The following is a 47,722-nucleotide window of genomic DNA, read 5'->3' on the forward strand; positions in this document are numbered from 1 at the left end:
CTCCTGCACTCGGAGCTTTGAGCGATAAATATGGCCGTCGTCCATTACTTTTAATATGCCTTTTCGGTTCTGCAATCGGGTACTTAGTTTTTGGTATAGGAGGGGCTTTATGGGTACTATTTGCTGGACGTATAGTAGAAGGAATAACAGGCGGGAGCATCAGTACAATTTTTGCATATTTTGCAGATATCATTCCCTCAGAACAGAGAACGAAGTATTTTGGGTGGGTGAGTGCAGTGGTAGGTGCAGGAACCATTATCGGACCAACTCTTGGGGGATTACTTGCAAAGTTTGGTCATTCTGTACCTTTATATTTCGGAGCACTTATAACTTTATTAAATGTTTTATATGGGATGAAATATATGCCTGAGAGTCTTGACAAAAATAATAGGCTAAAAGAAATTACTTTTGTAAGGTTAAATCCTTTTGCACAGATGGCAAACATACTTTCCATGAAAAACTTAAAATGGTTACTTGTCTCAGCGTTTTTGCTTTGGATACCTAACGGATCTTTACAAGCAATTTTTACACAATTTACGATGGATACTTTTAGCTGGAAACCTGCACTAATCGGACTTATGTTTTCAATTATGGGCTTTCAAGATATCATTTCACAAGCTTTTATAATGCCAAAGCTTTTGATCAAGCTTAGTGATAAACAAATAGCAATACTTGGGATGGTTTCGGAGATTATTGGTTATAGTTTTATTGCAGCATCTGCTTTGTTTTCACTGTATCCACTACTTATCGTTGGAATGTTAATGTTTGGTTTTGGGGATTCAATTTTCGGGCCTTCATTCAATGGGATGCTCTCAAAGTCTGTCGATTCTAGTGAACAAGGAAGGATCCAAGGCGGTAGCCAATCTATTCAAGCTTTGGCAAGAATGATTGGTCCAATTATTGGAGGACAAATTTATGTATCGCTTGGTCATGCTGCACCTGCTTTTATGGGGATGATGCTTATAGTAGTGGCAATAGCAGTTTTGTATAGGGGGACGCATGTAACTGTATAAACTATCTGCACTAATATGGTCTTTCTTTATATAAGGATGTCTCTGCGGGAATCTTTCCTGAATGAATTGAATAACAGATAAATATAAGAACAAATAATAGGGAGTCAGAACTTAGGAACAAGTGCTGGCCCCTATTTGTTTACGGCTTGAGAGCTAAGAGAAATTAAGAAAGTATTCTGTAATGATCTCATGGTGAAGGTTAAATAGAACTATCAATAATTAAAGTTAGCTTTTTTGAAAGTAAAAAGCTAGGTAAATGACTAGACAGTATCATTATACTTGTACTGAAGTAAATAATGACTCCATTTTTACTTTGCTCTTTTCTCGAATTTCAGCGTCCGCATGGCGCATTACAAATTTATGCGCTATAGCAATTGCTAAAACATCATCTAATAAGCCAATCCCAATAATAGCAGCTATATCTGGAATGAAGTCGATTGTTAATACGTAATAGGATAAAGCGGCTAAAATTATAAATTTCGCTTTAGTAGGTAACCCTTTTTTTCTCATTGTGTAGTATAAAATAATACTTTCATATACGCTAGATTTCCCGAGGCTTGCTGAGCTTTGTTTGAATTTTTTCCAAAGTGTCTGTTTCTCCATATAAACACTCCTTTTACAAAAACATAGATTTTTTAAAAGGATAGACAAAAAAGTGAAGGAATAATCAATTTTATTATTTATCTTATTGTATATTTCCATAAAAATAAGGAATTACCTGTTCAAAATAATAGAATGTTTGTTATGTAACGACTCACATTGTTTCGTTACATAAGTATGTACAGTAAAATGTATGTGGATGATTTATTTATTATTAAACATTTAATAAGCGGTATGGGGGAAGAAAAATGAAGATAATAGAACTACCAATTGAATTCGAATTTAACGGTGCAAAACAATGTATTTATCCGAGCTTACTTATATTAAACAAGGAATTAACTTTAGTGGATACGGGTTATATCAATTTTTTACCTTTAATTGAAGTCGCAATTGTAAAACATGGGTATGAGATGAAAAACTTAAAAAATATAATTATTACTCATTATGATGACGATCATATAGGATCTTTATATGATTTCAAAGTGAAATATCCTCACGTTAATATTATTGCTAGTGAAATTGAATCCAACTACATTAATGGTGAAATAAAATCGGAGAGACTAGTCCAAGCTGAAGAAATGTTACAACGTATGCCAATTGAAGAAAAAGAATTTGGTAAGTGGTTTATACAACAATTAAAAAATATAAGACATATTTCCGTCGATGAAAAAGTATATGATGGTCAAATGATTTTGAATGATGAATGTCAAATAGTAGCGACCCCTGGACATACTTCGGGGCATATTTCATTATATTTTCCAAATTTAAATTGTGTAATTACAGGGGATGCGGCCGTTCAAAATAATTGTGAATTAGAAATAGCTAATCCGGATTTTTGCTTAGATATAGAAAAAGCGGAAGAATCTTTAAAGAGAATTAAAAACCTTAAAGCAGCAAGGTATTATTGCTATCATGGAGGAAAACTCACTGTATGAATTAAAAAACCGATCTTTCCTATATCGAAAAGATCGGTTTTTTAATTCATAGATTTTGCAAGTCTAATCAAATCATTAACACTGTATTTTCTTTTTATGTATAGTTTGTTACCAATGGCGATTTTATATTGAAAACCGTCCTTCTGAAAGATAAGTTCATATGCTAAATCAAAATGAGGATTATATACTGCCTTTATATTATGTTTTAAAATGTAAAATTTAGTTCCCTTATGTACATATTGATCTAATTTATGTTGAACTGGTGAAACAGTGATTTTAAAAATCCTATTACTATCTTTATTGTAGTATCGTAGTTCTAAGTAATCGTTATAGATGTACCCTTGAAATTCGTGAATTTCGAACGGGAATTTTGTAGGTGTTAGTATATGACGCTTAATCTTCAATTCATATTCTTTTACAATAGTAGCTTCTTTCATAAGAGGGTTAGTTCCATCATAAATTTGATTAATTCGAGATATTTTATTATTCTTTGTTACTATTTCTAAAATGCAACCGATAGTAAATCCATCATCAGTGTCTTTGGAATAAGAAATAAGGACTGTGGTATCTTCTTTTGGAGATGGTACTATTTTAATTTCATGAATAGGTTTTTCCTTTTGGAAAGTAGGTAGTTCAATCCCTTCTGTTACATATGACTGCATTAATTTTTTATCATTTTTGAATAAAGCATGTTTAAATTCACTTATCACATTTGTTTGAGATTTTGCCATAATAATTGAGGTCGATTGAAAATATAGTAAGAAAAATATGCAAAATATCTTTATGAATGTAGTGGTCAATTTCATCACCCTTTAACTATGTTTCCGTAAATTTGAAATATATATGTATAGGAGGGGAGAAGATGAGTTTATTGCTTGATGTAATAATGGCTATAATTACATTTTACCCTCGAAATGACATGAAATTAAAACATCATATTGCCAACTTAAGTGAATTTGAGTGGTTTCGAAGGCTACACGAAGATACAAAGTATACAAGATTAATTTGGAGTAATAGAAAAATTAAGAAGTATATTTTGAATTCGGCAAATATGGAAGCATTAATAAATTTCGAGAAAAAACAAAAACAATTTGTCCAACTAGTACTCGATGAATATAAAAAAAGAAGATAAGAATTTTTTTATTTTTCATATTTGGCGAAACAAATGGTACAATGAAAGCTAATGTGAAAAATAAGGAAAAGAAGTGGTCTATTTGAAAAACTTTTTAGAATTAGGAATTAGTGAAACTTTTAATCATACATTACGTGAAAATGGAATTACAGAAGCAACACCAATTCAAGAGCAGGCAATTCCTGTTATTATGTCAGGTAAAGATATTATTGGGCAGGCGAAAACAGGAACGGGTAAAACGTTAGCATTCGTGTTACCGATTTTAGAAAAAATCAATCCAGAGTCTAGTGATGTTCAGGCTTTAATCGTTGCACCAACAAGGGAACTAGCACTGCAAATTACAACTGAAATTAAAAAAATGCTTGTTCAAAGAGAAGATATTAATGTACTAGCGATTTATGGCGGGCAAGATGTAGCACAACAATTGAGAAAATTAAAAGGCAATACACATATTGTTGTTGCGACACCAGGACGATTATTAGATCATATACGTCGTGAAACAATTGATTTAAGTAATCTTTCAACAATTGTACTAGATGAAGCGGATCAAATGCTTTATTTCGGTTTCTTATATGATATTGAAGATATTTTAGATGAGACACCTGATAGTAAACAAACGATGTTATTCTCAGCAACGATGCCAAAAGATATTAAAAAATTGGCGAAACGTTATATGGATGAGCCGCAAATGATTCAAGTACAAAGTGAAGAAGTAACGGTAAATACAATTGAGCAGCGTGTCATTGAGACGACAGATCGTGCAAAGCCAGATGCACTTCGTTTTGTTATGGATCGTGATCAGCCATTTTTAGCAGTTATTTTCTGTCGTACAAAGGTTAGAGCAAGTAAGCTTTATGATAATTTAAAAGGACTAGGTTATAATTGTGCTGAACTTCATGGTGATATACCTCAAACGAAACGTGAAAGAGTTATGAAGAGTTTCCGTGAAGCTAAAATTCAGTACTTAATCGCAACCGATGTAGCAGCTCGTGGACTTGATGTAGATGGTGTAACGCACGTATTTAACTTTGATATCCCTGAAGATGTAGAAAGTTATATTCACCGCATTGGCCGAACAGGACGTGCAGGTGGATCAGGTCTTGCAATTACATTCGTTGCAGCGAAAGATGAAAAACATTTAGAAGAAATTGAAAAAACGCTTGGTGCACCATTGCAAAGAGAAATAATCGAACAACCGAAGATAAAACGTGTAGATGAAAATGGAAAACCGGTACCAAAGCCGGCTCCAAAGAAATCAGATCAATATCGTCAAAGAGATAGCCACGAAGGTTCAAGAAGTGGTTCAAGAGGTGGCCCAAGAAACGATTCAAGAAATAGTTCGAGAAATGATAACAATCGATCATTTAATAAGCCAAGTAATAAGAAAAGTAGTGCAAAACAAGGTCAGCAAAGACGTGGCCGTTAAATAGTTATAATTTTAAAAGAGTCGCAAAATATTGCGGCTTTTTTTGCTTGTATACAACAAGGGTGATACCGAGAAAAAACGGAAATTTCATTCACCGTATTTAAAATGAATTTTAAAACTTATAAAGGGAATTTTATAGTCCAAAACCAGTAGAGCAAGGGTATTACTACCATGTCGCAATTCAAGAACAAGTGCAACTTATGTACGAACAATATTTAATCGAAAAAAAAATCGAGAGAAAACAATTCGTACTAGCGCCCTGATGATGATACGGGTTATGAAAAAATCAATTGGTATAACGATAAGAAAACATTTTTTGCTAACAAAGAATTGGACGATTTGGTGAAAGAAATTCGTAACACATTCAAACGGTACGGGAATGTTATGCTGCAGCAAAAAGAGAACGGAACTTATTATGTCTACTATTTCGGCAGAATACTTTGGTTGAAAGAAAAGGTAATGTAGCGAGCGAGTATTTTCATTACACATTCCGCAATTATCGAAATGGAACAAGAGAAGTTTATGAAGGATTTAACTCGTATTGGGATACGATCGTTGGAAACTGGAAAACTAATTTGTTCGTTTTGCTCGATGGGGAACTTGAGAAGCACAACTGCCATCCTTATTGGGAAATTGCTTACTACGACGATGAAGGTAATGTAGTACGAAGTTACCTGAAGGGATAGTATGCGATATAAGAAAAAAGGACTAGCAGTCGTACCTGCCGTCCTTTAATAGGAGAAAAAGTATTCTTGTTTAGAACTACGCATAAACAGAAAATCTGCTTGTAATTAGCTTTACCTTAAATGTACGTGTCTATACAAAAAGGGATAAGTAAAAAATACTTATCCCCAGGAAGGGAAATCCCAAGCACCAAAATGGTTCGTATTGGTCTGCAGGTTCAAAAGTAGTATATGTAAAACGAAAAATCTCATACAAAAAGCAGACAACGATTTTGGTTGTCTGCCAGTGAGTTCAATGAGTTAGCTAATTGTAATAAATTGCATCCCCATTACGAGAAGAGTGAAGCTGCTAGTTCAAACAGCTTGTTGGTATTATTTTCGATTTCTTAAAAAATATACAGAGAAAGCAGATAAGTGAAGAACCTACCTGCTTCTGCTGTAACAAAAGAAAGAAGTATTAGCCGTGGACACGGCGGCTTGAAAATAGTATGTATTTTTATTTGAAAAATATTCAAGGGGTGAAGAAACATGGAACGTTTGATAAATGATGTCTGTGAAATTAATCAGCTAATTAATAAAACAAAAGAGAAAAACAAAGAGCAAATATAACAATAAAAAGGTTGAGCTAGATGGTTGTATCTTTAATTCAGAAGCCGCGTCTAAATATTATGAGCTGTTAAAAGAAAAGCAAGGTGCAGGTGAAATACAGGCAATCGAATTGCAACCATCGTTTGTTCTACAACCTGGTTATAAAAAGAATGGCAAACGGTTTGATGCAATTACATATAAAGCAGAATTCATGATCTATTTGCCAAACGGTGATGTAAAAGGTGTAGTAACTGACATCTTTAGTATTAAAAAGAAAATGTTCGAATATTATTTCCCACATTTGTCGCTTGTTGCATCTTGATTATATAACGTTATCAGAACAAATAGTGCGAATGACAGCAATCTTAACAAGTGTTTTACGTTGGATTTATATATTTTAATTTTTTTATAAATGTCTGAATTAATGTATAGGAGGAGTTACGTTATGTTCTGCTTAGAAATCATTATAGGATCCGTATTAGGTTCGTTTGCTACTTGTGGCTTACTCTATTTTGGTTTTAGAGCAGAGGAAAATAAAATAGCGGTTATGCAAAAAATAATGATGGAAATAAAGTTTAATACAATTTGTTTATGATGTATATTAATTTTCAGATATCGGATTTGCTTAGTAACAAAAAAGTCTCTCCAATCAGATTTGAAGAGACTTTTCTTTCACATATCATAGCAATTTAGCTCGTGTTAAATTAGGATTTAAGTTCATTCTAAGATGTTTATGGCGTACCGATAGTTACTGCCAGCAATGCAGCAATTCCATCTAAAGCTTCCTGTACTGTAGTAGGAGGAAGAGGAGCCTAGTTTGCTGGATTATTAGGTGTATAAGCTAAATCGAAAGCATCATCAACTCTAATTAAAGATGTATTTGTTCCTATAAGATTTATTCGGGAACGAATAGGTAATGAATCAACTGTCGCTCTGACTCTTGTAATATCGTTATTAGCGCCGTTGACAAATGAATTTCCAGAATTAGGGCTGGGATTGAAGATGTTTTCTGTAATAGCAAAGCTGGTTAAATTTAAGGGGGCAATTGGAATATGACCAGGTAGCACATTAATAATGACATTACCATTTATTCCTCCACCAACTAAGTTGACTTGGGTATCTGTGGTTGCTTGCGAATTAATAGTAATATTGCCACTAGAAACGAACGAAGCAAACATTTCCATGTTAATTCCATTTTGAGTATAACCAGCGGATAACATTGAATTACGGATATTCACTTGATTCACAGAAGTCGATAAAGTTGTGAATATAGGAGTAGGGGTTATATTAACGCTAACAAAGAATAATTTACCTGAAACACTTTGTGCCGTTTGAAAGTTAAAATCAAGAGGCGAACTTAGTAATGTCAGATTAACAAACCCAGATCTAGGATCCTGGGAAAAGTTTAAATCAAACCAAGACGGATCATTTATATCGAAAGGAATTTGTAATCTAGTAAATAAAGTACTAGTTTCTACTAATTGAACGTTAGCTTTTAAATGAATTAATGGTTCGATATAGTTGCCAGGTCCAATAGAGATAGCATAACGTTTAGTTATATTTAAGGGATCCGGAAATGGTGCTATAGCATCTGTTATTGATGCCATTACTGCAGTCACTGTTAAAAATGGTGCGTATTCAGAATCATCACCAGCTTTGTTTAAATAGACGATTTGAGTGAAAGTTGGTAGGGGTTCTATACATCCTGGTCCGGTAGGCAGAGTGAATGGTGGAATAGCTGGTAAAGTAGGTCCGAGTAAATCAGGCTTTTATTAAAGCGGAAGATAATAACTCGTCCATAATAATTTCACCTCTAAAAAATTAGTATTTCTAATAATAAATGCGAAAATAGAGCAAAGTGAAATGGATAAGTGAAAAATTAGACAACAAAATTTTCGCAAAAGTATTATTTAACTGAAAAGAGCACCAACAGAGAGTGTGGTGCTCTTGGACCAAGGACTATATTTTGTATTTTTTAAAGTTCATATAAGTGTATGAATTTTTAGGATAAACAGTAAATTTATTTTCACTAAAATTCTTATTTAAATAAAGAATCCCTAGGATTAGGGGTTCAAACCTTGGTATATTTCACACGACATTAAAAAAAGAAAAGAACCCTCTATATAAAGAGTTATTCAAGTGATTTAATCTATTAATTGCACTCATGGTAACATTCATCACATGAGTCGTTATTATCGTTACAGCAGATACAAAATGTTTTTTGAACAAATAAACTAACTGCACTAGTAGGACCTTCCTGCTTTGTAAGAGTAAGACTTTGAAAATCTTCAACTTGAAATATTTTTGTTTGAACGGGTTGTAATGTAGTAGTAATTGGTATGCTAGATCTTCTTGTTAGAATAGTTACTTGAACGGGTGCACTCATACCAACAACAAATAACTGGATTAATGTTTTATTGTGATTGTTTGTAAAATCCTCAAATACAGTTTGTGGAGTGGTAGTTTCAAGGAAAACAGATACAGGTATATTTCCATTTGCATTTTCTTCAGAACCTGCAATTGTATGCGTATCAATAAAACAGTTGTTTTTTTGATTGCCCGAATGTGACTGTTTTTTATAATACTTTTTACCATCTTTATAAAAGTAATCAGCCATATGAATATAAATCTACCTTCATTTAGATGTCTATATAGTTTATTTAAAAAGGCGAAGTAGTGCTTGTACAACATAATAAAATCCGCTCTCGTAATTACTTAAAAATGTTATTTGAAAATTAAAGAGCGCCATCCAAGGTACTCTCAGCTAAACACTGATATTGAAAAAGAATACAACATAATATCGTATGTATGCTTCTGAGGGATGTGCGGATTTAATATAAAATAGTTATTGGAATGAAATGAAGAGTAACCAATGGTTTATTAATGAATATATAGTGAGTGGAGTCATGGTTGAGGGGCCAGATTATGATGATTCCTAATATAAAAAGAGAGCTAGAAGGCCCTCTTTAATAGTTGTTGTATTCGCCAGAAAAAAGGAAATTTTCAAGCGTATTAATGTGTTAAAAATTTTGTGAACATGAAGTGCAAGGTCCACCAGTAGGTTGAAATACAACATTGTCAACAAAGGCTGTTGCGCCTTCACCACCTGTAGCAGTATTTTGGAAAGAAATACAAGCTATAGTCACAGTAGCAGGTATACACACAACAAGAACATAATGTTGGAAAAGAGATTGTGGTTGATTCATAACTGGTACAATATGTGGAATGTTTGATGGACCAAGAGTTGCAGGGGATGGGGGACATGCTTGCCCAAGTTCTGGAAAAGATACAGAAGCTATAAGAAATGCACCATCCCTTACATCTGCAGCAAATGAAAATGTAAAACAACAACCTTCGTCAACATCAACTGTTTGATTAATACTTCCACCTGGACCAATTGATGCAGCTAAGAGACTAAATGACCCATCTGGCAGAAAACGACCACTATGAACGTTTGGAAAACCTACTTCTGAAACAGAACCTACTTGATTCCAACCTGGAACTGGATCTACTCCTACAGGTGGTATGTCAAATCCAGGGTTGTTAAGAACATTATTACATGGACAACATCCTACAGCAGTTGGTCCAGTCGCTCCGGTCGGCCCAGTTGGCCCAGTTGGTCCAGTTGGTCCAGTCGCTCCGGTCGGCCCAGTCGGTCCAACTTGAGGTGGGGGTACAGGGGGGAGAAAACAATCACATGGAATATGAAATTTCTTTTTAAATTCACTCATTTTTACACCATCCTTATCATTCATTCACCCACTTACACACTACAACTTATGAATTGGTTAACACACAAGTATAAGAAAAAGGCCCTTGAAAATTAAAATAAATAAAAAAATAAGCCCTTATGTCACAAATATAAACCCATTCCATAATATATAAGGAACATGGGTTCACTCCAAAAAGCTTTTAATATATATAAGGGAGTCCGCTTCCTAAATCAATACCGTTGAACCTGTTGCTTCTGTCGGTAAAGTGAATGACGAAAAATAGATAGGAGTGTTGAATCGATTAAACTTGATTTAACCGCAGTTCCATGTAAAACAATATTTTCTTCATTCATACCTTCATCTCCTATGATTGCTCGTCATAGGAGGTGAAGGTAGCAAAAAGCAAATCATGAAGTTGGAAAGCAATTATATAAAAGGGCAAGGATTGTTAAGGGGAATTAAAGAATGTATCGTAGTGAATGGAAAATACAAGAAGAATTATACGATTATAATGGTTGGATAATATACGATTATAATGGTTGGATAATATACGATGGTGAATGGGGTGAAGTGGACAAGCGTTTTTATTTTATAAATTAAACAAAAATTTCATTTAATAAGTATTCAAAAATCAAAAAAGAGCACTCAATAAAGTGCTCTCGTGACGAGATTCATTTTGTAATGACTATTTCAAATTATAAAGAAAGGAACACAGAATATTATATGTGCGTGTAGTCAATTGAGTTCGTTTTTTACAAACAAAGAGCAGCTAGAAAAAGCTAACTGCTCAATACTAGGAGATACAGAGAAGACTACTTTAAATGAATCTTGGCATATAGCCTAAATACAGTATTGACCGAATATTTATTTTAAATCCAATTTATTTAAAGTAAACATCCCAATAGATATAATGACTGCGCCTGCTGCAGAACCTAGCAAGTCTCTCCAGCCTAATGTATTTAGAGGTGTATCTGTTAAATCCATAATTAAGAAGAGAGCAAACATTAATACACCAAATGCTAAGCATCCCCAAAATGTTTGCAAATATTTAATCATCTTCTTTCGGAACTTGCTCATATACATCACCCTTGTTAACGCTTTATATTCTTATAAATAAATTGCGGAAATTTATGATTATTACCTTTATGCTCAATGCACAGAAGCTGATTGAGAGTGGCGATAAAAACCCAGCAGAAGCGTTAAAAGAAACATTGAATCCACGGAATGAAGAAGCTGTTAAAATGGTTAGCTGTACTTGGATTTTAAAGACAAAAACTCCTATTGAATATAGGAGTTTTTTCTTTGTTTGAAAGTTCAAAAAGATATATAATAATTTTCTGACTATTAAATTTGGAGGGGTATAAATGAAAAATGAAACGTTGCATACTCAAGAAGATATTAATAAAATGCTCGATTCGTTATTAAGACCGGCAGAACCATTTTGGAATGAATTTTATGAGAATAGAGAAAAAGATGTTCCGTTTTTTGAAAATGTTCCAGATGAGAATCTAGTTTCGTATATCCAAAAAAAGCGGGTTTCAAAAGGAAAAGTACTAGAACTTGGATGTGGTCCGGGTAGAAACGCAATTTATCTAGCAAATAAAGGATTTGAAGTAACAGCAGTGGATTTATCTATAGAGGGCATTAATTGGGCGAAAGAGAGGGCGTTAGCAAAAGGAATAGAAATCGATTTTATTTGTGATTCGATTTTTAATTTAGAGTGTCAAAATGATTTTGATTTTGTGTACGATTCGGGCTGTTTACATCATATTCCACCGCATAGAAGAATAAATTATGTGAATTTAATTAAAAACTCCTTGAAATCGGGTGGTTATTTTGGATTAACATGTTTTTCGGCAGGTGATTTAGATGAGCGAAATGGATCAGAAATAACAGATTGGGATGTATATAGAGGATGGAGTCTACAAGGTGGCCTTGCATATTCAGAAGAAAAATTAAGAGATATATTTGACGAGTTTGAAGTGATCGAAATTAGAAAGATGAAGCAAATTGACCAACCAAATACTATGTTTGGAGAATCATTTCTTTGGACAGCATTATTTAAGAAGAAATAAGAAAGTAGATAATTGACAAACTCATCGTTTTTATAGACAATATATTTATAAGAATATACGTTCGGTTTTTGCTTGCCGGTGTATGTTTTGCATAAATACATAACAAGGGGTTGTCTCTATATGAGTAACACAAATCAAAAAATTACTACGTTTTTAATGTTTGAAGGTAAAGCTGAGGAGGCGATGAATTTTTACACGTCGCTATTCGATCAATCAGAAATTGTAAATATCTCTCGCTACGATGAAAATGGACCTGGTAAAGAGGGAACTGTAATTCATGCAACTTTTACGCTAAATGGACAAGAGTTCATGTGTATTGATAGTTATGTAAAGCATGGTTTTACATTTACACCATCTATGTCTCTTTATGTAACTTGTGAGACGGAAGAAGAAATTGAAACGGTCTTTCATAAACTAGCACAGGATGGATCTGTACTAATGCCTTTAGGTTCTTATCCATTTAGCAAAAAGTTTGGCTGGTTAAATGATAAATATGGTGTGTCTTGGCAGTTAACGCTTGCGGAATAAAAATTTAAAAAGAAAAAGCGTAGCCTATTTATAGTTACGCTTTTTCTTTTTAAGAATTTTGCTTGCCGAATCTTTCACCGAGTTTAGCTAACAATTCAGGCTGATCCTCTTGGCTCATTACAACTTCAACAAAGATAAGTCGATTCATATTAAAATTTATTTTAGTTAAGACTTCTGCTAACTCTATTTCATTTTTCACTTTAAATGTTTGGCATTTTTCTTCTGATCCGAATACGTTTGCTAGTTTCGTGTAATCCCATATTTGTATGTCATTATACGGTTGATTTTGGCCGTGAATTGCACGTTCAACAGTATATCCATTGTTATTGATTAAAAATATAATCGGTTTTAAATTTTGCCGAAGTATAGTCGATAACTCTTGAACAGTTAATTGGAAAGAACCATCACCAATAATTAAAATGTTACGCCGTGATAAATCAGCGAGCTGTGTACCGAGTAGAGCAGGTAATGTATAACCAATTGATCCCCATAATGGTTGTGCTACATATGTAGTGCTATTTGGTAAAGGGATAGCGGCACTACCGAAGAAAGGCGTTCCTTGCTCTGCAATTAAAACATCGTTTTCTTGTAAGAAATGGTATATTTGTTGCCAAAAACGTTTTTGTGTAACCATTTGTGCTTTTGGATTGAACTCTTCTGTCATAGATAGTGATTCTGAAATAAAGGGCTTCATTTCAAGTGTTTCCTCAATACGATGTTTGATTAAATCACTTAATTGTTCTAAAACATCTTTCATTACAACTGGTCCGTATTTTTTATCAATAATTTTCACAGTATAGGGATGGATTTCTATAACTTGCTCTTTCGTAAAACCTTGTGTAAAGCCGCCAGTAATAGTATCAGTTAATTTCACACCAATACTAATAATACAGTCAGATTCATCAATTCTTTTTCGTATGTATGGAGAACTAACATCCCCAGTATAAATTCCTATAAATTGAAGGTGTTTTTCAGGGAATATTCCTTTTCCCATACTTAACGTTGCGATAGGAAACCCAGTTTTTTCTACGAATTGATGCAAATATTCTTCCGCATGAAAACGAGCCACTTCAAAATCAGCTAAAATAACAGGTTTTTTGGCACTGTTTATTTTTGAAGTCGCATGTAGAAGCATTTTATCCAGCGCATCTTTATTACTTAAAACTGGTTTATGTAAAATTGGTTCCGTAGGTTTATTAATTGGCTTATTATATACATCAATCGGTAATTGAATATGAACAGGGCGTTTCTCACTCCAACATGCACGTAACACACGGTCAATTTCCTCAGCGGCATGCTCAGGTGTTAATTTTGATTGTGCTACCGTGATTTCTCTATACATATTGGAGAAATGATCGAACTTTCCATCACCTAACGTATGATGAACGAGTGCTCCATTTTCCATTACTGTTGTTGGTGGTGTCCCTGTGATTTTTATAATAGGTACGTTCTCTGCGTATGAGCCAGCAACGCCGTTAATGGCGCTTAACTCTCCAACACCGAAAGTGGTAATAAGAGCCGCGATTCCTTTTATACGAGCATATCCATCAGCAGCATATGCTGCATTTAGTTCATTACAATTGCCAACCCACTCTAACTTTTCATGTGCTACTACGTCATCTAAAAAAGCCAAATTATAGTCACCAGGGACACCAAAAATATGCTCGATTCCTAATTCGCTTAGTCGGTCTAGTAAATATGTACTTACTGTATATTGCGTTTTCAATTGAATCATCTCCTAATTGTGCAGTGAATATTTCAATAGACTAAAGAAGTTCCAATGCGTTCATTAAAATATTGATTACTGGATTGTGGTATAATTTACATACAGGGGGAAAGTAGATGACACAACATAAAGAAGAACAGATGAATGAAGCATTAGCATTATTTTACTTTGCATATAAAACATTTACTGAAAAGCCAGATGAAATTATAAAAGAGTATGGCATACAACGAGTACATCACCGAATTTTATTTTTTATCGCACGCTTTCCAGGTATAAGCGTAAATGAGTTATTATCACTGTTAGAAATTAGTAAACAAGCTCTTCACGGACCACTACGACAACTTGTGGAAAAGGGCTTAATTGAGAGTAATGAAGCTACACATGATCGCCGTGTGAAACAGTTATCTTTAACAGAAATAGGTGTAGATTTAGAGAAAAAATTGAGCGATGTTCAAAGACAACAAATGGGTGCTATTTTTTCAAAATTTGGTGAATCGTGTGAAGAAAATTGGCATCAAGTTATGAATGAAATGGCAAATAGCCGATCAGGTTTTGATGCTTGGATGTCGAAGCGAGAAGTTGTAATCGATCAAACATAATAAGAAATATATCTGTTTTATAGTTTGAAAAAGAACAAATTTTATCCATACATTTGGCAACTATGGATTGGTCATAGAGTGAATGGATAAAAAGATACATTACTAGATACTTTATACGTGTACGCAATGGAACAATACAATTCACATTTCCGAGAGGGGAATTATTATGATAAAACTTGTACTTATTCGTCACGGACAAAGTTTATGGAATCTTGAAAATCGCTTTACAGGATGGACAGATGTAGATTTATCAGAGAATGGATTAAGTGAAGCGAGAGAAGCAGGAGCAATATTAAAGAAAAACGGATATACTTTTGATGTAGCTTATACATCTGTATTAAAACGAGCAATCCGGACGTTATGGATTGTACTTCATGAGATGGATCTTGCTTGGGTGCCAGTACATAAATGTTGGAAGCTAAATGAAAGACATTACGGTGCATTGCAAGGGTTGAATAAAGATGAAACCGCGAAAAAATATGGTGAGGAGCAAGTTCATATTTGGAGAAGAAGTATTGATGTAAGACCACCTGCTCTTACTGAGGATGATCCTAGATATGAAATGAATGATCCAAAATATAAAGCACTTAAAAAAGGTGAGTTTCCATTGACTGAATGTTTAGTGGATACGGAGAAAAGAGTACTTGATTATTGGCATTCAGAAATTGCGCCATCATTAAAAAGTGGTGAAAAGGTAATTATTTCATCACACGGTAATACGATTCGTTCGCTAGTGAAACACTTAGATAACCTTTCAAGCGATGGTGTTGTTTCATTAAATATTCCAACGAGCATTCCACTCGTGTATGAATTAGACGATGATTTACGTCCGATTCGCCATTATTACTTAAGTATGGACGGAGAAGTACCAGAAGGGGAAATTCCGAAACATATTTCTTTTTAACATGAAAATTTGAAACGCATGCTTGTCTACATATACAATGTAGATTCATGATAAAGTGAAACTTTAATCAGTGGGGGGTTCATCCCCATTGATTATTAGTTGAACCAATCGGGCTTTTAAGGGCAGTTGATCCCCTACCTAACTTCTATGCTTTCGCTAAATTTTCAGGTGGAGGTCTTACTGCCCGTTAATGCGTGGTAAAAGACGTGGCACCTTCTAATGTATATGCGATATTGCTAAATTTAGAAGCTTGTCCACGTCTTTTGTCATAAAGAGAGCTACTTGTGCATGTAATGATATCGTGAGTAGTTTTTGAATGGAGGGTGATGTCATTGGTGATCTCTAACATTCGAATCGGCTTATTTATTTTAGCAATCGTTTTTCTAGTTCTTGTTTTCTTTTACTGGAGAAATGAAGAGCTCTACGAGGAGAAGAAGCAACGAATTAGAAAGACTTGGTATGGGTTGTTTATAATATTAGTCACCGTGTATTTCATGATAAAAGGAATTGATTTAACCCTCTGGAAAAATCTTTTAATGTTCACTGCAATGGTTATTTTCGTTGATATCGCATTTATTTTAACACCAAATATTTCAGAAATATGGGGAGCGAAATTTAGCGATATCGGTAAGACTGTTCAATCGATAAAACGGTCATTAATTGCTTCTAAAGCAAGAGGAGAAATATACACAACAATTATTCAAAATGTTAATCCAGCAGTATTCGGTACAATGGAATGGCATACGGAAGAGGAATATACAAAGAGCTTAAACGCATTTTTAGATTCGTATGGAGAAAAGATTGGTGCGAAAATTGTTGTATTTGAAGCGGCAAAAGAATTAAATACAAACTTTCGTGGTATCCGTTCTCAATTTAGTATTATCATTCCGTTAGAACACATTGAGCAATTGAATGAACAGAAAGCGGTGCAAGTAGAAAATGTCGGAATAATACCAGCAAAAATGGTGAGTGATGTTTTCATTGTTATTGATGGGAAGAAAAATAACCTGCAAGATCGAGATTTTGAAAATGTATATAATTTAACAATACATCATAGTTATTTTAGTAAATAAGGACAGGATTTTCTTCTGTCCTTTTCACTTATACATAAAGGGAAAGCAAATTTAGACAAACTTGTATAAAATCGGACAATCATTCCTACACTAGCACGTAGAGGTGATTGTAGTGATAAAAGATTATGACAATGATTTTTTTAAAGAAGAAAATGAAGATACAACTGATTTCTCGTTAATAAAAGGAGATACTTTGCAGCAAGTAGAAGAGTTAGAAGAAGAATTAAAAAGAAAATGATACGTGTACACGCTGTCTACATTTGCGATATAATATAAATAGAAGATTGTATCTTTTTGAAGAGGGGGAGAAGAGATGGCTGAAGTAAACGTACAAAAATCTTCATTTTTTAAAGAAAAAAAAGAAGAACCAAATACAGATTTCTCTCTTGTGAAAGGTGCATTGACTCAAAATATAGATCGATTAGAAAAATTTGTAGAGGCAATTCCATATAAGTATATAAAAAAGGGTAATTTAAAAGAGAATGCGTAAAAACATTCTCTTTTAAATTATCTCTTTATGATTTGTTTATGCGTTATTTCTTTTTTTGTTTAAAAATGATTTTATACATAAAATACCCAAGGGCTGCAAAAATGAATCCAATAGCAGCACCAACTATTTGTTTCATAAACAATAAGTATAACGAAGCAATAATTAGGGTAAATAAGATTAAAATTAATACATACTTTGAAATAAATTCTAACCCTTTGTACACTAGTAGAATGACACCTGAAAGAACAGTGATGATAGGTAATATCCTATTTTCGAAAAAGCCTTCCTTTTTTTTGCTAGAATGCTGTTGTTTATTCAATATAAATATACTCCCGTCTTAAAGGATTAATCTTTTATTAGTTTTGTTATTTCATTTACGAAAAGATTTTTGGTTAAATAGGTTATATCAAAGGAATCATTTATTATATTTCGAGTTAATAGCCATTGGGTGTTGGGTGATTCAATAACAAAGAATCCATTGTCAGAAATAACCTCATTCTTTTCGGTTGTATCTAGACGCATAATAGTGTAAATAGACTGTGTTGTTTTTAAATCTATTATCAAATTTTCAGCATATAAGGAATTAAATCCATTCTCTATTAACATTGTTTTCCCTTCTTGAATAGACAAAGGGAAAAACTTTTCAATATTTTGTACGATATGGTTTGGAAGAGTTCCTACAATGTCACTGCCTTTTTCTTCTTGCTGAAATACTAGCTGTAATAAATTTTTAGATTCTAAAAATAATCTATCGTCTGAAATTTCTTCGATTTTATGTGCAATACCATCTAAACTCTGATATGTAACGTTTGAAGTGTTATCAATATAAATGTTAGCAGTAATCGTTGTTTCGTTTATAAAATCGATTTTTTGAAGTAATAATGAAAGTTGCGGGTTACACATAGTGTTGAATAATTTCTCTATACTCGGTTGTAATTGCATTTCTTTAGTTTGTTGATTAAAGTTTAACAATCCTCTAGCATAAAGGGAATGCGCTGCAGTCAATAATATTTTTTCGACATCTGCTTTCTCTAGTTCATCATAAATAAGACTTAGTAATTCTTTTGCATAAGTTTGATTTTCTTTGGAATTCATTAGAAATGCTAATTCTTCTATAGAAACAATTTGTTTTTTATTCATAGCTCTGAAAAAGTCTAATTAGAGACTTTTTTTACCTCATTTCTTCAATTGATTTTTAATTTATTTTAAAAAATTAGTGAAGCTATCTGTAAAACTTGAAATACTCTCTTTAAACTTTTGACGAGGTACAAATTTATCTGCTAATTCATTGAATGCGGTTCCACCTACAGTAGAACCAATAATGCCACCTGCAATTGCACCAACAGCTGTACCAACTGGAGGGAAAATTAATGAGCCAGCTAATGCACCCGCTTCAGCACCCGCTACTCCACCTGCATAAGTTGAAGCTAAATTTCCAACTACCTTTCCTGTAGAATAAACTGTATCCATAGCAATATTAACACCAGCTTGAGAGCCATCATATTTTTTAAAATCACCTTGTATGGCGGATGTTAATGAACTTACTTCTCCTAATGCAGTAAGGGAAATGGAAGCTATACCAAAGGGTTTCATATTTTTTATAATATGCTTAGAAATATTAGATTCTTTAATACTATTTTTAGGAAGAGATTTATCTAATTTCCCTAATGATGCAGCGGTTTTTTCTAATGTTGAAAAGTCTTTTAAGGGAATTAATTTATTCCATATTTCTCCTGCCTTACCATTAACCCATTTACGAGTGACGATATCTACTAAATCATTTCTTTTTTTGTTAGGAATAACATTTAATACACCTGCCATTATACCTAATTTAACGGTGGGAGATAAGGAGGTCATCAATCCCTTTTTGAGAGATTCAAGCAAACTTCCCTCATTTGTAGATAACTCAGCTCCTGTTTCACTATCTACTTTTCTGAATTTTTCGGCCGATCTTTTTAGTTGAATTTCAATCTGTTGAAGGCAATGAATATATTTATTCATTACTTGGCTAGATTGTTGAAAATCATAATAAAACTTTTCTTTGGTAGAACCATACCAAATTGATTCAAGATATGAGATATCTTGTCGAAGGTTAGTGAATTGTACTTGTGCTTGCTCTTGAGCACTTTTAAACTTGTTAGCAGAAGCTTCTAATAATTCTGGAGTCACGATAATATTCAATATGGTTAACCTCCTTGTGTGAAAAATTATTTTAACCAAAAATATATTAGATTATAATTCCATTAAAATCTACTTTTTTATAATATCAAATATTATTATTAAATAGTAGATTAATATTGGTAATTTTATGATAATTAACAAAAATAAAAAAGAGAGAATGCCGGGTAGGAGTTAAAGATACAACTGATTTCTCGTTAATAAAAGGAGATACTTTGCAGCAAGTAGAAGAGTTAGAAGAAGAATTAAAAAGAAAATGATACGTGTACACGCTGTCTACATTTGCGATATAATATAAATAGAAGATTGTATCTTTTTGAAGAGGGGGGAAGAGATGGCTGAAGTAAACGTACAAAAGTCTTCATTTTTTAAAGAAAAAAAAGAAGAACCAAATACAGATTTCTCTCTTGTGAAAGGTGCATTAACGGAAAATATAAATCGTTTAGAGAAATTAATGAATAATGGTACTTCAAAATATATGAGAGCAAAAAAAACGAAAGAAAATGCATAGTGCATTTTCTTTCGTTTTTTTATACGATTAAATATTTAAAGGGTGGATTTTAAAGGATGAAATAGAAAGGGAAAGTAACGAATCATGGTATAATGATAGCAGACTTACATATTATTTTGTCATTTTGAGAGGAGCTTAAAAATGTATTCTACTTTAGAACAATTAACAAAGCACCCTGTATTTTATCATTTTGCAGAAATTTCAAAGATTCCTAGAGGATCTGGTAATGAAAAGGAAATTAGTGATTATTTAGTTGGTTTTGCAAAAGAGCGTAACTTAGAAGTGATTCAAGATGAAGAAATGAATGTCATTATTAAAAAAGACGCAACTACTGGCTATGAAAATGTACCAGCTATTATCATTCAAGGCCATATGGATATGGTATGTGAAAAAAATCAAGCAACCGTACATGATTTTGAAAAAGATCCAATTGAATTACGAATCATTGGGGACATGTTATATGCAAATCAAACGACTTTAGGTGCTGATAATGGTATTGCAGTTGCGTATGCAATGGCTTTATTAGATGCATCAGACATTTCGCATCCAGCACTTGAAGTAGTTATTACTACTGAAGAAGAAACAACAATGGGCGGGGCTTTCGCTGTTGATGCAAATCACTTTGAAGGAAAGATTTTTATAAATATTGATTCTGAAGAAGATCATAAATTACTTGTAAGTAGCGCAGGTGGTGCGAAAGCTGTAGAAACAATTCCAGTAATATGGGATGAAGTGCCAGCGAATACGGATGCATACCGTCTATATGTTGGTGGTTTAAAAGGCGGACATTCTGGTATGGAAATTGATAAACAACGCGGTAATGCGAACAAAGTATTAGGACGAGTATTACGAGATTTATCAGCAAATATCCAATTTGATATAAATGAAGTTCACGGCGGATTAAAAACAAATGCAATTCCGCGTGAAAGTGTAGCTACAATTGTATTAGCTACAGAAGATGTAGAGAAAGTAGAAGAAAAACTAGAATCATGGACAAGAGTATTACAAGAAGAAATGCGTGCTGTTGATCCAGATGTTCATGTAACTCTTACAAAATTGGATGAGAAAGTAGAAAAAGTATTTGCTAAAGAGACGCAAAAGCAACTTATTTCATCATTATTCTTAATTCCAAATGGCATTCAAAGTATGAGCATGGATATTAAAGGCCTAGTAGAAAGTTCAACAAATTTAGGCGTTATTGAAACGTTGCAAGATGAAATTAAATTACGTAACGAAGTGAGAAGTTCTGTCAGTAGTTTAAAACAACATGTTGCAAATGAAATTAAATGTATTGCCGAATTAGTTGGTGCAACATTTGAAATAGAGTCGGAGTATCCAGAATGGCCATACAATCCGAATTCGCAAATTCGTAATTTGTTTGAAAAAGTGCATCAAGAAAAATACAACAAAGATGCTGAAATCTTCGCTGTACATGCGGGTATTGAATGTAGTGCATTCGTTCAAAAGATGCCTGACTTAGATGCAATTTCATTCGGTCCAGATATATTCAATGTTCACACTCCAGATGAACATATTAGTATTTCTTCTGTTGTGAATAACTGGGGCTTCTTCGTTGATGTAATGAAGGGTACGAAAGAATTAGCTAAATAATATGAATGAAATGAAAAGTAGCCTATAAAACTTTATAGGCTACTTTTTTGTATATAGTTTTATTAGAAATTCATTTTTACGATATCATTTAATTTTTGCTTTTATTTCTAGGGGAGATTATACCAAAGACTGCTCCGGATATTGCACCGATTAAAGTCATAAAAATTGTACTCCATGCTGCAAATGACATTATTACACCTCCACATAATAAATTATTGTTTCTTAGCCTTTTGAATAGAAATGATAATTGCAACAACTATTAAGAAAATAAGAGGAGACCAAGAATAGAAAGACATGTAACATTCTCCTTTCAATACTATTTTTATACCTTTATATAAATGAATTATCGCATGTTTTAAAATTGAACATATAGAATATGCAATATTGCATATCGAATTGTAGGACATAAAGAAGTAAAAATGGTTCGTGAATAAAAATGCTAATTGATAAAGAAGGTAAGGATTTCTTCTAGCCTTAAAAAGGGGAAACGATCAAAAAAGCTCCCTATATATAAGGAGAGCTTTTAAAATGATTTTTGTCTAATAAAAATGTATCCAATATTTTTTTACTGATGAGATAAATGTAAATTATTTTGAGATTTTAAAGCTGCCCCCATAATAATAATTTTCTCCAAGTTTCATAACAGCTACATATGTTCCTGGATTATAAACATTAGTAATAGGTGTAACAAATCTACCATAATTATGTTTTAGACCTGAGTCATAAATGGTTTTATATCTATGCAAGTTTATTTCATCATTTTCATTTCCACCCAATTGATATATTTTTACAATACCAGTATCTTTACCACCAGTATATAGAGTAACATCAAATGTATCTCCATGTTTTAAGTCACCAACTGCTAACTCTTCTAAAAAATCTGCATTATGATGTAATAAAAAATAGCTTTGCCACCGCCAATTATCTGTAAATCGCGATTCTTTTTGTATAAGTTGCGATTCAGCAGACACAGGTGGGAGTGTACCAATTGTATTCGAAAATAAAAATCCTCCAACAGTCAATGCGCCAATAATTGTTGATTGCCTTAATAGTTTCATGTTCTAAACCTCCTATTTACTTAAGGATTCAGAAATCGTTTTTGTGAAAAACTAGCTGTGAAATCTAATGGATGATAATATCTTCTATAATCATATTAACATTTATTGATTTATCAGACAAATGAATAAATAATAAAACTATATCGAGGGAGTTAAGGCTAATATAAGAAAGAGGTTAGATGTATAGCTAAAAAATCTTTATTATATGTAATTGGGATTTGTTATTTGAAAACTCGATTGTTTTAATGCTGAAATTTCAATTCATACTTCAAGTTTCAGTACATAATTTTACAATTTGACTTATATAATTTATCACGATATGATTCCTTTATAATAAAAGAAAGGCTTGAAGACAATGATTCGTCGTTTGAGAAAGCTAAAAAATGTAGCAGTCGTAGTAAGCTTCTAAGTAAATAGCAAAATATATAATACTTAGAAGCGAGGAATAAAGTTATGAAGCATCCATTATTTAATCATTGGTCAGAAACAAAGTATTTAAAAGATATAGTAACAAATTCACTCATTGAGGTAGGAGAGTACTCCTATTATTCAGGTTATTATGGTCATCAAAATTTTGAAGATGGCTGTGTAAGGTATTTGTGGGGGGATGCTAAGTCCCGAGCGCTGTTCAATCCAATTGAACAGATGGGATGGCATCTTGATAAACTCATTATTGGGAACTATGTTTGTATTGCGAGTGGAGTAGTCATTTTAATGGGTGGTAATCATAATCATCACTCAGAATGGATTACAGTATATCCATTCGCTGAGCAAATTGAACATTCATATGAACCGAAGGGCGATACAGTCATTAAAAGTGATGCTTGGATTGGAATGAATGCTATTATTATGCCTGGCGTTATAATCGGTGAAGGTGCAATCGTTGCAGCTGGATCTGTCGTAAGTAAAGATGTTCCGCCGTATACAATAGTTGGTGGAAATCCTGCTAAGGAAATAAAGAAACGATTCACTGATACAGAAATGAAAATGCTAATGGAAATGCGTTGGTTTGATTGGGATAGAGAATTAGTTGAGAAGGCAATGCCGCTTTTATCTAGTTCATCTATTGAATTATTATATGATTTTTATAACAAGGAAGTAAAAAATAGATAGATCTGTGAGGGAAACTACATTCTATATAGGATGTAGTTTTTTTATTATAAAAAATTAATAATATAGACTAAGGAAAATTCATCTCTGGTATGAGTATAGTAAATAGCTGAATTAAATAATTAAAATCCTTGATAGCTAATAAAACCAGTGTGTCTCGATATTTAATCGGGATACACTGGTTTTATTTTTTGTAAATATGGAACAAACGTATTATTTAGATTGTCTATTCATTGTAATCCTAAAAAATATATTGGAGGTAACAGAAGTGAAAGGTATGTTTTGCAAGAGATTTATTGCAATAGTAACAGTGCTTACACTATTTTGTAGCATAATTGTTACATCTGGAAGAGCAACAGCGGAAACAGTCCCTGTTTTAGATGTAGAAGCAGGATCAGCAATTTTAGTAGAAGCGAATTCCGGAAAAATTTTATATGAAAAAAATGCGGATGAATCACTAGCAATTGCTAGTATGACAAAAATGATGAGTGAATATTTAGTTCATGAAGCGGTGGATAAAGGAAAACTTAAATGGGATCAAAAAGTTAAAATCTCTGAATATGCACATAAGATTTCACAAGATCGCTCATTATCAAACGTTCCATTAGAAAATGGTGGCTCTTATACAGTAAAAGAGTTATATGAGGCAATGGCAATTTACTCTGCAAATGGTGCAACAATTGCTTTAGTTGAAGAAATTGCTGGAAAAGAAGCCGATTTCGTGAAAATGATGAATGATAAGTCAAAAGAGTTTGGAATGAAAAATTATAAATTTGTAAATTCTACAGGCTTAACAAACTATGATTTAAAAGGATATCACCCAGAAGGGACAACTCCAGACGAGAAAAATAAAATGTCCGCAAGAGATTGTGCGATTTTAGCACAACGTCTTATTCAAGATTTTCCGAAAATGTTAGATACTGCAAAAATCCCTAAAAAAACATTCCAACAGGGTGGTAAGTATCCAATTGATATGACGAACTTTAACTGGATGTTAAAAGGTTTAATTAAGCAATACGAAGGTGTAGATGGGTTAAAAACAGGAACTACCCCAGAAGCTGGTGATTGTTTCACTGGTACAGTAGAAAGAAACGGTATGCGTCTAATATCTGTAGTGATAAAAGCAAACTCTCATGCAGCACGTTTTGATGAAACGAAGAAATTATATGATTACGGATTTGCAAATTTCGAAGTGAAGAAGGCCTATGGAAAAGACTCAGTAGCAAAAGGGCATGAAACAGTGCGAGTAGCAAATGCGAAAGACAAAGATGTTGTTGTTCAAACGAAGCAAGCTGTTTCACTTCCGATACCAAAGAACAACAAAGACGTATATAAAAAAGAATTTAAAGTATTGAATGAAGAACAAGAAGCACCTATTAAAAAAGGTGTAACAATAAGTAAAATGATTATCTCGCCTAAAGATAGTACAGATCCAGGGTTCTTATTAGGTAAATCATTACAAGTAGACCTTGTAACAAAATCTGATATAGAACAAGCAAATTGGTTTACACGTTTTATGCGTAACATCGGATCTTTTTTTAGCGGTATGTGGGATAGTGCGGTTGATATAGTAAAAAGCTAAATTTATAGGATAAAACTAAATATTAATCTGAAAAAAGAGTTTCGAAGTTTTATAAATTCTTATGTAGATAGTTTGGAATGGAAGATGGTATTAATTTTCAAATTGGATTCTTCGGAACTTTTCTTATTGTAATCAAGCTAAGCTAAATTTGTATCTATAAAAACAAAAAACGCTATTCTTTTTGTAGAAATATACAGAAAGGATGGCGTTTATTATGTATTTTTTGATTCAATGCATTCTAGTACAAAGTTAGTTTAATAAAGTTACATGAAGAAAAAACATCCATTTTTGCATCAAATGACAATAAAAAATGAATATCCGTTACTTATTTCTGTAAATAGATTTTATAAAAATTTAATAAAATCTTTTCTTTGTATTAAATATTTTGTTTTAAATTATTTATATAAGGAAACGGAGACCAGAAAACAGATGCATAGATTGACTTTGAACTGCTTATATCTGGGATCTAGATAGACATTATGTACAATTCTCCCACTACACTAGTATAGTGGCCTTTATGAACAGCAAAATCTACAATTTACAAGGAGAACATTTTATGAGTAAGAGAATAAAAGAATTAGATTCTATACGAGGGTTAGCGGCACTTACTGTGGTATTTGGACATTTTTGTTTAATGCTACCATCGTTGCCTAATTCTATTAAATTTTCCCCGCTTAGGTTTTTATGGGCGGGTGGGGAAGCTGTTATCGTTTTTTATGTACTAAGTGGTTTTGTGTTATCTATGGCACTTTATCATTCAAAAACAAATTATTGGGGATATTTAATTAAGAGATTTGTAAGAATCTATATTCCTTATTATTTTTGGATAATCATTACCTTTGTTTTATTTATTTTATTTTCGTCGTATGAAGTGGTAGGACTACGGGATTGGTTCTATGATAGGTGGCAAGGGTCTATAACAAAATTAGATATTCTAAACCACTTTGTGCTTCTTAATAACTTTTTTACGGAAAATTATAATCCAGTTATTTGGTCATTGGCTCAAGAAATGCGTATATCTATTGTGTTTCCTTTATTATTCCTTCTTTTTTATAAACTGAATTGGAAGAAAACGATACTATTTGCTTTGAGCTTTTCTTTCATTAGTGTTTTTCTTAATATGTTGCATATTGGGAAAGCTGAAGGATTTTATAATGGTTATGCTGATACACTGCATTTTACATCTATGTTTATGGTTGGAATGTTACTTTTTAAGTATAAGGAAAAACTTATTTACTCATATAGGAATATGAAAAAATTTAAAAAAGGATTTCTTATTGCATTAGGGATTATTTTATATTTATATTCCATTTTAATTTATGGTTTTTCCCGTAATGATACTACTTTCTTATTAAAAGATTGGGGTGTCGTAATGGGGGTTAGTATATTTATTATAATGGCTATGAGTAACCTAAAAGTAAAAGCATTTTTAAATAAGAATGTATTTGTATATTTAGGAGAAATTTCATACAGTATCTATTTGTGTCATTTTCCAATCATGATGGTACTATTTAAACTTTTGTATACAAAGATACCTATCTTTTTCCTTCTTACTTTGTGCATTGCAATGACACTACTTTTTTCTATAATTTCGTATCATTTAATCGAAAAGAAATGTATCAACTGGGCAAAACAAAGAACAACCAATTTTTTGAAAAAAGTATAATTCCTAGAGAGATTTTATTTCTTTAGTAAATATACGAATATGACCGATTCCTAAGTATACTTAGGAATCGGTCAATTTTGGATTCTAAATGTAAATATAATTGAAATCGAAAACTACTTAGAAATAACAATTACGGTGTGAGCTATTGTATAGTATAGATATGGTTAATAATAAAGGGGGACTACATATGTGGAAGCGATTTGTATCGATTGGTGATAGTTTTACAGAGGGCATAGGGGATGAAGTTGAGGGAATAGCATTAAAAAGCTGGGTAGATCATTTTGTTCAACTTTGTGTAAACGATATAGAATATGCTAATTTTGCAAAGCGTGGGTTAGTAACTAAAGAAATACGCTCACAGCAATTGGAAAAGGCATTAACGTTTAATCCAGATTTGGTTAGTCTAATTGCAGGTGCAAACGATGTTTTAAAAGGACGTTGGGATCATCAAGCATATAAGAACGATATGGAATTTATGATAGATACATTAAGTAAAACAGATGCTGATATTATTATAGCAAACCTTCCAGATTTTACAGTTCGGCTACCTATTTCTTCTGAAAAAAAACAAGTGTTAAAAGAACAATTATTAGAGGCAAATGAAATTATACTTTCACTGAGTAGAGAGTACAAGCTTCATCATGTTGACTTTTGGAATCATCATTTAGTTAATGATAATACGCTTTGGTCTACGGATTTGATTCATCCAAACTCAAAAGGATATGTAAAAGTTGCTGAATTGATTTTTAGTAGTTTGCCTGTACATGACTCTTCTAAATAAGCTTTAGAATGAACGCATCGAATCCCCTGTCGTATACAGCGCAGGGGTTTTGATGCGAAATAGAAGGATATAAAGCGCCTATAAATTATACTTTCAGTAATTCTTTTTATTGTTTATACTTAGTTATTTTCTATTGTAGGACCCTTAGTATAAGGGGTCTTTTTTGTTTCAAATATTTACAAAAAAGATAAGAGCGGAGAACTCAAACTAAAAGGTATTTTAAATAAAATTGTTAAAACAGCACTAATAATGACACCGATTGCTAAATAGATTCGCTTTTTTATTTGTAAGAATTTTAAAATCTTCCCCTTCGAATGCATCTGAACCATAAATTAATTTCTTTTGTAAATATGGAACAATCTCATTACTTACACTGTCTATTAAGCGTTACAACATTTTTTATTTAATATATCAAGAAAGGAATAAATATTTTTAACTAAGGGAGAAGATTGAATTGAAAAAATTATGGATGTTGGTTTTCTTTTGTTTTGCAGTTATGTTGGTAGGATGTAATAAAAACGAACCGCCAAAACAAGCATTTGAAGAATATATAAATTTATGGAATGATAAAAAATTCGCAAATATGTATGATCATTTATCAGAACATGCCCAAAAAACGATTTCTAAAAAGGAATTCACCGAGAAATATCAAAAAATCTATGAGGGTATTGGAGTTAAGGATTTAAAAATTAAAACGAAAGGAGAGAATGCTAAAGATAAAGAACTTTTTCTTTTTGAAGTTAATATGGATACGGATGGAGGAACAGCTTCATTTATCCATGAAGCAAAACTTGTAAAAGAAAAAGAATCTTGGAAAATAGATTGGACACCAGATTTCATTTTTCCAGGTATGAAAAAAGATTACAAAGTACGTATGCAAATAGAACAAGGAAAACGTGGAGAAATATATGATCGAAATGGGAAAGGTCTTGCAACGAATGGTAAAGCGACTGAGGTTGGAATTATTCCAGAGAAAATAGGAGAAATGGCGGCTCAAACAAAAGAAATAGTAGCACAATTACTTGATATGTCTATAGAAGAGGTCAATCAGAAGCTTACAGCGAAATGGATAAAACCAGACTCCTTTGTACCAATTGGTATTTTAAAAGAGGGAACTAGACAGAATGATTATATTGAATTAGAAGGAGTTTCATCTCGCCCAGTAAATATTCGGACGTATTCATTAGGAGAAGCGGCGGCACACTTAACTGGTTATATAGGAAAGGTGAATGCAGAGGAGTTAAAATCGCTTCAAAAAAAAGGTTATCAAGCTGATGATTTAATAGGTAAGACAGGTTTAGAGAAAGTATTAGAGAATAAATTGCGTGGCGAAAAAGGTGGACGCGTATTTATAGAAGATGAGAGTGGGAAAGAGATTAAAAACGTAGCAAAAAAAGAAGCGAAAGCAGGGGAAAATGTTACGTTAACAATTGATGCTGCAATTCAAGAAAAAATCTTTAATGAGATGAAAAATGAAGCAGGATCTAGTGCAGCGGTCAATCCTAAAACGGGTGAAACTATTGCACTTGTAAGTAGCCCTGCTTATAATCCAAATACAATAGTTAGAGGAGCATCAAAAGCCCAACGAGAAGCATGGAATAACGACTCGAAACTACCAATGATGAATCGTTTCACACAAGCATTTGTACCAGGTTCCGTATTTAAAACGATTACTGGTGCAATTGGTTTGGAAACAAACACTATAAACCCTAAGGAAGAATTTAAAATTCAAGGATTAAAGTGGACAAAAGATTCATCTTGGGGAAATTATTATGTAACACGTGTGAAGGAAGCTAGTCCAATTGATTTTGATAAGGCAATGAAATACTCTGATAATATTTATTTTGCTCAACAAGCTTTGAAAATGGGAAAAGATCAGTATGTAAATGAATTTAAGAAATACGGATTTCATGAAAAATTACCAATCGAATACGAATTTCCTATTTCAATCATTGCAAGAGATGGGATAAAAAATGAGATTCAACTAGCAGACACGGGATATGGACAAGGACAAGTATTAATGACACCACTTCATTTAGCATTAACATATGCACCGATTGTGAATGAAGGGAATATTCCGTCGCCTCATCTTTTAAAAGAAGCAAAAGTAGCGGGGAATTGGAAAGAAAATGTGGTTTCTAAAAAGAATCAAGAGATATTAAAGAGCGCATTAATAAAAGTCATTAATGACCCTGATGGCGCGGGGAGAATTGCTAAGGTCGATGGTATAACTCTTGCTGGTAAAACCGGTACAGCAGAACTGAAGGAGTCGAAAGAAGCAGACGGAAAAGAACTTGGATGGTTTGCAGCTTTTGATGCAAATGCGCCCGACATGATTGTTACCATAATGATCGAAGATGTAAAAGGAAGAGGGGGGAGTAACGTTCCAGGCGAAAAAGTAAAACATGTTTTTCAGAAAAAATAAGTAACTATAAGGTGAAATCTTTTACTACATTCATTGTTTGCTTAACACGAAGGTATAAATTGAGCAATACAAAGAACAATTAAGTTTCGAAAAAGCATTCTCCTTAATTGAGAATGCTTTTTTGTTGTGGCTGAATAAAGATGATAACACATCTTTGTTTTCATTTTTGAAAGGTTGGTATTGCTAATAGTAAATAGAAGAGTAAAACAAATTGAAAGGGACAAGTGAGGGGGAATTATAAATGTTAACAAAACAGTTATTTAGTAAAACATAAATAGAGCACACAAATAAGTATGCTCTAAGAAAAAAGGTGATACAAGTGGAGTGTTGCGTGAAATGTAAAAATAATAATCAGATTTTTTTTGAGTGTATTTTTAACATTGTATGCTTTACTTGTTTTTAAGAGCTTGTCATGTCAAAGAATGTATAGATGATTATTTTATGAAAGTAATTGCACACCTTTACATTTTTAGGAGGATTTTTTTATCAAAAAAAGATAAAGAACGGAACAAATGAAACTTGTATCTTGTCTATATATTGAAACCATAATAAAAGTGAGGGCAGTTTTATCTTTATTCAAATAAGTTCGAGGTGTGGAAATGGAAGAGACGTTTATTGAAAAGTGTATTCATGATGAGCTTGACTATGTTATAAAAGACTATTGGCAAGATGTATGGAATTATTCATTTATTATTACGAAAGATCCACACTTATCAGATGATATCACGCAAGATGTGTTTATAAAGGTATTTAAAAATTGGAATTCATTTCGAAAGGAGTCATCTATTAAAACGTGGATATTAAAAATTACAAGAAATACAGCAATAAACTATTTGAAATCCTCCTATTTTAAAAGGATATCATTAGTAGGTTTTTTTAGTGATGATAAGCAATCTCCATCGGCAGAACGAGAGTTTTTTAAGCAAGAGGAAATGAATGAAGTGTGGGATGTTGTTTTAAAGCTACCTAAAAAACACCGTGAAATAATTATTTTAGATGCAAAATATGAATTATCTTATGAAGAAATGGCCGAAACATTAGGTGTATCCATTGGAACTGTTAAATCTAGATTAAGCCGAGCGAGAAGTAAGGTTTCAAAACTAATAGGGGAGGGTAGTAGTGATGAACAATAAAAAAAATCCTAACTGGTATAGTAAATTGAAAAAAGGCCCAATGGAGCATCGGAAAGATGAAGAAGAATTTATTTATAAAATAAAGCAATCGGTATATCAAAATAGTGAAGTAGATTCTGCAACATATAAGAGACCATTTCGTAAAAAAGCATTGCCTGTTGTAGTTGTTTTGGTTTGTACAATGTTATTTTTTATTGTTCAACAACCTTGGCTTGATGATAATAAATCACCGGTACAAAGTAGCACTCAAATTAAGCCTAAAACAAAAGATGAATCTGCTCAAGATCCATCATTAAAACAATTTATGTATGATTTATATCAAAGCACAAATTCAAAAAATGAAAATGATTTGTATAGAGCATTAAATGATGAAGTTCTATTTAAAGGGAAGAGTTATAAGAAGGATGAATTGAAGTTTGATGAAGATATTTTTCATGAGTTGCAAGTCGCTCTTACAATGGGGGGAGAATTTGCAAATGATACAAAAAAAGTATACAAAGTACCAAGTGGATTGACAGAAAGTAACGAACCAAAGCAAGCGCATTTTATATATGCAACGGTTACTGGAAATAAAACAAAAATTTTAGCTGAACCAAAACGAGAATCACAAGTTTTATATGAAGTATCTAATGAAATGGTAAAAGCTTGGATTCCAGAAAAAGTGCAAAATGATGAATATATAAAAATATCGACAATTAACGGTAATACTGGATATGTACAAAAAGAGTATGTTTTAACTGATATTAAGTATTCATTTATGTTCGAAAAGAATGATAATGGTGATTGGAAAATAATAAATATAGATTCTATATGGTAAAAGAGGAAGGTTCACTTTAATGAACCTTCCTCTTTGCTATTATCTTTTTTTTGAAGTGTATGCCAAGACTCTAAAATTTCCGATGTAACGAGAGCAGCGATGTTTTTTTCTGAATTACTACCAGGAATAACGACAGAAATGGCGATTTGTGGATCTTCGGTAGGAGCATATGCAATGAAAAGAGAATGATTTATCATTTTTGCTTGCTCATTCGGAAAACCTGTAATACCCGTTTTACCTGCGACATGAAAGGGTAAGTTTTTAATCTCCTCTATATTTTGACTCATTCCGCCTTGCACGACACTCCAAAATTTCACCGGATAACGATTAGAACTTTCTAAAATTGGTTTAAACTTTTTTGTTTCCTTACCATTTTGATCAATAATAGCACTTACGATTTGAGGTTTATATTTATCACCTTTACTTGCTAAAGTTGCTGCATATTGAGCGAGTTGAAGAGGAGTGTGTACTTCATTTCCTCCCCAAGAGGCATTTAATAAAGCGGAGATACCATTTTCAAACTTGTTTGTTGGATGAAATTCATATTGTCCGTCTTCTTCAAAAGGTAAATCAACCCCGGTTTTAGAACGAAGGCCAAATTGCTTTAAATACTCTGTCCATATATGTGCAACTTTTTCTATATTCCCATTATTTTGGTTGAATAAGGGTAGAGCTACTTTTGCTGTCATAAATGTGTTAGATGAATTAATGATAGCCTGCCTCGGTGTAATCTCACCTGTTGGCGTTCCAGGTGCATTCGTAATGTTATTTTGATTATCATATTGAAAAGTACCTTTATCTAAATAAGTATCTTCAGGTTGAAAAAGCTTTTCGTTTAATCCAATTAAAATAGTAAGTGGCTTTATAGTTGAGGCCATATTTACATAAGATTCACCATACTTTAATTTTTGAATTGCTTTATTTTGCGAAAGTGATTTAATGTTTTCATTTTTAGATGATACATGTGTATTTAATGTATTTGGATCAAACACTGCCGAGTTGGCCATAGTTAAAATTGCGCCAGTTTTTACATCGGTTACTACAACATAACCAGCTTTAGCATCACGTATTTTCTTAATTTGAGATCTTAATGCTTCCTCTGTTTTTTGTTGCAATTTAGAGTCTAAAGCTAGCTGGACATCTTTTCCTTTTTGAACTTTTTGAATGTTCCATAAGGATTTTTTATTATTCATTTTAAAAATCAGTGTTTTTCCGGGTTTTCCTTTTAAATCATTTTCATATTGAAGCTCAATCCCACTTTTTCCAACAGGTCCATACTTAGAATTAAGGTCATTTTCTACATACCCAATTAGCTGTGAACCAACTTCGTGTTTAGGATAATATCGAATCCATTCATCTTTAATTATTACATTATTGGGTTTGTTCTTGTTTATGAATGTAAGTTCACTCTCATTTATGTCAGAGTATAACGGTAAATCATTCATAGTCTGCTTTTTACAAGATTGTTGTAATTGAGATTTTATGTCCACTGTAGAAATGTCATGTTGAAACTCGCTTGAAAATTGATTGAAAAAAGCCAATGTGTTTGCTGCATCTTGTTTCGATAGCTTCTCATCATTAAAAGTGCAATATAGAGACTTAACTTTCTTATTTGTAGCTAGTATTACACCATTTCGATCGGAAATTTTTCCTCTTTCAGCTGAAGAAGTTGCGATAGTAATTGAGATGAAGTTGATTTTTAATAAAATTAGTAAAATCAAACCTACAATAGAAAGAACCGCAAAAAATCTCCATCTTTTTATATGTAACATATAACCCTCCCTTATGTAGCCTATTTCATCTTATAGTTAATTATTTTTTTTGTAAATGTGGAACAATTTTATTATTTAGGTTGTCTATTAAGTATAACAGCATGAAGAAAGGAATAATTAGTATGAAAAGTTACTAGCAAGTCTATGTGTAAGCTTAATATGAGTCATTATACAGTTTAGCATTTCTAATGCAAGCAATAAAAAAATAGAGAGAAAAACAGGAAAGGGGATTTATCAATTACGCGGCTAAACGAAGAAGGCTTGATGCTTACAAGGATGTAGAAAAAAAGATAAGACACTATTTATAACTGAATGGTGATTTCTAATATATAGGGAACGTATTTATTTACTAAGTATTAGTGAGGAGTTCCGGAAGAATTATATGGAGGATTTATGAAAAAACAAAAAGAAAAAAAGCAACAGACATATATATCTATTCGATTAAATATAATGTTCCTTTGCATATTTCTACTATTCTCAGCCATTATTATGCAGCTAGGAAAAGTACAAATCGTTGAGGGAGAGGCTTATAAGAACCAAGTGGAGAGCAGTCAAAATGAAACAACTAGTATACCAGTTCCACGTGGACAAATACTAGATCGAGAAGGGAAAACAGTTGTTAATAATAAATCTCTTCGTACGATTACGTATACAAGGGTAAAGGGAATTACTAGTGAAGATATTTTAAAAACAGCAAAAGACTTAGCGAAAGTGCTTGAAATGCCTGAACAAGATATAAATAAATTAACAGACATCGATAAAAAAGATTTTTGGATGCAGTTGAATAGGCAACGTGCGGAGACAATGATTACTAAAAAAGATATAGAAAAGTTAAAAGATAAGGGAGTAGAGGGAAAAGAGTTAGATAAAAAAATAGAAGACTTAAGACGAAGTCGTGTTACAGAATTAGAATTGGCAGAATTAACAGCACAAGATTTAAAGGTGTTAGCTATTAAAAGTAAAATGAGTTCGGGTTATCAACTAACACCACAAATTATAAAAAAAGATGTAACAGATCAAGAGTATGCGCGAATAAGTGAAAACCTTGCTGAGTTTCCAGGAGTAGATGCAACAGTTGATTGGGAACGTAATTATGTAAATGGTAATTTATTCCGTTCTGTGTTGGGTAATATTACGAGTAGTGAAGAAGGGTTACCGAAAGAAAACTTAGATTCTTATTTGGTACGTGGATATAACCGTAATGATCGTGTAGGAAAAAGTTATATTGAACAACGATATGAAGATGTGTTACACGGTACAAAAGAAGAAGTGAAAAATATTACTGATAAATCAGGAAACATTATAAACACAGAGATAATCTCTAAAGGAAAAAGTGGTAATAGTTTAACATTAACGATTGATATGGAATTACAAAAGAAAGTGGAAGAAAGTATAGAGAAAAATTTGAGAGCGTTTAAGAGTTCAGAGCCACTGTTGGACCGAGCTTTTGTCGTCATGACGAATCCAAATAACGGACAGATTTTATCTATGGCAGGCAAAAAGATTGTAGAAAAAGAAGGGAAATTAGAGATTGAGGATTTGGCATTAGGTAACATGACAACTTCCTATGAGCTAGGGTCCGCTGTAAAAGGTGCAACTGTATTAACTGGATATGAGACAGGGGCAATACAGCCAGGAGATCAATTTTATGATGCACCTATGAAATTTAAAGGTACACAAGCTAAGAAATCGTGGAATGTATCCGGATTTGGTAATATTAATGATTTACGAGCGCTACAAGTATCTTCGAATGTATACATGTTCCAGACAGCTTTAAAAATTGCGGGAGTTAATTACGTACCAAATGGTTCATTGGATATAAAACAAGGAGCATTTGATACGATGCGCTATTATTTTAAACAATTTGGATTAGGAGTTCCAACAGGTATTGATTTACCGAATGAAATAGTAGGACAAACTAGAAAAGTAGATAGTCAGCCTGGGTTTTTACTAGATTTTTCTATTGGTCAGTATGATACGTATACACCGTTGCAATTAACGCAATATATTTCAACGATTGCTAATGGAGGCTATAGAATGCAACCTCAAATTGTACAAGAAATACGAGAGCAATCAATAAAAGAAGAAGAGGTTGGCAAAGTTATACGCTCTATAGAGCCTGTCGTATTAAATCGAATTGATATGAAGACAGAACATATTGATCGAATAAAAGAAGGGTTTAGATGGGTATTCCAAGAAGGTGATGGAACTGGCGTGAAATATTTCAAAAATGCTCCATATAAACCAGCAGGAAAGACAGGGACAGCTCAAACTGTATATGGTGGAGATGATCCAATTGGTAGAAATGCGAAAGGGGAACGTATGGAATGTTACAACTTAACATTAGTTGGATACGCCCCATATGATAATCCAGAAGTAGCATTCTCAGTAGTAGTCCCATGGCTTCATGATGATAAAAATGGTATTAATTCTATAATTGGAAAGGAAGTTTTAGATGTATACTTTGATTTGAAAAAGCAACGTATACAAGGTGAAACTGCTAGTACAGAGAGTTCGAATCAAAATCATTAATAATTGTGTACTTTTCTCAGGGGAAGAGATCCTGTTTATATAAAAGCCTTTATAAGTTAAAGAAAAAGTAAGATTTGAAATAAGAGTTAGTAGCTATCATAGTTGCTATCTCTTATTTTTGTTAATATCTTGGTTACTAGTTAAAAAAGGTTTTAAATTTATGGAACAAACTTGTTTCTTAGATGGTCTATTATGTGTACGTATAAAAACAGGTATTCAAATAGATACATTGTATTGAATTTACTACTTGTTTTCAGTATTGAAAATTTGAAAGGAATGATGATTTTGAAAAATAAGAGGATGCTAAAAATAGGAATATGCATTGGTATATTAGGTATAAGTCTTACAAGCCTAGAAACTTTTACAGGAGGGGCATTGCAAGTTGAAGCGAAGGAAAAGACAGGGCAAGTTAAACATAAAAAGCATGCGACATATAAAGAATTCTCTCAACTTGAGAAAAAATTTGATGCTCGATTAGGTGTGTATGCTATTGATACGGGTACACATCAAACAATAGCTTATCGACCTAACGAAAGATTTGCCTTTGCATCAACCTACAAGGCGTTAGCCGCAGGAGTATTGCTACAGCAAAACTCAACTAATAAATTAAATGAAGTTATCACTTATACGAAAGACGACTTAGTGGAATATTCACCTGTTACAGAGAAACATGTAGATACCGGAATGACACTAGGAGAAATTGCTGAGGCCGCCGTTCGTTCCAGTGATAATACTGCAGGGAACATTTTATTTAATAAAATAGGTGGACCTAAAGGATATGAAAAAGCGCTTAGACAGATGGGTGATCGGATTACTATGGCTGATCGCTTTGAGACAGAGTTAAACGAGGCTATTCCAGGAGATATTCGTGACACTAGTACAGCGAAAGCAATTGCTACGAATCTGAAAGCTTTAACGGTCGGAAATGCGCTTCCAGCTCATAAACGTAATATTCTTACAGAGTGGATGAAAGGAAATGCTACAGGAGACAAACTTATTCGTGCAGGCGTACCAACTGACTGGATAGTTGGAGATAAATCAGGAGCTGGAAGTTATGGGACACGAAATGATATTGCTATCGTTTGGCCTCCGAATAGAGCACCTATTATCATCGCAATTTTATCTAGTAAAGATGAGAAAGAGGCTACCTATGATAATCAACTAATTGCAGAGGCAGCTGAAGTTATAGTTAAAGCTCTTAGGTAATAATCTCTCAATTCTTTATTTAATGTAATTGAAAATATGAACTTGGAAAGCGATTCTTTTTAATGTGAAAAGAATCGCTTTTTTGTATTCCTATAATGAATAGTAAGTATATAAGCGAAAATTATTATTTCATGGACAATTTATCCCCTAAAGTGCATGAGGGAAATTTTCTCCTGTGGTGTTCGTAGCAATAATATTATTATGTATACGATAATAATATTTTGGACTAGTTAAGCTAGATACTCCTATATGGATATGTAATTTTACATATCCATATAAAAGACACATATGTGCTAATCCCTATTAAATTATATTAAAATCATTTTTAGGTAAGGGGATTCATATAGATTTAAGGGAATCAAAGAATTTTTATGTTTAATTATCATAGTATAATTATTTCACTTTATGAAATGAAATTTGTATATAACTTTTTTAAATATAATATTTTTAAATTCGAATAATAAATATCTGAAAAATCAAATTTAATCAATGTGATTTTCAGGTTTACTTATGAAAAACATAGTGTTTAAAATGAGGGGGAAGTAAGGTCCTTATATTCTATCAAAAATAAATAAAAAACGAGATACGATTACTCTATCGGAAAAATTTCTCTCCTCAAGTGTGTGTGATGAAATCCTAACGTTAGGTTGTACAACATTTACGATTAAAACTGTAAAAAACAATAGTGAAGAGGTGTACGGAATGAAGAATAAAATTATGACAGGATTTTTAATAACATCAATCGTTACTGGAGCGACTATTCCTATCAATACTCTCGCAATGCCAATCGTTCAGGCGGAAACGAAACAAGATAATATAGATATTTCCTCAGCATTACGAAAAATAGGTGCACACTCCAAATTAACACAAACCTTTATAGATGGAGCCTTAGCAAGTCCGAATGTGCAACTTGAAGAAGTTCCATCTTTAAATACAACTCAATTTCTAATTAAACAAGATATGAAAGAGTGGTCATCAGAACTATATCCAAAATTAATTCTATTAAATTCAAAAAGCAAAGGATTTGCAACCAAATTTAATAGCTATTATCCAACATTAAAAGGATTTGTAGATAATAAGGAAGATAAAGAAGGGTTTTTAGATAGACTGGAAGTTCTTCAAGATATGACTATAACAAACCAAGAAAACGTGCAACGTCAGATTAATGAGTTAACAGATCTTAAACTACAGGTAGATAAGAAACTGAAAAATCTTGATACAGATGTGGTAAAAGCACAGAGTGTACTTAGTTCAGAGGGAACAGGAAAAATAGACAAGTTAAAGAATGAAATGCTAAATACAAAAAAATCAATTCAAAATGATTTACAGCAAATAGCATTATTACCAGGAGCTTTAAATGAACAAGGGCTAAAGGTATTCCAAGAAATTTATAGTCTATCAAAAGATATCATTGAACCGGCTGCTCAAACAGCAGTAGTAGCGTATAACAAAGGAAAAGAAATAAACAATGCTATTGTAGAAGCAGAGAAGAAAGCAGAGCAAGAGGCAACAGAAAAGGGAAAATCAGCTATAGAAATTGAAGTTGCCAAAAAAGAGGCACGTGAAACGATAGAGAAAAGTAAAAAAGGTGAAATTGCTGCAGCTGCAGTTACGAAAACGAAAGAGTATGATCTTATGAAAGTAATTGATCCTGAAAAAATTAAAAAAACATATAGTACTTTTGCAGAAATTAATAAACTAACAGCAGAGCAACGAGCGCATTTAGATGATCTAGAGAAACAGAATCAAAAATTATATGACTTAACAACTAAATTAACAGTAGCAGATTTACAAAAATCAATGATTCTTTTCATGCAAAATGATTTGCATACATTTGCTAATCAAGTAGATGGAGAAATTGAGCTAATGAAACGTTATAAAGAGGATTTGAATCTAATAAATAATAGTATTACAAAATTATCGACTGAAGTTGATACTAATAACACTCAGTCTCAAAAAGATACATTAAGACGACTAAAAAATGTAACAAATCAACTCGAAGAACAAGTTAATAAATTTTAATATTAAGAAATAATATTTAACGAAAAAATTATAACGCAACTGAAAATAAGGAGGAGAATCAAAAAATGAAATTTCCATTTAAGGTCATAACTTTGGCCGCTTTAGCAACGGTTATAACTGCTACGAATGGTAGTACTATTCACGCACTTGCACAAGAACAGACAGCACAAGAACAGAAAATAGAAAATTATGCGTTAGGACCTGAAGGGTTAAAGAAAGTGTTGGCTGAAACAGGCTCTCATATTCTTGTAATGGATTTGTACGCAAAAACAATGATTAAGCAACCGAATGTAAATTTATCCAACATTGATTTAGGTTCAGGAGGTGGAGAATTAATCAAAAACATTCACCTGAATCAGGAACTGTCACGAATCAATGCAAATTACTGGCTAGATACAGCGAAGCCAAACATTCAAAAGACAGCACGTAATATTGTAAATTATGATGAACAATTTCAAAATTATTACGACACACTAGTAGATACTGTAAAAAAGAAAGATAAGGCGGGCCTCAAAGAAGGAATAGGGGATTTAATCGGTACAATTCATACAAATTCAAATGAAGTTACGGAAGTTATTAAGATGTTAGAAGCTTTTAAAACAAAGTTGTATACAAATACTGTAGATTTTAAAAATAATGTTGGAGGTCCAGATGGGCAAGGGGGATTAACGGCTATATTAGCGGGAAAACAAGCACTAGTCCCACAACTTCAGGCCGAAATTGAGAATTTACGTTCTACGCAGAAAGCGCATTTTGATAATGTATTAGCCTGGTCAATTGGTGGTGGATTAGGAGCAGCTATTTTAGTTATTGGAACGATTGCAGGAGCGGTAGTAATTGTTGTGACCGGTGGCACAGCGACACCAGCTGTTGTTGGTGGTCTAACAGCTCTAGGGGCAGCTGGTATCGGTTTAGGAACAGCAGCTGGTGTTGCGGCATCTAATCATATGAGCTCCTATAACGAAATTTCTAATAGAATCGGAGAATTAAGTATGAAAGCCGATCTTGCTAACCAAGCAGTTATTTCACTTACTAATACAAAAGACACGTTGACATATTTGTATCAAACAGTGGATCAAGCAATCATGTCTCTAACGAATATTCAGCAACAATGGAATACGATGGGAGCGAATTATAAAGATCTATATGATAATATCGACCAAATGCAAGAACATAAACTTTCTTTAATACCTGATGATTTAAAGGCTGCAAAACAAAGTTGGAATGATATTCATAAGGATGCAGAATTCATTTCAAAAGACATTGCTTTTAAACAAGAAAAAACAAACTAAAAATCAATATATATGTATAGGAGGAATTAGAATGAATAAAAACTTTCCTTATAAACTACTTGCTGTATCGACGTTTTTGACTCTGACAACAACTACTGTAGTTTCTCCAGTGGCAGCCTTCGCAAATGAAAGTAAAATGGAACAAACTAGTACCGAAGATATATCTCTTTCTGTAAACAGCGAAAAGATGAAAAAAGCTTTGCAAGATGCTGGGGTATTTGCAAAGTCTATGAATGATTACTCTTATTTGTTAATTAAAAACCCAGATGTTAACTTTGAAGGAATTGACATTAAAGGATATACAAATCTACCTAGTCAAATTCTACAAGATCAAAAGAATGCAAGAGAGCATGCTACGAAATGGGATTCACACATAAAAAAACAACTTTTAGATACACTGACGGGGATTGTAGAGTATGATACTAAATTCGACAATTATTATGACACATTAGTAGAAGCGATTAATGAAGGGGATGCAGACACATTAAAAGAAGGCATTACAGATTTACAAGGTGAGATTAAACAAAATCAAGTATATACACAGAATTTAATACAAGAACTGGCTGAGTTAAGAGATAGTATTGGAGAAGATGTCCGGGCATTTGGAGGTCATAAAGATATTTTGCATTCGATTCTGAAAAACCAAGCATCTGGAATTGATGAAGATGAAAAGCGCCTAAATGAAGTTTTAGAGCAAGTAAGACATTTTAAACAAGTAGAATCAGATGGAATTATAACTGTATCAATTCCCTCAATTCCTACGTGGATTGCTGGTGGTGTAATGATAGGGGTAGCAAGAAATAATTTAGGTACGTTAGAGCCATTGTTAGCACAATTACGTCAGACTATAGATTATAAAGTAACATTAAATCGTGTAGTTGGTGTTGCGTATAATAATATTAATGAAATGCACAATGCGATTGGATCGGCTATTAATGCACTTACCTATATGTCTGCACAATGGCATGATTTAGATTCTCAATATTCGGGAGTGCTTAGTCATATTGATAAAGCATCCCAAAAAGCGGATCAAAATAAATTCAAATTCCTAAAACCTAATTTGAATGCAGCGAAAGATAGTTGGAAAACATTGAGAGCGGATGCGTTTACATTAAAAGAAGGGATAAAAACATTAAAAATGGATCCTGTTTCTTCAAAAAAATAGCGGAATACGGTATTTGTTGCAAGGGCATTTATACAGTTATAAAATGATTTTTTGTTCTTTATAAATTGAAAAGACGGAGGTATAATCAGGCCTCTGTCTTTTGTTTTATTGAAATATTTTTATAATTCCATCCTATATGTAGAAAGTAGTTATACAAGTTTGAATTTTTAAGGTGAATGATTTTTATGAATTTTTCCGTAAAACCTAATCTATGATTAGTGAGCTTTATATTCTTATTTTCCTAATTGAATACTTTTATACAATTAGATGGAAGTTAAGAATACTAAATCAAAACATAATAGGTTGTTATTGATGAGTTTATTGTAAAGTTGTTATTTTATGTGTCATCAAATAACATTTATAAACAATTAGAAATAAAGAAAAGGAGACTATTATGAGAAAAAATAGAGTATTAGATACAACATAAATAGCGTAAATAGTTTTTGATGTAAAAACATGATAAATAAAATAATAGTCCTTACATGTACTAAGGGAAAATGAGGGAGATAATATGGGGAATAACTCAAAATATAAAACTAGAAAAATACTTGCAGCCACCGCTACAGTAACTATGCTTGCAACTGCAATGATTTCTACAACAGATATCATTGCAGAGGAAACAAAGCAGCAAAAAAAAATATCGACATTACTGCAAGAGGGAAAGTCAGTTAAATCAGAAAACAGAACATATACAGTCCCAGGAAAAGGGGATGTTGAGGTACTGAAACAACAGGAAAGAAAAAGTATGGCATTTAGTCCATATGAACCCACTGGTTTATATGCAAAGCCAAATGAACAAATAAAGATTAATGTAGAAGGAAATCAAAATATTCAAGCATACATTGGAACGTATTCGTATGATGCTTCTTGGAGAGAAGATTCTAAAATAAAATCATTTACATTAAAACCTGGTATAAACACGATTCAATCTCCAAATGGGGGGATGATTTATTTTTATAATAAACAACAAGGTGGCACTATTCGAACAACAATCACAACGGGTGGAGCGACTACTCCTTTCTTTGAACTAGGCAAACATACGAAACAAGATTTAATAAACATGCTGGACCAATATCCAAATGCACATGCGGTGGAGTTAAAAGGAGAACGTGTATTAATTACGGCCAGCCCGGCACGTGTTAAGAAATATTTGTTAGGTTCTAATACAGATCCTGTACAACTCTTAAAAAAGATGGATGAAGCTACTCGAATTCAAGACAAAGTAGCTGGATTATCTGAAGAACAAGCAGATAAACATTATATTCATTACGTAGAAGAAAATCATTCTCCTGATTATTATATGTATGCAACTTCTTATCGAACCGCATATGTGGGAGACGCAATCCAATACGTGTTAGATATTAATAAATTTATAAAAGATGGTTGGGGTCCATGGCATGAGGCAGGGCATTTGAGACAGCAATCACCTTGGAAGTTTTATAATATGACAGAAGTACAAAATAATATTTACAGCCTTTCTGTAGAAAAAGCATTTACATCTAATCAACCTTTTAGATTGCAACAAGAGGGTGCTTATACTAAGGCATTTCAATACTTAGAACAATCTAATAAAAATTATGATGAAATTAGTGATGCTTTTGTTAAGCTTGTTATGCTTTGGCAACTACAATTAGCATATGGAGAAGACTTCTATCCTAAACTGCATCAATTGTATAGAGATATGCCTTCTGATGAACTTCCACAAACAGATGAAAATAAAAAACAATTATTTATGATCTCAGCATCAAAAGTAGCCAAACAAAATTTGATGCCTTTCTTTGAGAAGTGGGGATTACGTCCAAATAATGATACCATTCAAAAAGTGGCTGCATTAGGATATCCAATTTTAACAGCAGAGATTTGGAAGGGTACTGATTCTAATCCGATTAAACCAAATGTGCCTAATGCAAATAATATTTTAGAAGGAAGACAGTTTGCGTGGTCAATGAAAGGAATTAGTGATTTCGAGTTTGCTAAAATCAATTTCAATAAGTCGGCAGAAGAAATGCAAGTGGACTTAAAAGCAGGCGTACCGCATCACTATTTTAATGAAACATATGCGAGTATTAAAGTACAAAATGCATCAGGCAAAGTAGTATACAAGAAAGACATTTATGGAAACAAACAACAAAATGCTGAATCGCAAAAAGTTCCAGTTAAAGTAGGGGATTATATTGAGTTAACACATCTAGAAGGTGTGCATAGAGCTACTTTAACAAATATAGATAATAGTAAACAAGAAAGCTTTGGAAAAAAAGCAATGTACGAAGTTACAAAAGAAGGTCTGAAAAAAGTAGAAAAAATGCCAGAATCAACAATTTTAGATGGGAATCAATTTGCATGGTCACTAAAAGGAATAAGTGATTTTGAGTTTGCTAAAATCAATTTCAATAAGTCGGCAGAAGAAATGCAAGTGGACTTAAAAGCAGGCGTACCGCATCACTATTTTAATGAAACATATGCGAGTATTAAAGTACAAAATGCATCAGGCAAAGTAGTATACAAGAAAGACATTTATGGAAACAAACAACAAAATGCTGAATCGCAAAAAGTTCCAGTTAAAGTAGGAGATTATATTGAGTTAACACATCTAGAAGGTGTGCATAGAGCTACTTTAACAAATGTAGATAACAGTAAACAAGAAAGCTTTGGAAAAAAAGCAATGTATGAAGTTACAAAAGAAGGCATGAAGAAAGTAGAAAAAATGCCAGAAACAACGGTTTTAGACGGAAATCAATTTGGTTGGTCTTTAAAGGGATATAGTGATAGGGAAATCGCAAAAGTAGATTATAATAGGGCAACAGAGAAAATGCAGGTGAATTTAGAAGCAGGTGTACCACATTCTTACTTTAATAATACGTATGCAAGTATTAAAGTACAGAATTCATCCGGTAGTGTTGTGTACAATAAGGAAATAGTGGGAAATAGACAACAAACTGCTGAAAGCCAAGCCGTGCCCGTAAAAGTGGGAGATTACATTGAGTTTACCCATATAGAAGGGGAAGCAGTAAAGGAAAAGACACGCGCTACACTTATTAACCTTGAGAATAATAAACAAGAATATATAGGCAAAAAAAGAACCTATCAAGTTACTTCTACGGGATTAAACAAAATAGATTAACATGAAGAATATTCAAATTATTAGTAAGATGCTAAATAGCAGTTCATTATGAACGGCTATTTGGCTTTTATTTATATAAAAGTGAAATGAAAATACTCTCTCTATTATATATACTCTTGTTTTCATCAACAGCTATATTTTTTAATGTAACTTGTAAAAAACTCACATTATTAACTGTTTCCCATTCATTCAAGCTATTGAGAGATAGTTAATGGTTTTTTGAATGTTTTATTTCAATTAACTATCGAGTGAATACAAATAGAATATCTTCTTAGAAAAAGCGAACTGACACGGGGTACTCTTTTTTATGGTCGTAATGTCCCACAAGAATAAGTACTAGTATCTACTGATATTGGAAAGTGAATAGCCTGAAAAATGTACGGGATTGATTTTTATTACAAATTTGTAAGGTTATGTAATGAAAATCGATAGAATTGGATGTTTGAATAAAATAATCTGTATAAAGAATAGAATATTATGAAAAAGTAAAAGAACATCTAGTTTTTTTAAAAATGCTGTATGCATATTTATATTCATTATGAGTGAATTGACTTCCACGAAAGTAGTAAGGGCACAATCGAAAATTTTAGCTGATAGGAGCATAGAAAACTTTAAGAAAAAGATGGATGAGCAAGTACCTAAATGGCAGCAGGATTATGATGTACCAGGGGTTGTGATAGGAGTTGTAAACAATGGGCGTATTGCTTATACACTAAATTATGGTTATGCAGATAAAAATAAGAGAAAAGAAGTGAATGATTATACTTTATTTCAGGCAGGTTCGGTGTCCAAAAGTCTTACTGCTTGGGTAGTTCTACATCTTGTAGACGAAGGGCTTCTATCATTAGATGAACCGGTGGGCAACTATCTAAGTAAATGGAAATTACAAAATTCGAAGTTTGATAATAATGAAGTCACGATAAGAAGGTTATTAAGCCATACGGCAGGATTGTCCACACATAAAGGGTATTTAGGAGTGGTATCTGGGGAACCGCTCAATGCTATTGAAGAATCACTGTCTGGGAAATGCAGGAATAGTGATTCTGTTGAGATAATTAAAAAGCCAGGTTCAGAAGCGATATACTCCGGGATTGGCTATACGATTTTGCAGCTTGTTATTGAAGAGGTGATAGGAATTCCCTTTGAACGTTACATGGGTAAACAGATTATGGAACCATTAGGAATGAAATCTAACTCATTCCGACAAACCCCGGATAATTCAAATCTTTCGAAAGCTTACGGATACTTTGGCCAAGAAATCCCGAATTATCAATATACCGAACAGGCTGCTGCAGGTCTCAGAACAAATGTTACGGATATGATGACTTTCATACTGGCAAGCATGGAAACTACTGATCATAAAGGTAAGGGGTATGGTGTCATCAAAAGTGAACGTGTGGAGGAAATGCAAAATCCGGTATTAGGTGAGAATGGTTTAGGTATATTTGAGAGTAAGTTATCTAATCAATGGAAAATGATGTACCATTCTGGTGATAATCGGGGGTGGCATTCCTTTTATGGCTACCAAAGGATGGATTAGTCATTTTCACGAATGGTGAGAATGGTAAAGATGTAAGACAGGACATTTACCATGAATGGATAAAACACGAGACTGGGGAAGTTCCTCGAAAGTTATTTTGCCTTCGAAGAGCAAAGAAAAATAAATGCTATTATATCCGTCGTTATTGGGGCAGTACTTGGTATATACTTGCTACTATTTGTAATTAGATTTAAACAGAGGAAAAGAGCTTTTATTTTGAAACACGAGAAAAAAACTTACATTAGAGTTGGAGTTAGAACACTTCTACTTTTTAGTATTGCTCTGTACTTGTTTTGTCGCACCTACATGTGGAGCACTTTAAGTTTAAGTGCAAGCAATAGAATAAATATAATGCTCATACTGGCATGGATGTTGGCGTTATTAATTGTAGGATTCTTTCCCCAAAAAAAACGAAGTAGCACAAATAAAACGCTAAAGTCTGAAGCTGTTGGTTATAAATCAAAAGGGAATTAAACGTTATGTAGCTGGAAGCTGGGAAAGATTTGTTATTGTACACTTCTAAATTTTGAAGTGTTATATATCTAATTGATAATGACATGTTTAGTTGGGGTTAATTCCTAAAAAATAAAGTGGTAAGTACTTAATATAAGTGTATATTAACGTGCAAACAGGGCTGCAAGTAATTGGTAGTCCTGTTTGTAATGTTAAATAAAGACTCGCTGAGGATCTAATGAGAAGAAAAAGAACCCTATAG

At 32.8% G+C, this 47,722-nt stretch carries 41 protein-coding genes and 4 pseudogenes (1 of these 45 running past the window's edge); 32 read left to right on the forward strand and 13 right to left on the reverse strand.

All coding sequences use genetic code 11. From position 1 onward, the window contains the following. Window positions 1-1,013: the 3' portion of an MFS transporter gene (locus DN393_RS03425; RefSeq protein WP_064474148.1), read on the forward strand. The gene continues 217 nt to the left of window position 1, outside the view; only the last 1,013 of its 1,230 coding nucleotides appear in the window; its start codon lies beyond the left edge, outside the window; its stop codon occupies window positions 1,011-1,013. A gap of 273 nt (window positions 1,014-1,286) precedes the next feature. Here the strand turns inward: DN393_RS03425 and DN393_RS03430 are convergent, their stop codons facing one another. Then, window positions 1,287-1,616 (reverse strand): YkvA family protein, encoded by a 330-nt coding sequence (locus DN393_RS03430; protein WP_064474149.1) that lies wholly within the window; start codon window positions 1,614-1,616, stop codon window positions 1,287-1,289. Between the two features lie 245 nt (window positions 1,617-1,861). On the opposite strand from DN393_RS03430, the gene DN393_RS03435 reads away from it, so the two are divergent. After that, window positions 1,862-2,548, forward strand: a complete 687-nt coding sequence (locus DN393_RS03435; RefSeq protein ID WP_064474150.1) for an MBL fold metallo-hydrolase — start codon at window positions 1,862-1,864, stop codon at window positions 2,546-2,548. 41 nt (window positions 2,549-2,589) lie between these two features. On the opposite strand, the gene DN393_RS03440 is transcribed toward DN393_RS03435, so the two are convergent. Further along, on the reverse strand, window positions 2,590-3,348 hold the full coding sequence (locus DN393_RS03440) for a hypothetical protein (RefSeq protein WP_098625554.1): 759 nt from the start codon (window positions 3,346-3,348) through the stop codon (window positions 2,590-2,592). Between the two features lie 62 nt (window positions 3,349-3,410). Between DN393_RS03440 and DN393_RS03445 the strand changes: the two genes are divergently transcribed. From DN393_RS03445 to DN393_RS31370, 6 genes and pseudogenes are all read left to right on the forward strand, one after another. Beyond that, the gene (locus DN393_RS03445) at window positions 3,411-3,680 is read left to right on the forward strand and encodes a hypothetical protein (RefSeq protein WP_064474152.1); all 270 of its coding nucleotides are present in this window, start codon (window positions 3,411-3,413) and stop codon (window positions 3,678-3,680) included. Between the two features lie 73 nt (window positions 3,681-3,753). Then, a complete protein-coding gene (locus DN393_RS03450; RefSeq protein ID WP_149173316.1) occupies window positions 3,754-5,106 on the forward strand; it encodes a DEAD/DEAH box helicase in 1,353 nt (450 codons plus the stop codon). Between the two features lie 191 nt (window positions 5,107-5,297). Further along, a pseudogene (locus DN393_RS32360) lies at window positions 5,298-5,571 on the forward strand (hypothetical protein). Further along, window positions 5,547-5,792 (forward strand): hypothetical protein, encoded by a 246-nt coding sequence (locus tag DN393_RS31365; protein WP_179194473.1) that lies wholly within the window; start codon window positions 5,547-5,549, stop codon window positions 5,790-5,792. The pseudogene DN393_RS32360 and the gene DN393_RS31365 overlap by 25 nt, the downstream one beginning before the upstream one ends. A gap of 571 nt (window positions 5,793-6,363) precedes the next feature. Continuing rightward, window positions 6,364-6,699: a DUF1064 domain-containing protein gene (locus tag DN393_RS03460; RefSeq protein ID WP_149173317.1), complete on the forward strand. Its 336-nt coding sequence runs from the start codon at window positions 6,364-6,366 to the stop codon at window positions 6,697-6,699. A gap of 123 nt (window positions 6,700-6,822) precedes the next feature. After that, window positions 6,823-6,972 carry a hypothetical protein gene (locus tag DN393_RS31370; RefSeq protein WP_176546182.1) on the forward strand — a complete coding sequence of 50 codons (150 nt, stop codon included), beginning with the start codon at window positions 6,823-6,825 and terminating at the stop codon, window positions 6,970-6,972. Window positions 6,973-7,108: 136 nt separating this feature from the next. Here DN393_RS31370 and DN393_RS03465 read toward each other — a convergent pair. The 3 genes and pseudogenes from DN393_RS03465 to DN393_RS03475 all read right to left on the reverse strand — a co-directional run. After that, a pseudogene (locus tag DN393_RS03465) lies at window positions 7,109-8,104 on the reverse strand (exosporium leader peptide); the annotation flags it as partial. A gap of 425 nt (window positions 8,105-8,529) precedes the next feature. After that, window positions 8,530-8,994: a hypothetical protein gene (locus tag DN393_RS03470; protein WP_064474155.1), complete on the reverse strand. Its 465-nt coding sequence runs from the start codon at window positions 8,992-8,994 to the stop codon at window positions 8,530-8,532. Between the two features lie 403 nt (window positions 8,995-9,397). Next, window positions 9,398-10,108: a collagen-like protein gene (locus DN393_RS03475; RefSeq protein ID WP_149173318.1), complete on the reverse strand. Its 711-nt coding sequence runs from the start codon at window positions 10,106-10,108 to the stop codon at window positions 9,398-9,400. A gap of 447 nt (window positions 10,109-10,555) precedes the next feature. Between DN393_RS03475 and DN393_RS31875 the strand changes: the two genes are divergently transcribed. After that, on the forward strand, window positions 10,556-10,690 hold the full coding sequence (locus DN393_RS31875) for a hypothetical protein (RefSeq protein WP_255449673.1): 135 nt from the start codon (window positions 10,556-10,558) through the stop codon (window positions 10,688-10,690). 264 nt (window positions 10,691-10,954) lie between these two features. Here the strand turns inward: DN393_RS31875 and DN393_RS03480 are convergent, their stop codons facing one another. Beyond that, a complete protein-coding gene (locus tag DN393_RS03480; protein ID WP_000033161.1) occupies window positions 10,955-11,167 on the reverse strand; it encodes a hypothetical protein in 213 nt (70 codons plus the stop codon). A gap of 287 nt (window positions 11,168-11,454) precedes the next feature. Here DN393_RS03480 and DN393_RS03485 point away from each other — a divergent pair, with 287 nt between their 5' ends. Both DN393_RS03485 and DN393_RS03490 read left to right on the forward strand, forming a co-directional pair. After that, the gene (locus tag DN393_RS03485; RefSeq protein WP_000787500.1) at window positions 11,455-12,165 is read left to right on the forward strand and encodes a class I SAM-dependent methyltransferase; all 711 of its coding nucleotides are present in this window, start codon (window positions 11,455-11,457) and stop codon (window positions 12,163-12,165) included. Window positions 12,166-12,285: 120 nt separating this feature from the next. Further along, entirely contained in the window at window positions 12,286-12,693 is a 408-nt protein-coding gene (locus DN393_RS03490) for a VOC family protein (protein WP_064474156.1), read from the forward strand. A 49-nt stretch (window positions 12,694-12,742) separates the two neighbouring features. On the opposite strand, the gene DN393_RS03495 is transcribed toward DN393_RS03490, so the two are convergent. Further along, on the reverse strand, window positions 12,743-14,428 hold the full coding sequence (locus DN393_RS03495; protein WP_081257103.1) for an alpha-keto acid decarboxylase family protein: 1,686 nt from the start codon (window positions 14,426-14,428) through the stop codon (window positions 12,743-12,745). Window positions 14,429-14,535: 107 nt separating this feature from the next. On the opposite strand from DN393_RS03495, the gene DN393_RS03500 reads away from it, so the two are divergent. The 5 genes from DN393_RS03500 (at window position 14,536) to spoIISB (DN393_RS31375) (ending at window position 17,485) form a co-directional block, all read left to right on the forward strand. Further along, window positions 14,536-15,018 carry a MarR family winged helix-turn-helix transcriptional regulator gene (locus DN393_RS03500; RefSeq protein ID WP_064474158.1) on the forward strand — a complete coding sequence of 161 codons (483 nt, stop codon included), beginning with the start codon at window positions 14,536-14,538 and terminating at the stop codon, window positions 15,016-15,018. Between the two features lie 166 nt (window positions 15,019-15,184). Beyond that, complete coding sequence (gene gpmA / locus DN393_RS03505) at window positions 15,185-15,922, forward strand: 2,3-diphosphoglycerate-dependent phosphoglycerate mutase (RefSeq protein ID WP_064474159.1); 738 nt, start codon at window positions 15,185-15,187, stop codon at window positions 15,920-15,922. A gap of 332 nt (window positions 15,923-16,254) precedes the next feature. Next, window positions 16,255-16,995: a type II toxin-antitoxin system SpoIISA family toxin gene (locus DN393_RS03510; protein ID WP_064474160.1), complete on the forward strand. Its 741-nt coding sequence runs from the start codon at window positions 16,255-16,257 to the stop codon at window positions 16,993-16,995. A gap of 112 nt (window positions 16,996-17,107) precedes the next feature. Then, the gene (locus tag DN393_RS03515; RefSeq protein WP_064474161.1) at window positions 17,108-17,233 is read left to right on the forward strand and encodes a hypothetical protein; all 126 of its coding nucleotides are present in this window, start codon (window positions 17,108-17,110) and stop codon (window positions 17,231-17,233) included. Window positions 17,234-17,308: 75 nt separating this feature from the next. Beyond that, window positions 17,309-17,485 (forward strand): stage II sporulation protein SB, encoded by a 177-nt coding sequence (spoIISB, locus tag DN393_RS31375; protein ID WP_064475198.1) that lies wholly within the window; start codon window positions 17,309-17,311, stop codon window positions 17,483-17,485. 43 nt (window positions 17,486-17,528) lie between these two features. On the opposite strand, the gene DN393_RS03520 is transcribed toward spoIISB (DN393_RS31375), so the two are convergent. From DN393_RS03520 to DN393_RS03530, 3 genes are read right to left on the reverse strand one after another with little or no spacing between them, the layout of a single operon-like run. Then, a complete protein-coding gene (locus DN393_RS03520; RefSeq protein ID WP_064475199.1) occupies window positions 17,529-17,804 on the reverse strand; it encodes a hypothetical protein in 276 nt (91 codons plus the stop codon). Window positions 17,805-17,830: 26 nt separating this feature from the next. Next, window positions 17,831-18,625: a hypothetical protein gene (locus tag DN393_RS03525; RefSeq protein WP_176713062.1), complete on the reverse strand. Its 795-nt coding sequence runs from the start codon at window positions 18,623-18,625 to the stop codon at window positions 17,831-17,833. 60 nt (window positions 18,626-18,685) lie between these two features. Further along, window positions 18,686-19,666 carry a WXG100 family type VII secretion target gene (locus DN393_RS03530; RefSeq protein ID WP_064475200.1) on the reverse strand — a complete coding sequence of 327 codons (981 nt, stop codon included), beginning with the start codon at window positions 19,664-19,666 and terminating at the stop codon, window positions 18,686-18,688. Between the two features lie 331 nt (window positions 19,667-19,997). Between DN393_RS03530 and spoIISB (DN393_RS31380) the strand changes: the two genes are divergently transcribed. Beyond that, window positions 19,998-20,174 (forward strand): stage II sporulation protein SB, encoded by a 177-nt coding sequence (gene spoIISB, locus DN393_RS31380; protein WP_000852619.1) that lies wholly within the window; start codon window positions 19,998-20,000, stop codon window positions 20,172-20,174. Between the two features lie 141 nt (window positions 20,175-20,315). After that, the gene (pepD, locus tag DN393_RS03535; RefSeq protein WP_064475201.1) at window positions 20,316-21,785 is read left to right on the forward strand and encodes a beta-Ala-His dipeptidase; all 1,470 of its coding nucleotides are present in this window, start codon (window positions 20,316-20,318) and stop codon (window positions 21,783-21,785) included. 587 nt (window positions 21,786-22,372) lie between these two features. On the opposite strand, the gene DN393_RS03540 is transcribed toward pepD, so the two are convergent. Next, window positions 22,373-22,843: a DUF5065 family protein gene (locus tag DN393_RS03540; RefSeq protein ID WP_064475202.1), complete on the reverse strand. Its 471-nt coding sequence runs from the start codon at window positions 22,841-22,843 to the stop codon at window positions 22,373-22,375. Between the two features lie 453 nt (window positions 22,844-23,296). Between DN393_RS03540 and DN393_RS03545 the strand changes: the two genes are divergently transcribed. The 7 genes from DN393_RS03545 to DN393_RS03575 all read left to right on the forward strand — a co-directional run bounded on the left by DN393_RS03545 (window position 23,297) and on the right by DN393_RS03575 (window position 32,357). Beyond that, entirely contained in the window at window positions 23,297-23,956 is a 660-nt protein-coding gene (locus DN393_RS03545) for a CatB-related O-acetyltransferase (RefSeq protein ID WP_000682543.1), read from the forward strand. Between the two features lie 265 nt (window positions 23,957-24,221). Then, entirely contained in the window at window positions 24,222-25,535 is a 1,314-nt protein-coding gene (locus DN393_RS03550) for a D-alanyl-D-alanine carboxypeptidase family protein (protein ID WP_064475203.1), read from the forward strand. A 517-nt stretch (window positions 25,536-26,052) separates the two neighbouring features. Beyond that, complete coding sequence (locus DN393_RS03555) at window positions 26,053-27,201, forward strand: acyltransferase family protein (protein ID WP_081257232.1); 1,149 nt, start codon at window positions 26,053-26,055, stop codon at window positions 27,199-27,201. A gap of 187 nt (window positions 27,202-27,388) precedes the next feature. Further along, on the forward strand, window positions 27,389-27,982 hold the full coding sequence (locus DN393_RS03560) for an SGNH/GDSL hydrolase family protein (protein ID WP_064475205.1): 594 nt from the start codon (window positions 27,389-27,391) through the stop codon (window positions 27,980-27,982). A gap of 454 nt (window positions 27,983-28,436) precedes the next feature. Next, entirely contained in the window at window positions 28,437-30,407 is a 1,971-nt protein-coding gene (locus DN393_RS03565) for a penicillin-binding transpeptidase domain-containing protein (RefSeq protein WP_149173319.1), read from the forward strand. 599 nt (window positions 30,408-31,006) lie between these two features. Further along, window positions 31,007-31,540 carry an RNA polymerase sigma factor gene (locus DN393_RS03570; RefSeq protein ID WP_060488847.1) on the forward strand — a complete coding sequence of 178 codons (534 nt, stop codon included), beginning with the start codon at window positions 31,007-31,009 and terminating at the stop codon, window positions 31,538-31,540. Then, a complete protein-coding gene (locus tag DN393_RS03575; RefSeq protein ID WP_064475207.1) occupies window positions 31,530-32,357 on the forward strand; it encodes a hypothetical protein in 828 nt (275 codons plus the stop codon). Before DN393_RS03570 ends, DN393_RS03575 begins: the two co-directional genes overlap by 11 nt. 11 nt (window positions 32,358-32,368) lie before the next feature. Here DN393_RS03575 and DN393_RS03580 read toward each other — a convergent pair whose 3' ends face one another. Continuing rightward, the gene (locus tag DN393_RS03580; protein WP_064475208.1) at window positions 32,369-34,129 is read right to left on the reverse strand and encodes a peptidoglycan D,D-transpeptidase FtsI family protein; all 1,761 of its coding nucleotides are present in this window, start codon (window positions 34,127-34,129) and stop codon (window positions 32,369-32,371) included. A gap of 393 nt (window positions 34,130-34,522) precedes the next feature. Between DN393_RS03580 and DN393_RS03585 the strand changes: the two genes are divergently transcribed. Both DN393_RS03585 and bla read left to right on the forward strand, forming a co-directional pair. Continuing rightward, window positions 34,523-36,661, forward strand: coding sequence for a peptidoglycan D,D-transpeptidase FtsI family protein (locus DN393_RS03585; RefSeq protein ID WP_064475209.1), 2,139 nt, complete (start codon window positions 34,523-34,525; stop codon window positions 36,659-36,661). A 279-nt stretch (window positions 36,662-36,940) separates the two neighbouring features. Beyond that, window positions 36,941-37,867, forward strand: a complete 927-nt coding sequence (gene bla, locus DN393_RS03590; protein ID WP_370458083.1) for a class A beta-lactamase Bla1 — start codon at window positions 36,941-36,943, stop codon at window positions 37,865-37,867. 19 nt (window positions 37,868-37,886) lie between these two features. Here the strand turns inward: bla and DN393_RS32365 are convergent. Then, window positions 37,887-37,961, reverse strand: a pseudogene (locus tag DN393_RS32365) (undecaprenyl-diphosphatase); the annotation flags it as partial. A gap of 608 nt (window positions 37,962-38,569) precedes the next feature. Between DN393_RS32365 and hblC the strand changes: the two are divergent. The 5 genes and pseudogenes from hblC (at window position 38,570) to DN393_RS03615 (ending at window position 47,481) form a co-directional block, all read left to right on the forward strand. Beyond that, on the forward strand, window positions 38,570-39,889 hold the full coding sequence (gene hblC / locus DN393_RS03595; protein ID WP_064475210.1) for a hemolysin BL lytic component L2: 1,320 nt from the start codon (window positions 38,570-38,572) through the stop codon (window positions 39,887-39,889). A 65-nt stretch (window positions 39,890-39,954) separates the two neighbouring features. Further along, window positions 39,955-41,181, forward strand: coding sequence for a hemolysin BL lytic component L1 (gene hblD, locus DN393_RS03600; protein WP_064475211.1), 1,227 nt, complete (start codon window positions 39,955-39,957; stop codon window positions 41,179-41,181). A 31-nt stretch (window positions 41,182-41,212) separates the two neighbouring features. Then, a complete protein-coding gene (gene hblA, locus DN393_RS03605; RefSeq protein ID WP_064475212.1) occupies window positions 41,213-42,346 on the forward strand; it encodes a hemolysin BL binding component B in 1,134 nt (377 codons plus the stop codon). 511 nt (window positions 42,347-42,857) lie between these two features. Further along, window positions 42,858-45,467, forward strand: a complete 2,610-nt coding sequence (locus DN393_RS03610; RefSeq protein ID WP_149173320.1) for a putative mucin/carbohydrate-binding domain-containing protein — start codon at window positions 42,858-42,860, stop codon at window positions 45,465-45,467. Window positions 45,468-46,005: 538 nt separating this feature from the next. Then, window positions 46,006-47,481 (forward strand): annotated as a pseudogene (locus tag DN393_RS03615) (serine hydrolase). Window positions 47,482-47,722 lie beyond the last annotated feature (241 nt).

It is taken from the genome of Bacillus sp. BPN334, from assembly GCF_008368885.1.
Classification (GTDB): domain Bacteria; phylum Bacillota; class Bacilli; order Bacillales; family Bacillaceae_G; genus Bacillus_A; species Bacillus_A wiedmannii.

Excerpts from the sequence above, each read along its gene's own strand:
- DN393_RS03545 (WP_000682543.1), top strand. The coding sequence starts at position 23,297 with ATGAAGCATCCATTATTTAATCATTGGTCAGAAACAAAGTATTTAAAA.
- DN393_RS03570 (WP_060488847.1), top strand. The coding sequence starts at position 31,007 with ATGGAAGAGACGTTTATTGAAAAGTGTATTCATGATGAGCTTGACTAT.
- DN393_RS03540 (WP_064475202.1), bottom strand. The coding sequence starts at position 22,843 with ATGAAACTATTAAGGCAATCAACAATTATTGGCGCATTGACTGTTGGA.
- DN393_RS03485 (WP_000787500.1), top strand. The coding sequence starts at position 11,455 with ATGAAAAATGAAACGTTGCATACTCAAGAAGATATTAATAAAATGCTC.
- bla (WP_370458083.1), top strand. The coding sequence starts at position 36,941 with ATGATTTTGAAAAATAAGAGGATGCTAAAAATAGGAATATGCATTGGT.
- gpmA (WP_064474159.1), top strand. The coding sequence starts at position 15,185 with ATGATAAAACTTGTACTTATTCGTCACGGACAAAGTTTATGGAATCTT.
- DN393_RS03525 (WP_176713062.1), bottom strand. The coding sequence starts at position 18,625 with ATGAATAAAAAACAAATTGTTTCTATAGAAGAATTAGCATTTCTAATG.
- DN393_RS03555 (WP_081257232.1), top strand. The coding sequence starts at position 26,053 with ATGAACAGCAAAATCTACAATTTACAAGGAGAACATTTTATGAGTAAG.
- DN393_RS03610 (WP_149173320.1), top strand. The coding sequence starts at position 42,858 with ATGGGGAATAACTCAAAATATAAAACTAGAAAAATACTTGCAGCCACC.
- DN393_RS03445 (WP_064474152.1), top strand. The coding sequence starts at position 3,411 with ATGAGTTTATTGCTTGATGTAATAATGGCTATAATTACATTTTACCCT.
- hblD (WP_064475211.1), top strand. The coding sequence starts at position 39,955 with ATGAAATTTCCATTTAAGGTCATAACTTTGGCCGCTTTAGCAACGGTT.
- DN393_RS03560 (WP_064475205.1), top strand. The coding sequence starts at position 27,389 with ATGTGGAAGCGATTTGTATCGATTGGTGATAGTTTTACAGAGGGCATA.
- DN393_RS03490 (WP_064474156.1), top strand. The coding sequence starts at position 12,286 with ATGAGTAACACAAATCAAAAAATTACTACGTTTTTAATGTTTGAAGGT.
- DN393_RS03430 (WP_064474149.1), bottom strand. The coding sequence starts at position 1,616 with ATGGAGAAACAGACACTTTGGAAAAAATTCAAACAAAGCTCAGCAAGC.
- DN393_RS03435 (WP_064474150.1), top strand. The coding sequence starts at position 1,862 with ATGAAGATAATAGAACTACCAATTGAATTCGAATTTAACGGTGCAAAA.
- spoIISB (WP_064475198.1), top strand. The coding sequence starts at position 17,309 with ATGGCTGAAGTAAACGTACAAAAATCTTCATTTTTTAAAGAAAAAAAA.
- DN393_RS03585 (WP_064475209.1), top strand. The coding sequence starts at position 34,523 with ATGAAAAAACAAAAAGAAAAAAAGCAACAGACATATATATCTATTCGA.
- DN393_RS31875 (WP_255449673.1), top strand. The coding sequence starts at position 10,556 with ATGTATCGTAGTGAATGGAAAATACAAGAAGAATTATACGATTATAAT.
- DN393_RS03475 (WP_149173318.1), bottom strand. The coding sequence starts at position 10,108 with ATGAGTGAATTTAAAAAGAAATTTCATATTCCATGTGATTGTTTTCTC.
- spoIISB (WP_000852619.1), top strand. The coding sequence starts at position 19,998 with ATGGCTGAAGTAAACGTACAAAAGTCTTCATTTTTTAAAGAAAAAAAA.
- DN393_RS03470 (WP_064474155.1), bottom strand. The coding sequence starts at position 8,994 with ATGGCTGATTACTTTTATAAAGATGGTAAAAAGTATTATAAAAAACAG.
- hblA (WP_064475212.1), top strand. The coding sequence starts at position 41,213 with ATGAATAAAAACTTTCCTTATAAACTACTTGCTGTATCGACGTTTTTG.
- DN393_RS03480 (WP_000033161.1), bottom strand. The coding sequence starts at position 11,167 with ATGAGCAAGTTCCGAAAGAAGATGATTAAATATTTGCAAACATTTTGG.
- DN393_RS03495 (WP_081257103.1), bottom strand. The coding sequence starts at position 14,428 with ATGATTCAATTGAAAACGCAATATACAGTAAGTACATATTTACTAGAC.
- DN393_RS03580 (WP_064475208.1), bottom strand. The coding sequence starts at position 34,129 with ATGTTACATATAAAAAGATGGAGATTTTTTGCGGTTCTTTCTATTGTA.
- DN393_RS03575 (WP_064475207.1), top strand. The coding sequence starts at position 31,530 with ATGAACAATAAAAAAAATCCTAACTGGTATAGTAAATTGAAAAAAGGC.
- pepD (WP_064475201.1), top strand. The coding sequence starts at position 20,316 with ATGTATTCTACTTTAGAACAATTAACAAAGCACCCTGTATTTTATCAT.
- hblC (WP_064475210.1), top strand. The coding sequence starts at position 38,570 with ATGAAGAATAAAATTATGACAGGATTTTTAATAACATCAATCGTTACT.
- DN393_RS03500 (WP_064474158.1), top strand. The coding sequence starts at position 14,536 with ATGACACAACATAAAGAAGAACAGATGAATGAAGCATTAGCATTATTT.
- DN393_RS31370 (WP_176546182.1), top strand. The coding sequence starts at position 6,823 with ATGTTCTGCTTAGAAATCATTATAGGATCCGTATTAGGTTCGTTTGCT.